Here is a 57671-nt window from a genome sequence, read left to right as displayed (position 1 = left end):
ATAAAGCGAGCTGGCGAATTTATCATCGAAGCTGTACAGGCGGAAATGAAGAGGGCTCGTCGATGATCCATAAATTAGTTGGCTTAATGATTTTTGCTGCTTTGGTGATTTTTGGGCTTAGCGCGTATTTATCGCCGAATGATTTGGGAAAATGCCAAAGTGTAGGCGAAGGCGATTGTCGTAAGGCGGATGCAATAGTTGTTGTCAGCGGTGGCGATACGAATGCGCGAACTGACGAGGCTATTAAACTGTATAAAGAAGGTTGGGCACCGTTGATCGTTGTGTCGGGCGCGGCGGCCGATAAAACTGGACCGTCCAACGCTAAGGCTATGTATCAACGAGCGATTAACAGCGGCGTTCCAGAGAAAGCCATTGTTATGGACGAGTCTTCCGAAACGACCAGACAAAACGCCACTGAGGTGAAGAAGATTGTCGATTCACGAAAAATTGAAGATGTGATTTTGGTGACGAGTGGATATCATATGCGTCGGGCGCAACTCGAATTTTCAGCGCAATTTGACGATGTGAAAGTTCGAAGCCATCCAGTATCTTCCGATAAAAACTGGAGTTCGTTGTGGTGGTTGACGCCGTGGGGTTGGTGGCTAGCTATGGGCGAATTAATGAGAATTGGGCTATTTGCTATGGGGTTGTCTAGATGAGTAAGAAAGTTTTTGTCGGTATGTCTGGTGGCGTAGATTCATCTGTAGCTGCGGCGCTATTGGTCGAGCAAGGCTATGACGTGACAGGAGTTTATATGAAGAACTGGTCGGAAGATCTTCCTGGAATGCATTGTCCGTGGGCGGAAGATGTTGCTGACGCTAAGCGTGTGGCGGTTGGTTTGGGCATTGATTTTCGAGTTTTTGATTTCCAGAAAGAATATAAGCAAAACGTTGTCGATTACATGATTCGCGAATATCAAGCGGGTCGCACGCCAAACCCAGATATTATGTGTAATCAAGAAGTGAAGTTTAAGATATTTTTGGAGGCTTCGTTGGCGGCTGGAGCGGATTATATCGCCACGGGGCATTATGCGCGCGTTGCGCATGAATCGTCTTCGTCGGCTAAATTGTTACGCGCCCGTGATGATAATAAAGACCAAACCTACTTCTTATATCGAGTGACTTCGGAAGCTTTGTCAAAAACCATATTTCCGTTGGGTGATTTTACTAAGGCGGAAGTTCGCGAAATGGCGAAAGAGCGTGGTTTGTGGACGGCTAGTAAAAAGGAATCGATGGGAATTTGTTTTGTTGGGCAAGTTGGAATTCGCGAGTTTTTGTCGGAATATGTTAAAACTGCGCCAGGAAATATTATTGATCAACAGACGGGATCTGTCGTCGGTAAGCATGACGGCGCAATTTTCTATACACTCGGTCAGCGTCATGGGCTGAATGTTGGTGGCGGACTACCTTATTATGTTGTGGGCAAGGATATGGAGAAAAATGAGGTTTACGTGTCGCGCTCGATTGATAATGAAAGTTTGTGGCGAAAAGAACTTAGGCTGGCGGATGTTCATTGGATTAATCAAGCGCCGCATAAAGATAGGAATGTGCAAGTTCGGCTGCGTCATCGAGGCGCTTTATTCGACGCGAAAATTGACGGAGATATTGTGCACCTTTCTGCTTCGGAGCGTGCCGTAGCCGCGGGTCAATCTGCGGTAATATATGACGGTGATGAATGTTTGGGTGGCGGAATCGTGAAAACAGATTGACCTTATGGGAGAAATAGTGTAAACTGTTCTAAAGTAAGGAATAATAAAACGTAGAGTTAAAGGAAGAATTAATTTTATGCTAGCAATTCGTTTGCAACGTTTGGGTCGCAAAGGTTATCCAGTATATCGTTTGGCGGTACAAGAAGCACATCGTCATCCATCAAGCGGTCGTGTAGTCGCTTATGTCGGTAGCTACAACCCACACACTAAAGAATCAAATATCCAAGTTGAATTGGTTCAGAAATATTTGGACAATGGCGCACAGCCAACACCACGCGTAGTTAAGTTATTGAAAGAAGCTGGCGTTAAATTGCCAAAGTGGGTTAAGGAAGTTTCTGCTGATAAGCACAAAGCTATCCGTAATCCAGAAAAACTTCGCAAGAATCAACCAAAAGAAGAGCCAGCTGAATAATCTGTTGAGATTGGCGATTTGACCTATAAACCCCATCTGTAAGGTGGGGCTATTTTATGGTATAATAACACTCATGAATGCCCAAAAAATACGTAGTAAATATCTTGAATTTTATAAAAAACAGGGTCACGCCGTTGTTGAGCGTGCGCCGTTGATTTTAACTAATGACCCGACGACTTTATTTACGGGCGCCGGAATGCAGCCGATGATTCCGTACTTGCTTGGTGAGACGCATCCCGAAGGTAAGAGAATTGCCGATTCTCAAACGTGTTTGCGAGCGCAGGACATCGACGACATTGGCGATAATCGTCATACGACATTTTTTGAGATGCTTGGAAACTGGAGTTTGGGCGACTATTTTAAGGAAGAACAAATTGGTTGGATGTGGACGTTTTTGACTGAGGAAATTGGTCTTGATCCGCAGAGATTGTATGTAACGTGTTTTATTGGTGCGCCGGAATATAATATCGATAAAGATGTTGAAGCGGCTAAATTGTGGCAGAAAAAGTTTGCAGAAAAGGGCATTGATGCAAAGATGGCGGATATCGGCAGCGAAGAGCAGGGAGCGGCGCGTGGTGTAAATCCAGGTGAAAGAATTTTCTTTTATGACGGCAGCAAAAACTGGTGGAGTCGCAATGGCGGTCCAGAAACTACTCCGGTTGGTGATCCGTGTGGTCCGGATAGTGAGATGTTTTATGAGTTTGATTTCATTGAGCATGATCCAAAATTTGGTGAAAATTGTCATCCGAATTGCGATTGTGGTCGATTTATGGAGATTGGTAATAACGTATTTATGGCGTACAAAAAAGTTGCTGAGGGGCAATTTGAACCACTCGATAAGCCAAATATTGATCATGGATCTGGACTTGAGCGAATCGCGGCTGCAGCAAATAATGATCCTGACGTCTTTAAGATTAGTTTGCTCTGGCCGATTATTGAAAAACTGCAAGATCTGAGTGGCAAGGATTATGCTTCACATACCGAAAGTATGCGAGTGATTGCTGATCATTTGAGGGCTGCGACGTTTATGGCGGTTGATGGGTGTGTGCCAAGTAATAAAGAGCAAGGCTATGTGATGCGTCGTCTGCTCCGTCGGGCAATTCGCTATAGTTTTGATTTGGGAATCGAGCAGAATTTCCTGCAAGAAGTTGTGCCGACGATTGCTGATTTGTATGAAGCCGATTTTCCAGAGGTGAAGAATAATCGCGACAATATAATTGCTGTCCTTGTTAAGGAGGAGAAGGCTTTTCGTCAGACTTTGAGAAAAGGTTTGCGACAAATGCAACGCTACGTTGACGATGGCTTGACTGGTGAAGAATTGTTCACTTTGTACGACACTTTCGGTTTCCCGGTGGAACTCAGTACGGAAGAGGCGTATAAACAAGGAATTAAGCTTTCGGACAATTGGCGCGAGGAATTTACCGCGAAAATGAATGAGCAACGACAGCGCTCTAAGACGGCTCGCAAGGGGCAATTTAGCGGTGGCCTGGAAGGTCATGATTCTATTCATCTGAAATATCACACGGCGACGCATTTGTTGGGCGCGGCGTTACGTAAGGTTTTGAATGCGCCAGATTTACAGCAGCACGGAAGTAATATTACTGCCGATCGATTACGCTTTGATTTTAATCACGACAAATTGACGCCAGAAGAAAAACAGGCCGTCGAAGATCAAGTTAATGCTTGGATTGATGAAGATTTGCCAGTTAGCTTTGCTGTTTATCCTACAGGCGAGGCGCTAAATATGGGTGCAATTGGTGCATTCGGTGAGCGTTACGGTGATAAAGTTAAGGTGTATTCTATTGGCAAGGATGATAATATCGTCAGCTTTGAAGTCTGCGGCGGTCCACACGTCGAACACACTGGAGTTCTATCTGAAGATGGCAAGCGATTCAAAATCACCAAAGAAGAATCTAGCTCGGCTGGAATTCGTCGAATCAAGGCTGTTTTAAGATAGATAATTAACTGTTGCTCTAAAATCACAAGCGTTATATAATATTTCTTATATGGCATTGAAAGACATGTTAAAGAAGTCTGATAAAGATAGTCGAGAACTATTGGTTAGCTTAGATATTGGTACGGAAGTGGTTAAGGCGTTGATCGCCGAAGTTAAAGACGACGAGCTGAAGATTATCGGCGTTGGTCGAAAACAGCAGGAAATGGGCGATATGCACAGTGGTGCAATTGCTGATATTGCTGGTGTTGTGGCGAACTGCGAAGAGGCTCTGTCTGAAGCTGAAGATCAAGCCGGTGTTCAGGGTAAGCGAGTTGTTATTGGTATTGCGGGTGAACTAGTTAAGGGTGTTACGAATACTATTCGCTATCGTAGGCCGCAGCCAAATAAGCCATTAGATATTGATGAGATGGAATTTATCATTGAGAAGGTTCAGGAGCGAGCTCAGGGAAAAGCTCAGGCTCAAATTGCGCTAGAAACTGGCAATGAAGATGTAGAGGTGAAATTAGTCAATTCTGCTCTGGTGAGTATTCATATTGACGGCTATAAAGTCTCAAATCCGATCGGTTTTCAGGGACGAGATGTGGCTGTACAGATCTACACAGCATTTGCTCCGATGGTTCACATTGGCGCGTTAGAAAAGGTTGCTGATGAGCTGGCGTTAGATTTGGTGGCTGTGGCTGCTGAGCCATTTGCGGTGAGTAGGAGTGTTTTGGGATCGGATACGGATAGCAATTTCACGGCGATTCTAGCGGACATTGGTGGTGGCACGACGGATATTGCAGTTGTTAATGACGGCGGAGTCGAAGGCACAAAGATGTTTGGTATTGGTGGACGAAGTTTCACTAGAACTATCGCGGCCGACCTGGATTTAAGCTTCAAAGATGCAGAAAAGTTGAAGCTGAATATTGATAATGAGAATTTGAGGCCTAGCGTAAAGAAGAAAGTTGACATAGCGATCGATAAGACTTTGGAGGTTTGGCTATCGGGCGTTGAATTAGCGCTGAGTGATTTTGATAATGTTGACTATTTGCCTAATAGGATTTTACTGTGCGGCGGCGGATCGAGCTTGCAGAAAGTTACCGAAGCTCTGAAAATTCGACGCTGGCCAGAGGATTTGCCTTTTACTAAGAAACCTGTGGTTCAGTATATTAATCCGAGTGATATTACAGGGATAATCGATGAAACTGGAGATATTAGTGATCACACATTTGTAACAGCAATGGGCTTGTTGCGAGTTGGATATGATACAATTATCGGTAGTCAGGACGGTAATAGTTTAGTTGAAAAAGTAAATAGGTTGTTAAAGATTTAAAATGAATAAAGACGTTATTTATATTGATGTAGAAGACGACATTACGACGATAATTAGTAAGATTAAGGCGTCAAAAGAGAGGATTATTGCGCTGGTGCCACCTCGAAGAATTGGCGTTTTACAGAGTGCGGTTAATATTCGATTACTAGCTCGGGCGGCAACTTCAGCAGATAAGAGAATTGTATTAATCACGAATGATTCTGTTTTGATTGGATTAGCAGCGTCTGCGAAAATTCCTATTGCAAAAACACTTCAGAGCAAGCCAGAAATTGCGGAGATTCCAGCTCTGAAAGTTGATGACGATAATGATGTGATTGATGGCGGCAAACTAGCAGTTGGAGATATGGCGGATTCCGCGAAAAGATCAAAGAAATCTGATGAAGATTCTGTCGTAGATAATGCTATAGCTGACGCAAACAAGAAGGAGTCTAAGGGACTGGATTCTCTGAAAAAGATGGTTAAAAAGCCGAAAGTTCCTGATTTTAATACATTTCGTAAAAAGTTGTTATTGATAGGCGGCAGTGCCTTGCTTTTGGTCGTATTTTTGGTTTGGGCAATTTGGTTTGCGCCACATGCCACGGTTATTATTTCAGCAAAGACGACCAGTATGACGGTCAGTGATACCGTTGGCTTGAATGAAACAGCCGCTACAAACGTAAAATCTAATATTATTAAGTCTATAAAGAAAGAATTGACAAAGGAAGTTAGTGTTGAATTTTCTGCTACAGGCAAAAAGAATGTTGGAGAAAAGGCTACTGGAGTAGTTGTCTTTAGTAACTCGTCGTCAAGTAGTGTGACTATTTCAGCTGGTACAATTTTGAAAAATAGTGGACTGTCTTATACTTTGAATTCTTCTGTGACTGTTCCAGGGGCTACATTGGGTTGGAGCTGTCCAGGATATAAATGTTCGGGATCTGCTTCTGGGGCTATTACCGCTAGTGAGGGCGGAGCTCAGTATAATGCAGCGACTGGAAGAATGAGTATCTCAGTTGATGATATTTCTGCGTCGTTGCGGTCTGCTACCAGTGGCGGTACCGATAAAACTGCGACAGTTGTGACGGCTGGTGATATAGAATCGGCAAAAAGCAAGCTGAGCGAAAAGAAGATCGATGGATTAAAAGAGCAATTGTTGTCGTCATTTGGCGATTCGGCAACGGTTATAACTGAAAGCTATGTTGAAAATCGATCAGATCCTAGCTCGAGCGTGGCGGTAGATGGCGAAGCGATTGGGGCTGTAACTCTAAAATCTACAATTACCGCCAGCGCATTGGCTATTGATAAGAATGAGCTAAAAAACTTTGTGGAAGCAAAACTTAAAGAGGAGATTTCTGGTAAGAAGTCACAGAGAATTTATGACAATGGAGTAAATAAGGTTGCGTTTTCACAATTTTCTAGGGCGCATAATGTTCAGACTGTGCGCTTAACTACGAATGGCAAGGTTGGCCCAGATATTAAAGAAGCGAACGTAAAGGATCAAGCCAAAGGCAAGAGCTACGGAGAAGTTCAGTCTGCTATTGAATCTATCGAAGGCGTTGAGGATGTCGATGTTAAATTCTCGCCATTCTGGGTTAAATCTGTTCCAAAAGATATCAATAAGATTAATGTCGAATTTAAGATAAAAGATGTCAAGTAAAAACTTTTTAGCGCTAGATATTGGATCGCGGCGAATTGGTTTGGCTATGGCGGATTCGCAAGTGAAAATTGCCGTGCCGTTTGGCTGGTTGGAGAATAGTGAAAATATTGTCCAGGAAATAACAGAGCTAGTATTGAGACACGATATTGATACGATCGTAGTGGGTTATCCACGAAATCAATCTGGCGAACCAACGAAGCAGACGGAATTTGTAGAAGAATTTGTTAAGCAATTTGAAGACATTGAGCTTGATACAGAGATTGTTTTTCAGGACGAATCTTTAACGAGTGTGCAGGCCGAGCAGAGATTGGGGAATAAAATTAAAGATAAGGGCGAGATTGATGCAGAGGCTGCTAGCATAATTTTGCAGGATTTTTTGGAGGAGAATTATGAAAATTCGTAAACAACGTATTTGGTTGTTGGTGTTGTCGATAATTGTGGCTATCGCTGGAATCGGCGCCCTTGGGGCAACAGTGTGGTACAAGCAGATGCTTTCTCCTGTCGACGTAAATAGTCGGCAAGCTTTCAGGATTAATATTAAAGAAGGTATGGGGTCTAGTGATATTGCCAAAACTTTAGAAGATAATAAGGTTATTAAAAACTCTTTGGCGTTTTCTATTTACACGAGGATCCATAATTCGGCGAGCAAGTTTAAGGCTGGCGTTTATTCTGTAAAAGCTTCACAATCTGTCGATGAGATAATTAATCATTTGACCAGCGGTAAAACTGATGAGATTGCTATAACATTTTATCCTGGATCGACTTTGAATAAAAAAATAAAGAATTCTGATGGTAGAGAGGTTGAATCTGTGCTACTTAAGGCGGGGTTCTCGGATGATCAGATAAAAAAGGCATTTGCCGCTAAGTATGACAGTCCAGTTTTTGCAGGTAGACCGGAAAATGCTGGGCTTGAAGGGTACATTTACGGTGAAACATTCTATATTTCCCCAGATGAAACTGCAGAACAGGTTTTGCAGCGCTCAATTAATCATCTGGAGAAAATTGTTAAGAAATATAATTTAGAGGGTAAATTTAAGGCTCGAGGACTAACTTTGTATCAAGGGATAACTCTAGCATCGATTATCCAGCGCGAGTCGATCGGCTGTGGGTCTGGTGTGGAAACTTGCGAGGATCAGCGTAAGATTGCTAGCGTATTTTACAATCGCCTGAAAGCCAATATGCCGCTTGGCTCTGATGTAACATATCAATATATTGCTGACAAAACAGGGGTAGAGCGCTCGCCAAACCTTAAATCGCCATATAATACACGCATTCAAAAAGGCTTAACTCCTGGACCAATTGCTTCGCCTAGTTTGAGCGCGTTGAATGCCGCTGCTGATCCAATAAACTCTGATTATCTATATTTCCTGAGTGGCGATGATGATATTACATATTTTGCGAAAACCAACGAAGAGCACGAAGCTAATGTCAAAGCTCACTGTCAAAAGAAGTGCCAGATTTCTTGACAAAAACGCATTTTATAAAATTTATTGACTTTATTGTCAATGTTGTGTAAAATAGATGTTAGATCATTTGTCTAATTTATCAATATAGAGGTAGATTGTGATAAATGACCTGCCAGAATTGTCGATACGGATATGACAAAACTAATGTAGAATAATAAATAATCAATTAGGTCGACAAAATATCCTGTTCTGTTGCAAGAAGAAAGACAATTCGGTAGAGGCGCTGGTGGTAACACCTACGCAAGGAGAACGATTATTCGTAACCATTTTATATCTCTTCGGAGTAAAAAGCGTAAACTGCAATCATTTGCAATTTACGGTGGAATGTTTTTATTGACTGTATCTTTTTTGGTCTACGGCAATAGTGGTAGTAATGTATCTGCTGAAAGATCAAAAACATTAGCATCGACTGAGATTGCTAGTACTTCTACGCCAACTGGGGCTACTAAGGCCAAGATCGCCTCGGTTGATAAGTTAGTTGCGGCTAGCGCTGTAACTAGTTTAGCTGAAACTGCAGAATTACCTTCAGCTGGTGATTTGCGCGAATCTGAAACCTCGTTGACGATTAAGAAGAACCTTTCTCAAAACGATGCGGAGGTTATAGCAAAGCCTGACATAGTTAAGCCAGATACTTCAGCGGCTCGTGGCATCTCTTCTTACGTAACCAAAGAGGGCGATACGATGGATGCTATTTCGAAGAAATTCAAGATTTCATCACAGACACTTCGCTGGGCAAACAATACGACCTCCGATGCCATAGAGCCAAATAAAACACTGGTTGTACCTCTTGTTGACGGCGTTGTCTATACCGTTAAGAACGGTGATACTGCTCAATCTTTGGCGGAAAAATATAAAACGAGCGCTGAACGTATCGTTTTGTATAATGATATTGACGACGGCTCTAGGTTATCTGTCGGTTCTCGAATCGTACTGCCTGGCGGTGAGCTTCCAGAGAACGAGAGGCCTGGTTATGTTGCGCCAAGAAGTAGGTCTTATAGCAATAGATATTCTTCTCTAGAGTCGTCCACTACTACGGGCGCAAGTCGAAATTGGCTGACCGCTTCTGTTGGTAATCGTTATGCGGCTGGTAACTGTACTTGGTATGCATATGAGCGTCGTTTGCAACTTGGTCGTCCAATTGGTAGTTTCTGGGGTCACGCTAAGGCTTGGAGTGCTAGTGCTCGTGCTGCTGGGCTCGTGGTTAACAATGTTCCAGCGCCGGGTGCTATTATACAGAATACTTGGGGTGGATTTGGTTACGGACACGTCGGTATCGTGGAGCGAGTAGATGGTCAGAATATCTATGTTTCGGACATGAATTATAAGGGTTATAATATTATATCTTCTCGTATCGTACCGCTTGCTGAGGTTGGCCGCTATAACTTTATTCACTAAAACTTTAAAATGACACCAGCGTAACACCCCGTCGACTGGCGGGGTGCTTTTTGATATACTAAAGATATGTTTGTGGATATTGCAAAAGTTTTAGTGCGTGCTGGTAGGGGCGGTAATGGAGTAGTTAGTTTTCGCCATGAGAAATACGTCGATAAGGGTGGTCCTGACGGTGGTGATGGCGGTCGTGGTGGTGATATTGTTTTTTTGGCGACGAAGGATCTTAATACGCTTTTGAATTTTAGATATAAGCCGGAACTTAAAGCTGAAAAGGGTGGTGATGGCGGAAAGCGTAATAAACGAGGAAAAAGTGGTGCGCCACTAATTGTTAAGGTGCCAATGGGGACTCTGGTGAAGCGCGACGGTATGGTAATTGCGGACTTGACCGAAGATCAGCAACAGGCGGTGGTGGCTCGCGGTGGAGACGGTGGATTCGGAAATGCTCACTTTACTTCCAGTACGCGCCAAACACCTAAAATTGCTGAACTTGGTGAGGCTGGCGAGGAATTTGAGGCAGAGTTGGAATTGAAGTTATTGGCCGACGTTGGTTTGGTTGGCTTTCCGAACGCTGGTAAGTCGACGTTCCTGAGCGTGGTTTCTAATGCGCGTCCGGAGATTGCTAACTATGAGTTTACGACACTGACACCAAATTTGGGAGTGGCTGATATTGACGATGGGTCGATTTTGATTGCTGATATTCCGGGGTTGATTGAGGGTGCATCAGAGGGTAAAGGTCTGGGTGATCAATTTTTGCGCCATGTCGAGCGAACGGCCGTGCTGCTTCATATGATTGATGTGTATAGTGATGATCCGGCGGAGAAATACCAAACAATCCGTCGCGAGCTGGAAAAATATTCTGAATCATTGGCGGAGCGTCCAGAGATAATAGCACTGACTAAATGTGAAGGCTTGGATGATGAGATTATTGCTATGCAGTCGACTGCCCTTCAAAAAGTAGCTAATGGCGCGCCGGTCGTGGCGATTTCTTCCCAGACACACGACGGAGTGACTGAGCTTCTACGAATGTTGCGCGATGAAGTTGCTGGGTATCGAGAACGTGAAGCTGAGATTGTTGATGAAAAAGAGGAAGGTTTGCCGACAATTTCGTTGGACGATCAGGTCATTTCTGATGCTTGGTCTGTAAGGCGTGTTTCTGATACTGAATCTAATGGGACTGACGATGAAGATGAGAAGATTGAGTTTATTGTTACGGGCGCTAAGATTGAAAAATTTGCTCGTCGGACTAACTTTGATCAGTTTGAATCTGTTAATCGCTTGCGAGATATTATGCGAAAAATGGGAATTACTCACGAATTATTGCGTCAGGGGGCGATTGGTGAAAGCTTGATTCAGATTGGCGAATCTATGCCGTTTACATTGGTTGAGCAATAGATTCTGCTGGTGTAAATTAGCGTGAGCTTGATGGTATAATATAAATATGGCGCAAACATTTTTCTTCTACGACCTTGAAACTAGTGGTCTTAATCCCAGGCAAGATCGAATTATGCAATTTGCCGGTCAGCGAACCGATATGGATTTGCAGCCGATTGGCGAACCATATAATATTCTCGTGACACTAAATGACGATACGCTGCCGAGTCCTGATGCGTTGATGGTGACGGGCATAACGCCGCAAAAAACTGTCGAAGAAGGTTATACTGAGGCCCAATTTGCGCGTATGTTAAGTGAGGAAATATTTACGACTGATACGATTGCTGTTGGATTCAATAACATCCGTTTTGACGATGAGTTTATTCGTCATTTGTTTTGGCGGAATTTTTACGATCCATACGAGTGGACTTGGAAAGATGGTCGGTCTAGGTGGGATTTGTTGGATGTGGTACGCTTAACCAGGGCACTTCGACCCGAAGGAATTGAATGGCCGATTGACGATAAAGGTGAGCCGAGCAACCGCTTGGAGCTCATCACTAAAGCCAATGGAATAGAGCATGAAAATGCCCATGACGCGCTAGCGGACGTGACCGCGTTGATTGCTGTAACTAAATTAATTAAACAGAACCAGCCGCAAATGTACGACTATTTGCTGAAAATGCGCGACAAGAAATTGGTCCAAAAACTGGTGAATGTTGATGATAAAAAACCTTTTGTTTATGCGAGTGGTCGTTACGACAAGGAATTCGCCAAAACGACCGTGGCTTTTCCGCTAACCACGAGTCGAAATGGTGGCGTGATTATTTATGATTTGCGTTATGATCCGACGCCGTTTGTTGATCTGAGCGTTGAGGAATTGTCGGCGAAGATATTTGCAACATGGGAAGAAAGGCAAGCCGAAGATTTCGTTAAATTACCAGTTAAGGAATTGCAATATAATCGCTGCCCGGCAGTTTCGCCGCTTGGTGTGTTGACTCAAGGTGATGGCTGGAAGAAGATTTCTCTGGATGCAGAAACTGTACAGAAGCACCAAGATATTTTACTTTCTCATCCAGATTTTGCCGAAAGGCTGCGTAGTATATTTGAAAATAAGCCAGAGTTTAAGAAAATGACCGACCCGGAAGCGCAATTATACGATGGGTTTTTGGATAATAGCGATCGAGTTCGCGTTGAAGCTGTGCGTAATGCTGACGAGCGCGAATTGGCTGACTTTCATCCGGATTTTCAGGATGAGCGATTGTCGCCACTATTATTGCATTATAAGGCGCGAAGTTTCCCTAATTTGCTTAGTGAAGATGAGTTACGACAATGGGAAGAATGGCGAACCGGGCATTTACAGGCGCAAATGCCGCAATTTATGAAATCTTTGCAGCGATTGGCACCTAGCGCAACTGATGAGCAACAGTTTATTCTGCAAGAATTGCAATTGTGGCTAGAATCGGTCTTACCTTCTGTTGACGCTTGAAATGTGGTTATGCTAAAATTGGAATAATTAGATAAAAAGTGGAATATTAATTAGGTAATTTAAGGAGGGTGGCTCTGATGTCGTTTAAGAGTAGGGGTCGTAAATTATATGTAAGTGTGATAGTGTTTATTTCAATGTTTGCACTTTCTTTACCGGCAATATTAGCACCGTTAGCCAAGGCGGAAAGTACGCCGTTGTATACTTGGAGGAATATAACTATACCTGGGCGGGGGGATATTTCGGAGTCGCGTGTTAGTCCAGACGGATCAAAGCTTTTTGTCTTGCAGAAAGATTTAGCTAGCGGTAGGGTTAATCTTCTGATTTCTGCGAATGATGGCGTAAGCTGGAGTACTTTCGCTGCACCAGAGGATGCAAATAGGCTGTTGGTTAACTCTGATGGCTCTAAGCTGGTCGTAAGGGGAAAACATGGTGAAAATGCTATCTATATCTCTACTGATGGTGGTCGAACTTGGACTAAGCGTAATCAGTTTGTTGCTGATACTGCACGCGTACTGATGAGTCCAGACGGCTCCACATTGGCTATGTATTGGGAGCATAGTCTCTATGCAGATCCTATGAGCATATCTACTGATGACGGCAATACTTGGGTTCCAAAGGGGAGTGAATATCCTGACTATGTCTTTAATAGCGGAAAGATGGCTCGTCGTAGTAATGACGGTACATTACGACAATCTACCGACTATGGTATGACTTGGTCTACAGTTGGAAGCTCTATTGATCGCGCTAATTTCAGCCATGATGGCAAAAGTGTGTTTGACGGCTTTCGTACGTCTATAGATAGTGGCGCTAACTGGAATCAGCTTCCTAAGTATCCTATAGATACTATACGCACTACCGAGCTGGGCGGTATTAGTAATGACGGTAAAAAATTGTTTGTTACATTTAAAAACGACTCTATAGACGATCCGTCTTTGCCAGTTTTCGTGTCTTCAAATGGAGGTAAAACCTGGCAGAAATGGGGTGATGAGGGTGTTTCTTTCTCGGCCGTCTCTATGTCTGCCGATGGGTCTAGAATATTCGCAACATCACAATTTACAGATCCAGACTATAAGTCTGTGTATCGCCTAGCAACCCTACCGAGACCTCAGCCTGCAACTCCTGGTGACACTGGTACGGGTACAGGCGGAGCTACTGCTCCATCAACTACTACCACTCCATCCACAGGTTCTTCGTCTTCGGGCACTTCAGCTGCCGCAACACCATCATCCACTTCCAGTAAAAAACCAGAAAAATCATCATCAAATCTTGCTGAAACAGGAGTCTCTATTTGGGTGGTCAGCGGATTAGCTGTTGTGGCTATCGCGGTTGGCGGATTAGCATTGAGAAAACGATTGTAGATACTATCATCATCCCCATAAATATCCATACTTCGTTGACTTTTGGTATATGGTTATGCTAAAGTTGTGGTGATAGCTTTGTGTAGTGAAAAAAGCAAATTGGAGGGGTGATGTTAACTAAGAGTAAAAAATACATAATACATAGAGGAATGTTATCCTTAATATTCGCATTTGCGCTATCAGTGTCGGCGATATCGTCGCCTTTGGTTAGGGCGGAGGAGTCTCCTAGGTATACGTGGAAGGATATAGTCGGAATACCTGGAGGTGATATACATAGTCCGCGAATTAGCCCTGATGGACTAAGGCTTTTTGTGAATCAACATACTGCTGGCGGCGAAAAATTGCTAACTTCTGTGGATAATGGCGCTACTTGGAGCGTGTATTCACCTCCCGTAAGTACGTCCGCAATGGCTATGGATAGAAGCGGTACTAAGCTTGTGGCTTCGTGGTTTAATCAGGATTTTCTATATTTATCAACTAATAGTGGATCCTCTTGGACTAAGACGCCGTCTTTTGCGGGTATTGTAAATACACTTCCTAGGATAAGTCCAGATGGCTCAATTTTGACTGCATGCAATCGGTATCTACAAGTTAAAGTGTTGTACGTCTCAATGGACAATGGAGCTACTTGGCTTCAAAAGGGTAGTGAATGTCCAGATTATGTATTGAACGATGGGAAGATGATACGTATAAATAGCGATAATTCAATAAGGAGGTCTAACGACTATGGTTTAACCTGGTCGACTATTAATACCGACCGAAGTAGACGGGCTGCTTTTAGTTATGATGGACAAAGCGCTTTTGACGGTGAAAATGTCTCTTTAGATGGAGGCGTTAATTGGAATCCTACGCCTGAAGTACCACCTCGATCCTCTAATAATAACATTTACGCAAAGGGTATTAGCAATGACGGAAAAAGAATGTTTGTTACGTTTATTCCTGCTAGCCCTAGCGATTCGGAGTCTCCAATGATGGTATCTTCGGATGGAGGTAAAACTTGGCAGAAATGGGGAGATGAGGGTTTTAGAGGTATTGCCGACATGTCGGCTGATGGTTCCAGGATATTTGCACTATCGGGTGATCCTCCTGGTGTTACTACTCGCCTAGCAACTCTACCAACGCCCCCATCTGTAACTCCTGGCGGTGCCGGCTCAGGTACGAGCGGAGCTGCCACTCCATCCACAGGCTCTTCATCCTCAGGCACTTCAACTACTGCGGCATCGTCATCCACTTCCAATAAGAAACCAGAAAAACCCTCAAACCTTGCTGAAACAGGAAACTCTATTTGGCTAGTTAGTGGGTTAGCTGTTGTCGCCGTTGTAGCTGGCGGATTAGCGCTAAGAAAACGACCGTAAAATTAACTCATAGACGGAGCGAGCTTTTGTGATTCAACTTCATGATCGGGCTCGCTCTTTTTCATACTGGAAAGTAGATAAATTGACAATAAAATAAGCTCGCTTTTTTGGTTTGGCGTAAAATAGCGGATTTTCCTGTTAATTCGTCGTTGCGCGATTTCGCTGGCAATGTCAATGGACTTCCAAAATATGGCAGAAAATGATTTTCTGATGATAATTGCCAGCGGTATGATAATTACCCAGAAAATAATCATTAAAATTGCTGGAAGGTTGATGTTTGTGAAGGGGATTTTCCCTAGAAAAAAGAAGAAAAAAAGCTGGTCAATAACAAAAGGTGCGATTAGTATCGCTCCGAGTGTTATAACTAAGTAAATGCCCAGCTTTCTCATAGATCTAACTGTAACAAATAAGATATTGACTTGCAATCATAAGCGTAATGTGTTTTAACTCCGATTTATGCCGACGGTTGGGCTGGAAAAAATTGTCAAAAACCTGTATAATATAGCGGTTATGACAGAGGTAATTCGTGTTAAAGGTGCTCGTGAGCACAATCTGAAAAATGTAGATATTGAGATTCCGCGAGATCAGCTGGTGGTGATCACAGGTCTTAGTGGATCTGGGAAATCCAGTTTGGCATTTGATACGATTTATGCCGAGGGTCAGCGTCGTTATATGGAGAGCCTTAATTCGTATGCGCGTCAATTTTTGGGCACAATGGATAAGCCTGATGTTGATTCGATTGAAGGGCTTAGTCCAGCAATTTCAATTGATCAGAAGTCGACCAGCCGCAACCCGCGATCTACCGTGGCTACAGTTACCGAAATATATGATTATCTGAGGCTTTTGTTTGCGCGAATTGGCGTGCCGCATTGTCCGATTTGTGGCAATGAAGTGACGCGTCGCACGACCGAGGTGATTATTGATGAGATTCTGCGACAATTTGTCGATAAGCGAATTTTGCTATTGGCGCCAATTGTTAAGAATAAAAAAGGTGAGTTTGCGCATATTCCGGAGCAATATCAGCGACTTGGTTATGCCAGAGTTCGCGTGGACAGCGTGGTGTACGCGCTGGATGAATTTCCGGAGTTACAAAAAAGCTACAAGCACAACATCGAGCTGGTTGTTGATAGGCTGGCGTTGACGGCGGAAATGCGATCTCGATTGAGTCAGAGTGTTGAGCAGGCGTTGGATCTAGGCCAGGGAGTCATCGAAGTTCTGGATGCGGATAGTGATGAAGTGAAGACGTTTTCACAAAGGTATGCTTGTGTTGATCATCCTGATGTTGATATCCCAGAGCTAGAGCCGCGACTGTTTAGCTTTAACGCGCCGCAAGGGGCTTGCCCTGTATGTACGGGTTTGGGATCGAGGTTAGAGGTTGATCCAGAATTGGTCTTTAATAACAATTTGACAATTTCCGAAGGCGCAATTCGACCGTATAATCGAATGAATTCTGACGCTTGGAATATGAAGCGATTGGCGTCTGTTGCTGAAGCTCACGGATTTAGTTTGAAAGTTCCCGTAGGCAAGCTTTCTGATGATGTTAAATATAAAATATTATATGGAACTGGTGACCAGAAATATCGCGTTGATTTGGGTGGCGGTCGACATTACGATACGACTTATGAGGGTGTTATTCCTAATCTGGAGCGGCGCTGGAAGGAAACTGATAGCGATTTTATGCGGCGAGATATTGAGCGATTTATGCGCGAGAGGGATTGCTATGCTTGTAAAGGTGCGCGCCTGAAACCTGTGGTTTTGGCGGTGACGGTTCATGAATTGAATATCGTTGACGTGTGCGATTTGAGTGTTGATGACGCGTTGGATTTGTTTGACGATAAGCTTCAATTGACTGAGCAAGAAATGACGATTGCTCGCTTGATTATGAAGGAAATTAAATCTCGTTTGGCATTTATGAGTAATGTTGGGCTGAACTATTTGGAACTAAGTCGAGCGGCTAACACGCTTAGCGGTGGCGAGGCGCAACGAATTCGCTTGGCGACGCAAATTGGCGCTGGACTTCAGGGTGTGCTTTATGTGTTGGACGAGCCGTCAATTGGACTTCATCAACGTGACAACGACAAGTTGATTGATATGCTGAAGCGCCTTCGTGATTTAGGAAATTCTGTGCTGGTGGTTGAGCATGACGAAGACACGATTCGTCAGAGTGATTTTCTGGTTGATATGGGACCGGGAGCTGGTGTGAATGGTGGTCAAGTAGTGGCAATAGGAACGCCTGAAATTGTTGCGAAAAATGAGAATAGTATAACGGGTCGCTATTTATCTGGGGCGGAAAAAATTGCCGTTCCGAAAAAGCGTCGCAAAGTTGTGAAAGATAAAAAGTTGATTGTTTATGGCGCTCGCGAAAATAATCTTAAGAACATTGATGTGGAGTTTCCTTTGGGGTTGATGACTGTAGTGTCTGGTGTTTCTGGTAGCGGAAAGTCGACGCTTGTGAATGACATTGTGGCGCGGGAACTAGCGGCGGAACTTAATCGCGCAACGACAGCGCCAGGGTTGCACGACTCTATAGAAGGTGTGAATTTGCTTGATAAGACGATTGTCATAGATCAGTCGCCAATTGGTCGAACACCGCGCTCTAATCCAGCAACATATACTGGGATTTTTACGCCGATTCGCGAACTTTTTGCTAGCACACCCGAGGCTAACGTCCGAGGCTATAAGTCTGGGCGCTTTAGCTTTAATGTTAAGGGTGGCCGCTGTGAAAATTGTCAGGGTGATGGTGTGATAAAAATTGAAATGCACTTTTTGCCGGACGTTTATGTTCAGTGTGACGAATGTCACGGCAAGCGCTATAATCGCGAGGCGCTGGAAATTAAGTATAAAGACAAGACGATTGCTGATGTTCTGGATATGACGATTGATCAGGCGGCGGAATTTTTTGACAGTGTGCCGAATATTGCACGTAAACTTCAGACGTTGGTTGAGGTTGGGCTTGGCTATATTAAACTTGGTCAGCCAGCAACTACTTTTTCAGGCGGTGAGGCGCAGCGAATTAAATTGGCAACGGAACTTTCTAAGCGTTCCACTGGAAAAACTATGTACATTCTGGACGAGCCGACCACTGGGCTTCATTCTGCTGACGTAAAGCGACTATTGGGGATTTTACAGCAATTGGTTGAGGGCGGTAATAGTATGATTATCATTGAGCACAATTTGGACGTCATAAAGTCGGCTGATTGGATAATTGATATGGGTCCAGAAGGCGGAATTGGTGGTGGTACCGTTGTGGCTTGCGGTACACCTGAAGATATCGCCAAAGTGCCAAATTCGTTCACTGGCAAATATCTGAAAAAGATGCTTTAAGATTATTTTTTACGCTTGGTTTTCGAGAGGAGAACCGACAATTGTCTTCTTAATAAAGCGCGAGTATTTGGTTGTTTCAAAGCATGAATAACCATTGGCGAGACAGACAAGAAGATGATGAGAATCGCTGCAACTTCAATATTTACGCCCGCTTTGGTCAAAAACTCGCCAGCGTAGAAACCTAGATAAACAAAGGCTGATGACCAAATAAATCCACCGATAAGATTGAAAGTTAAGAATGTTTTATAGTGCATTTTACTGGCGCCGGCAACGATTGGGGCGAAGGTTCTTACAATTGGTACAAACCGAGCCAGGACGATTGTCGCTGAGCCGTGCTTGTCGTAAAACTTTTCTGTTTGCTCCAAATATTTTTTCTTGAAGAATCGGGAATTTTCTTTTTCAAACAATTTACGCCCCACTTTGTGTCCAAAGCTATAGCCAACACTGTCGCCCAGCACTGCCGCTGCAAAAACCAAAAGTGCAAAAATGTGAATATCAATGTGTAGGATATTCTGCTGAACCATATATCCAGCAGTGAAAAGCAGACTGTCGCCAGGTAGGACGAAGCCGATTAATAAGCCAGATTCTGCGAAAACTACTAATAAAATTGCGAATACACCGAAGCTGGTTATCAAGTGAATAAAGGATTCCATATCCTAATTATATCACAATTAGCATGTGCGATTTTAATTATTCTTCGATGAATCCGCCAGATTGCCTTGCCCATAATTTTGCGTAAACACCGCGCTTTTTATTAATGAGTTTATCATGCGATCCGTCCTCGACGATTTTTCCATTTTTCAGGACAATTATACGATCCAACTTAGCAATTGTAGATAAGCGATGGGCAATGACAATTGAGGTTCGATTCTCCATTAACGTCTCCAGAGATTTTTGGATCAACGCTTCTGACTCAGAATCTAGTGCTGAAGTCGCCTCGTCGAGGACTAGAATCGGTGCATCTTTTAGGATTGCTCGAGCAATTGCAACTCGTTGTCGCTGTCCGCCAGATAATTTAATTCCGCGCTCGCCAACCATTGTGTCAAAACCGTCTTTAAGTCCAACGATAAAATCGTAAGCGCCAGCTTTTTTGGCAGCTTCTTCAATTTCTGTGTCCGTTGCATCAGGTCGACCGTAAGCGATGTTTTCGCGTACGGAGCGGTGGAATAGTAATGGCTCTTGCGGTACGTAAGCGATTTTTGCACGCAGGCTTGCTTGGGTGACTTCGGAAATATCTTGTCCGTCGATGGTAATTTTTCCCGAGTCAATATCAGCGAAGCGTAATAGCAATTTAGTGAGTGTCGTTTTTCCGGAACCGCTTGCTCCGACTAAACCTATTTTTTCGCCTGGTTTAATATCCAGAGAGAAATCGTGAAATAGAGTATCTCCTTGACCCTCGTCGTGCGTGAAAGTTATTTTGTCCATAGAGATTTTGCCACTTGCGACTTCCAGCTTTGAGCTGCTTTTATCGATCAATGTCGTTGGCGTTTGTAAGATTTCTACCATATCATTTGCGTTGCCGATAATTCGGTTGTAATTGCGCATAATTCCGTTCATGTTCCACAATTCATGTGCGACACTCCCAGTGTAGGTGATAATAAGATAAACAGACGCCACGGACACCAAATCATTCTGGGCTGTGTACACTGCGAAGGCGATTGCTCCAATTTTAATAACCATGTTGATTGACGAATATATAGTGCTGACTTTTAAGAATCCGCGCATTACGTCGAGGCTTGAGTTCCGCCAAGAATTGACGGTTTTTGTGAAAAATTTCTGTTCCGTAGCTTCGGCGCCAGATGACTTGACCGCTAGAACGTTTGAGATTACGTCGGCTAATTGTCCGTTTAATTTATTGCTGGCTTTGGCTTCTTTTTTTGTCAATTTCGCCATTGGCTTGGACCCGTAATAAACGACGAGGCTGAAGACAATTGAGAAAATAAGCAAGAATAACGCGTATTGCCAGAGGAGAGTTGATAGGACAATTATTGAACCGACCAGCGAAACAACTAGCGGTAAAACTGACCAAATTATCGTGTCCCAAAAACTTTCTACCGCGCCGACTAATTTATTTGTTTGGCTAACGAGCGACCCGCCGAATTTATTTGAGTGGAAGAATAATGTTTGGTTGGTCAATTTACTGAAGCACTGAGCGTATAAATCTCGTTGCATGGCGGTTTCAAATGTCCAGACGAGATATAAAACTAATCGCCAGCCGATGACGCTCGACCATAATTCACTGACGCCGTATAGGGCAATTAGTGTCCATAGGTTTTTTGCGTCGTGCAGTTGATTGTGTTGGATAATACTAAGAAGTTGAGCAATTATGAGCGGCCCGACAAAAATGGTAACCACGAGAGTCAACATCGCAAAAAATATTGCCAAGTTTCGGCGGTGTTTGTACTGCGCTGACGTTTTCCAGAATAGGCGAAATATTTCTTTGCTGTTCGGTTTGTTTTTCAAATCAATTCCTTTCAATGATAAATTAATATTTATAAACTGCGCAGAAAACTGAGCGTTCTTAATTATTCAAAAATGTATATTAGAGGAACTCGCCATCGGGAGTTCATAGACTTTGACTATTATATGGAATATATAGATATAAGTCAATTTGTGGAGCAAAGGCCTTGTTTATTTATTGTAAATACTTTACAATAGTAACATGACGCAAATTGTTAGGCGATCAACAAAATACACGAATGACGTGATGGCGATTTTAAAGAGTAAGCATCATGCGACGAATGCGGAAATTGCTCAGGAATTGCGGAACATTCATCCTGAAGTCAGCGATACGACTGTGCATCGAATAACTCAGCGCTTGTGTGGCGACGGGATGATTGGTTTGGCGCCATCGACCAAAAAGGGTTGCTTGCGATATGATATTCGTAAGGACGATCATGATCATTTTGTGTGTAGCGATTGTGATGGTCTGATGGATATTAAAATTGCCGATGAGATGAGAAAGCAGATTGCGCATGAAATTAGCGATTGTTATATTGACGGCCCGTTGGTTGTGACGGGAGTTTGTAAAAAATGCCAGAAAAGGAGGAAATAATGGCTTTATATGAAATTACAACGAAGCAAGAATTCGAAGATAAGGTACTAAAAAGCGACGGTCCTGTACTAGTTGATTTTTGGGCGCCGTGGTGTCCGCCATGTCGTGCAATGGCGCCGCTTTTGCATCAAATTGCTGAAGAAACAGAGTTTGATATTGTTAAGGTTGACACTGAAGCAAGTCAGGAAAATGCGCAATTGGCTATGGAATACCGCGTGCAGGGAATTCCAAACATGAAGATTTTTGTTGGCGGCGAGAAAGTTGCTGAAATGATTGGCATGAAGCCGAAGCAGACGTTGATTGACGCTTTGGAAAAAGCTGCGAAATAAAAATAGAAGGGGGATTTATGAAGGGTTTTAGTGGAAATATCGAAAAACTTACGTTAGAAAATGATAATTTTCGTCAAGTTCTATATACTGCGAAGCATTGTCAATTGGTGTTGATGAGCCTGCCCGTTGGCGAGGAAATTGGTTCGGAGATTCACGAGGAGAATGATCAATTTTTCCGATTTGAGTCTGGCAAAGGTAAGGTTTTGATTGATAGTAATGAATATGACGTTTCTGACGGTAGTGCGATTATTGTGCCGGCGGGAGCTGAGCATAATGTGATAAATATCGGCGAGGAGCCACTTAAGCTTTATACTATTTATAGTCCAGCGCATCATAAAGATGGAATTGTTCGGGCAACGCGTGAAGAAGCAGAGGCTAACGAAGAAGATTTTGATGGTGTAACTACAGAATAGGCTACTATCAAAAGAGAAAACTTACTAAATTAGCGATTTTTATGGCATGCAGATCAATAGTCGGCGAGATGTTTAGTTCATTCGTGCGGGCAATTTTTCGTGGAACTGCATGCGTCATATCGCTAGTTTTTATGATTGTACCGCAGAAGGACCGCGTACGAGTGATTGTTTATCGTGATGATGGTAAGATTTTGTTAGTTAGAGGTCGTTTTAGCCGCCAAAAGTGGGCTCTACCGGGAGGCGGGGTGAAGCATAATGAGAGTTATGAACAGGCTGCCGTTAGAGAAACCTTGGAAGAAATTGGATTAAATATACATAATCTGCGATATCTCGGAAAAGCTAATTCTCATGAATCATATGCCAAATTTTCAGTTCGAGTTTTTGTGGCGCATGCGTCTGACTATGACATAAGATGTAACTTTGAAATGATGGAAGCCCGGTGGCTTAATATGAATTATCTTCCTGAAGAATATTACGCTTTGTATGTTAATAAGCGTTAGTAGGCGACTCTGCTTTATTAATCATTTCTTTGAGAAACTGCTAAAGTTGAAAAGGTTTGATGTTGACTGAGCTGGGGCGAATAGAAGCAGAAGGTTGTCATCAAATTATGGTTGATTTTCTTAGCGCCTATTTTCACGAAAAGAATGCGTCTGACTGGAGTGAGCTTTTGGAGGAATATTTACGTAGCGTCGATTAAATATTGAAGAATGGTTAGCTTTCGCTTTTTATTGATCTGATCAATGATTTGTAGTTATATGAAATTATGACAAAGTATAAAATTGAACGGATTTATGAGTCGACTGCATCAGACGATAGTTATCGTGTGTTGGTCGATCGATTGTGGCCACGCGGAATTAGCAAAGAACGAGCTGCATTGGACGAGTGGAATAAAGAAATTGCCCCGACCGATGAATTACGTAAATGGTTTAACCATGATACAGAAAAATTCCTGGAATTTTCTCGCCGTTATATGAAGGAGCTAGATAATAATCCTGCGGCTGCCGAAGCAAAGAATAATTGGAACGAACAATCTGCAGTTACGCTGTTATATGGCGCCAAAGATACGGAACATAATCAGGCGATAGTTCTCAAAAAGTGGTTGGAAGATTAGGTCAATCGTTAAAAGAATACTTGCATAATTGCCGTGTTTAGATTGTAATATATTTAATGAATCAAGCATTGCAAGCCAAGCTAAAAACTTTGCCGCGAACGCCCGGTGTTTATTTTCATAAGTCGGCGAGCGGCGAGGTAATTTATGTTGGTAAGGCAGCGGTTCTTAAGAATCGTGTACGTCAGTATTTTCAAGATTCGCGCGGGCGAGATAATAAAACTATGGCGCTGGTGGCGGAGATTTTTGATACTGATTGGATTGAAACTGAGAGTGAGGTTGATGCGCTATTTTTGGAAAGTGAGATGATCAAGCGTTATATGCCGCGATACAACGTTCTGTTGCGCGACGATAAGTCTCAGATGTATGTTCGGATTGATATGAAAAGTGATTGGCCGACGGTCAGTTTTACGCGGAATCCTGCCGATGATGGCGCAGATTATTTTGGTCCATTTTACAATGGTTTTGCGTTGAAAAAGGCATTGCGCTATTTGAGGCGAATTTTTCCGTATCTCACTCGCCAAAGACGACCTGGTCAATCAAAGTTGGATGAGGATTTGGGTTTAAGTCCGAAGATAAGTGATGGTTCGGACGCGTATAAAGCTGGTTTGCGTAAATTGATAAGTTATATTAAGGGAAATCGCAAGGCTATTGCTGTGGAGTTGGAACGTGATATGAAAACGGCTGCGGGGCTCCATGATTTTGAGCGGGCGGCAAGCCTGAGAAATAAGTTGCATGCCATGCAGGAGCTTCAGCGACGCGTTATGTTTGGCGATAAGGAATTTTTGGATATTTCAAAAGACAAGGCTCTGGCTGATTTAGCAAAACTACTTGGCTTGAGAAATATTCCAGTGCGAATTGAGGGTTATGATATTTCGCATATGAACGGACGTCAAGTCGTGGCGAGTATGGTAGTTTTTACGAATGGTGCAAGCGATCGTGCGGAATATCGCAAATTTAAGGTGGGTGAAAAAAACGACGATACTGGAAATATGTATGAGGTGATTTTTAGACGACTTGGCGAGCGAAATATCAAAAGCTGGGGTCGTCCGGATCTGTTGTTGATTGACGGCGGAAAGGGTCAACTTTCGGCGGCGATTAAGGCGAGGGATGAGCGCGGAATAAAATTGCCGATTATTAGCATCGCTAAGCGCGAGGAAGAAATTATTATTCATAAAACTGGCTCACAAATTGACGTAGCGCGCATTGAAGAGTTGCAAAAATCTATTCATCAGGATGTCTCTATTCACGAAGACAATGATGTGTATGTGGTAAATTTGCATCCTACTCAGCGCAACGCCGGATCTCATTCAAAGAATCTACGAGGCTCTGCTATTGATGACGGCTCCAGTCGGGACAATTTTACAAAAAGTTCTATTGCGACGACAGATATTGTTAAACTTTTCCAGCGGATTCGTGACGAGTCGCACCGATTTGCTGTGAGCTATCATACGGCGCTGAAGCGTCAAAATCAGACGAAAAACCAACTGGAAAAAATTCCGGGGATTGGCCCAAAGACACGCGCGAAATTGTTGAGGAAATTTGGCAGTGTGAAAAAAATTATTGAGGCAGATTATGTGGAATTACAGGCGGAAGTTGGTGCGAAAAAGGCAGATTTGATTAAACGATTATCTTAAGTTTAGGCGACAAATCGACAATAAAGCATAAATTATATATAATAAGACTAATGAAAAGACAATTTGCAACGTTTTTGATTCGGCTGATTCTTAACTCGGTAGGTATTTGGGTTGCGGTGCGGCTACTTGGAAATGAAACTCCGGGTGCAACTTCTGCGTGGACGTTTATGGTGGCGGGGTTGATATTTTCGGTAGTGAATAGTGTATTGAAGCCAATCGTTACAATTCTAGCTCTACCAGCAATTCTATTGACATTGGGGCTGTTTACTCTAATTGTAAATGGTTTTATGGTTTATATTTCATTAGCCTTGGCACCAGGAATTTCTATGACTTTTTCGCATTCAATTATTGCCGGGATTATATTGAGTTTGGTAAACTATATTATAAGTAGTGCGCTGGTTTTGCAGCGAGAAGAAAAGGAGTAGTATGTCAATTGATACAATTTTACCGTACGTGACACTGGGGTCTGCTGTACTAATGATTATCGCAATTTTGTTACAGCAGCGAGGTGCAAGCTTGGGGGCAGGGTTTGGCTCATCTGGGGAATTATTCACTACTCGCCGCGGATTTGATAAAAACTTGTTTGACGTAACTATTGTTTTTGCGGTGATTTTTGTGCTATCGATTTTGGCAAGTATGATTTTGCCGGGATTGCAAAAATAGGAGAATAGATTTGAGATCGGATAATTCGTCATGGAATCGTTTTGCGCGGCTAAAAGTTTCCAGCAAAGATGTCAATAAGCGTCTGCGCAAGATTGAAAAGGGAAGCTTGCGCCATGCGCATAAATTCGTGACATCCAGGTTAGATCGTTTGTCTAATGTGCGACGTCGAGTTTCTGTATGGATTATTCTAGTGTTAGTGATGATTGGCGCTAGTGCTGTGCAGTGGCATATTTCTCGCAATTCTTTCACGACAATGGCGTACACTTCTGGCGGATCATATTCTGAGGGTGTGCTGGGTCCTTTGGAAAACTTAAATCCGATTTTCGCAAAAACCAATGCTGAAAAATCCGCCGCGAAATTGCTATTCTCAAGTTTGTATCGATATGACTCAACGGGCAATATAAAGGCTGACATGGCGGATAGCGTCAGTGTGAACGATAAAGAAACTGAATATACAGTTAAGTTGAAGAAGGGCTTGAAGTGGTCGGACGGACAAGATTTAACGGCGGATGATGTAATTTTTACATTGAAACTATTAGCGAATCCAGAAGTTGGAGCTGAGATATCTGGCTGGAAATCTATAAAATTCGAGAAGGCGTCTGACGATTCAGTGAAGTTCATCTTGCCGTCATCATATTCGCCGTTTGTCCATGCTTTGACATTCCCGATTATCCCTAAGCATATATTAAAAGACGTTAGACCGTCGAATTTACGTGAACATGATTTTAATAAATCGCCTATATCTAGCGGTCCATTCGCCTTTAGATTGCTACAGAATGTAACTAGTGATGGTAGTAAAAAGATACTATATCTACAATCAAATAGTGATTATCATGGAGGCGCTCCCAAGCTAGACAGATTCCAACTGTATGCCTATTCGACGCAGGATGATATTGCGAAAAGTTTGCGTACGCGAGAAATTACAGGAACTCCAGAATTGATTTACAACGATCAATCCGCCGAGATAAAATCTATGTATTCAGCAGAATCACATTCTTTGAATAACGGAGTTTACGCATTATTTAATAACAATAGTCAGTTCTTACGATCGAAAGTGGTTCGTCAAGCTTTGTCGCTCAGTGTTGATACGTCCAAATTACGCCAATCTTTGTCATTGTCTACGGAAGAATTATCTGGCCCAACGCTTAACAAATTCCTAGGAAAAAGTCCAAATTCTTCTAGCTATGATATTAAAAAAGCGAAATCTCTACTCGAGGCTGAGGGCTGGAAGAGTGTAAATAATGTTCGTCAGAAGGGGAATGATAAGTTAAGACTCAACGTGGTCGTTTTGAAGAATAGTAATTACGAAAAGGTTGCCAGGTATTTGGCTCAAGTTTGGCATGATGAACTGAATATAGAATCGGATATTAAGGTTGTCGATCCAAGTGATGCCACTCAAAATATTCTTCAGACGGTTTTACAGCCCCGTAACTTTGATGTTTTGGTTTACGAACTTTCGTTAGGTGGTGACCCTGATGTTTACGCCTATTGGCACTCTTCGCAGGCAACTAATAATGGCTTGAATTTCTCCAATTATAATAATGCTATAGCTGATGATGCCTTGGCGAGCGGTCGATCTAAAATCTCGGCAAAGCAACGCGCTGATCGTTATGCGAAGTTCACTGCCATTTGGCAAGCGGACGCCCCAGCGATTGCCTTGTATCAGCCGAAATTTGACTATATTCATACTCGAAACGTTAAAGCCCTAGGTGTAAATACTGAAGTTGTTAATCCTGTCGATCGTTATGTAGATGTTCAATATTGGGCGACAGAGAAAAAGTCCGTTTACAAAACCCCGTAATCAGGTATAATGATAAGTGGCTATGCGGGCGTGGCGGAATTGGTAGACGCGCTAGCTTGAGGGGCTAGTGAGCATTGCGCTCGTGGAAGTTCAAGTCTTCTCGCTCGCACCAAACATATTGCAGCTATTAGACGATCTGTTTGTGATATGTTTTGCAAAATCTGATATAATAAAGGCGGTGGCGCGTTGGCGGAGCGGTTACGCAGAGGTCTGCAAAACCTTTTAGACGAGTTCGACTCTCGTACGTGCCTCCAATTTTTGATAAATAGTCCTGAGCATTGGGCTATTTTTTATTTTGCGAAATTGTACAATTTACTTGGCGAATATAGTATAATATAAACAGTCTGGCGCGTAGGTGTCTGGATTGTATATAAATAAGCGCGAGTGGCGGAATTGGTAGACGCGAGGGACTTAAAATCCCTTGACCAAAAGTCGTGCGGGTTCGATTCCCGCCTTGCGCACCAAAGTTGTAAATAAAATAATATTGAATAGGAAAGGGACAAGGTAAGAAATGAGTCCATTGGTAATTGTACTTATTGTTACAGTGGTAGTTTTATTAGTACTCGTAGGAGTTGTAATCGGTGCGTACAATGGTTTAGTTGTGTTGCGCAACCGCGTAGAAGAGGCATGGAGCGACATTACTGTTCAGCTAAAGCGCCGAACTGATTTGATTCCAAATTTGGTCAATTCAGTAAAAGGCTACGCTACACATGAAAAAGAAGTGTTTGAGAAGGTTGCAGAAGCTCGTTCAGCAATTATGAATGCCGGCAGCGTGGCTGAAACCGCTAAGGCTGAAAATGCCTTAGAGGGTGCATTGAAGAGCTTGTTTGCTGTGTCTGAGGCTTATCCAGAATTGAAGGCTAATGAAAATTTCTTGCAATTGCAACAAGAATTGGTTGACACTGAGGATAAAATCCAAGCAGCTCGCCGATTCTACAACGGTGGCGTTCGCGACCTGAATACGAAGATCCAGACTTTCCCAACAAATATAATCGCAGGAATGTTTGGCTTCCAGGCTAAGGAATTCTTCGATGTTGAGGATCGTGCAAGTGTCGAAAATCCAGTTGAAGTAAAGTTCTAATTGAATCCTGAAATGAAAATCGCTCGCCTATTTTTAGCGGGCGATTTTTGGTATAATTAACATATGTACAATGCAGTTTCTCAAAACAAACGCAACACAATAGTAATTATGTCTGTGTTTGTAATAATTATTGGAATTATTGGTTTATTTATTGGTGCGGCAACTGATAGCTATTCATTGGCGCTCATTATTTTTATATGTGCAATGTTATATGCTTGGCTGCAGTATTTCATAGCTGGCAAGTTGGCTATGATGATGACTGGCGCTCAGGAAATTAGTAAAAATGACGCTCCTGAACTTTGGCGAGTGGTGGAAAATTTGTCTATCGCTTCTGGCATGCCGATGCCGAAAGTCTATATTATCGATGATCCAGCTCCAAACGCTTTTGCGACTGGTCGCGACCCGAATCATGCCATCGTTGGCGCAACTACTGGGCTTTTAGACATTATGGACAAGCGTGAGCTGGAGGCAGTTATGGCGCATGAAATGAGCCATGTGCGAAATTACGACATCCGCGTGAGTATGATTGCTTTTGGTCTGGTTAGTGCGATTGGTCTATTTGCAGATTTGGCACTTAGAATAATGTTTTATAGTGACGACCGTGATAGGGACGTCAATCCTATTGTTTATGCTCTCGGGTTGATCGTGGTTATATTGGCGCCGCTTTTGGCGACAATAACCCAGTTGGCAGTCAGTAGGCAGCGTGAATATCTGGCGGATGCTTCAGGGGTGCTATTGACGCGAGACACTGAAGGGTTAGCAAGCGCGCTGGAGAAATTGCGCCAATACGGTAGACCAATGCAAAAACAAAGTTCTTCTACTGCCAATTTGTTTATGAATAATCCTTTGAGGCCCGGATTTTTCTCGAAACTATTTAGCACTCATCCACCACTGGAAGATAGAATTGCAAGGTTGAGAAATAACGCAACAAAGATGTAATCATGGCAACGAAAACCTCCAAAAAACGAGTAATCAAGAACTCTAAGAAGTCAAAGGCTGATCATAAAAAAGGTGTATGGCCCGGTATTAAGCGTGACTTTAGTAAATTAAATCAGCGGCGGCGTAATTTTCTGCAGCGCCGACCTCATCGTAGTTTTCGGCTAACTAAGCGACGAGATTACCAACGAGATCTTAAAATTCCAGGATATTGGTCGCTGACTAGCGAAACTTGCCGTCTAGTGTGGCGCAATAAGAAAACTTTTTTGGCGTTAATTATCGTTATGTCGATATTGACGTTTGCCTTAGCCAGCGTCATGTCGCAAGATACATACCAACAACTTAAAGGCGTGATGAATCAGGCTGAGTCGAATGGATTCGGCGGAATTTATACAACAATTAGCCTATTCTCTGGCGTTGCGGTTAGTTATATTTCCGGTAGTGGAACGGCTGGTGGAAATGTGCAGCAAGCGGCGGGAATTTTTCTGGGGCTGCTCACTTGGTTGTCGTCTGTTTGGCTGACGCGAGCTATTTTAATTGGTAAAAAACCAAAAATGCGCGACGGTTTGTATAGCTCTGGATCGCCCATAATTGCGCTAATAATTGTCATCGGAGTTTTCCTAATTCAAATGGTGCCGGCGGCAGTGGCAGTGATTATTTATAGTGCGCTTAATGCTTCGGGAGTGTTAAATCAAACACCGATTCTGATGGCGGCTGGCGGTGCGGCGATTCTGATAGTGGCGATGTCCGTCTATTGGGCGACTTCTACGGTTTTTGCGATGATCATCGTAACATTGCCGGGGATGTATCCGTTTCACGCGTTGCGTTTGTCGGGCGATATTGTGACGGGTCGAAGACTAAGGATTTTACTGAGATTTGCGTGGGCTGTTGTTCTGTCCGTGCTTTTGTGGGCTGTTGTTCTGATTCCGGTAATTCTGCTTGATGGCGCGCTGAAGGGTTGGATTAGTGGTATTGATTGGCTACCAATTGTCCCAACAACTGGCTTGATTTTACTTTACGTAACGATAATTATGATTTCTGTATATGTCTATTTGTTCTACAGAAAGGTGGTTGAAAGTGACACCAAAAAAACCAAGAATTGACGAAATCAAAGACCTGTTAAATCGTTATAGCTACGAATACTACACCTTGGACAAACCGAGCGTGAGCGATGCGGTTTACGACAGCCTGATGGATGAGCTGAAGAAAATTGAATCGGATCACCCAGAGCTGATTACTGTCGATAGTCCTACGCAGCGAGTTGGAAATAAGCTGCTCGACGGTTTTCAAAAAGTAAAGCACGTGCGCCGAATGGTTAGTTTGAATGACGTTTTCGATAAAAGTGAAGTTGAGGCGTGGATTGAGCGAACTGATAAGTTGATACTGGGTCAGCGACATGAATTTTTTACGGATATAAAAATGGACGGATTGGCGTGTGCGTTGATTTATATCGACGGCGTATTGTCACAAGCTGTGACGCGTGGCGATAGTTTTGTTGGCGAAGATGTAACGAATAATGTTCGGACTATTAAGAATGTGCCGCTTCGACTGCATGAGTCGGCTGGTTTTGAGAATTTTTTGCATGGTCGGACAGAGATTCGTGGCGAAATTGTCATGCTGAAACGGGACTTTGAAGAATTGAACAAAAAGCAGGAGTTTTTGGGGTTGCCTACATTTGCTAATCCGCGCAATTTGGCTGCGGGAACAATTCGTCAATTAGATCCTGCGCTTGTGGCGGCGCGACCATTGCATTTTCGTGGCTATGACGTGATTCGCGATGATAGTTCGGAAGTTCCGACGAATAGTTTTGCCTATGAAGCTTTGACGGCGCTGGGGATTTCTTGTAATCAGCAGGCTAGCGTTTTTGACAATTTGTCCGACGTGATGAAATTTGTTAACGAGTGGAGCGATAAGCGTCATGACTTGCCGTTTAATACGGACGGGCTGGTTATTAAGATTAACGATCGAGAGATTTATGATAATCTTGGAATGGTTGGCAAAAATCCGCGTGGAGCGGTGGCCTATAAATACGCAGCCGAAGAAGCTACGACGATTGTTCGAGATATAGTTATTTCCATTGGGCGAACTGGCGCGGCGACTCCGGTGGCTGTGTTCGATCCAGTAGTAGTGGCGGGAACTACGGTGCAGCACGCCAGTTTGCATAACGCTGATGAAATTGAGCGTTTGGATATTCGACGAGGCGACACTGTGGTGATTTTTAAAGCTGGCGATATTATTCCGCAAGTTGAGAATGTTTTGAAGGAATTGCGACCTGCAAATTCTGAGCCAATTGATTATGAAGCAGAATTAAAACGGCAATATCCGGAGTTGGAATTTGTGCGACCGGAAGGCGAGGCTGTTTATCGAGTTAAGGGCTCTAGTGGTTCACTAATTTTGAAACGAGCTTTGGCGCATTTTGCGTCTAAGGGTGCGCTTGATATTGATACGCTTGGCGAAAAGAATGTGGGAATTCTAATTGACAACGGTTTGGTCGGTGATTTGGCGGATATTTTCACACTCACTAAGGACGATTTGTTGAAGCTGGATCGGTTTGCTGATGTTTCTGCGCAAAAGTTAATCTCGGCAATTGCTGATAAAAAAAGTCCAGAATTAGAGCGATTTTTATATGGTTTAGGAATCCGTCATATTGGCGCGCAAACGGCGATTGATTTGGCGAATCATTTTGAGAGTATGGAAAATTTGGCGAAAGCGACGATTGATGATTTGCGACAAGTTGATGGCGTGGGTGAAATTGTCGCCGAATCTGTGGTGGCGTGGTTTGCTGATGAGGATAATGTAAAATTGCTCAATAAATTCACAGAATTGGGAGTTATTCCTCAGTTTAATAAAAAGGCTGGCGGTTTGAGTGGAAAAAGTTTTGTCATCACGGGCACTCTGAAGTCTATGGGACGCGACGCTGCTGCGGATAAAATTCGTAATCTCGGTGGAGTTTTTCAAACCGCAGTTTCTAAAGACACGACATATTTGGTGGCTGGCGGTAAGGTTGGTGCTAGTAAATTGAAAAAGGCTGAGCAATATGGCACAAAAATCATTGACGAAGAAGAGCTGTTGAGGATGATAGAAAACACGGGATGAATTAATGTATAATTTGCGCATGGATAAGATTAAAAAACCGAGACTCTATTGTTTTTCTCCAGCGGTAATGTTGGCGACGTTGACAATTGAAATTATTCTGGCGATATATACTTTTTGGAAATATAAATTGAATGCTGTGACGAAGATTGTGATCATGCTGTTGATTTGTTTAGCGCTGTTTCAATGGGCTGAATATAACGTTTGTGAAGGTGCGATTCTTCTGGATAATCTCGGCTGGGCTAAACTTGGCTATATTGCAATTACCATGCTTCCGCCTCTGGGTATTCATTTGATATATAAAATTTCTGGCGATAAGAGACGGTGGATTCCTGTACTTGGCTACACTTTTGCCGCAATGTTTATTAGCTATTTTCTATTGGAAGCTAACGGAATTAAGTCTGGGGCTTGCCTGGGCAATTATGTGATTTTTGAAAACCAGCCGGGCGTCGGAATGTGGTATGGTTTGTATTATTACGGCCTATTATTTGCAGCAATTGCTTATGCATATGTTAGTAGCAAAACCTCCAGTAAACACATTCGGCGCTCTCTAGGTTCGTTGATTGTGGGATATGTTCTATTTATGGCGCCTACGACGTTTGTCAATATCATTGATCCGTCGACTATTATCGGAATTCCGTCAATTATGTGCGGATTTGCAGTTTTGATGGCGGTAGTTTTAGTTGGGAAAGTTTTGCCAGAATATGTAAATGAGAAATGATGCTTGTGTTTTTTTGGGCGATAATGCATAATTAAACATGAGCTGGTACGCATAGGGGCATTCTCCTATGCTTGCCAATTGAAAGACAAACACATATTCAAATATGCCCCGGGTGGGCGCGTAGCAGCTCTTCTATAATGCTTATGGTATGATATAGTTATGGTTACTGTTTCAAAAAAGAGGGAAGAAAAACTAGCAAAATTAGTGCGAGAATTTTTTGCTGTTCATCCAGATGTGAAGCTTGTGGCGATAACTGGTAGCGCTGGAAAGGCTAGTGCAAAAATAGCTATCGGTACGGTTTTGGCGCAACAATTTGATATTCAACTTCGCAATGAAGAGCCGAAGACGAAAGCTGACGTTTTCCTTCAGATGATGGGCGTGAAAATGCCTGAAAAAGGCTTGTTCAAATGGTGGAAAGTGATGCGCGCCGTAAAGAAGAGAATCAAGGCTGAAAAACCGGAAGTTCAGGTGATTGTTCAGGAGTTTAATCCAAAGGAACTTGGCTATAATGATTGGTTTAAGGCTTATGTTGTGCCGGATATTACGGTTGTAACTTCCGTGACGAATGGTCGAATGCAGGTTGAATATTCCTTGGAGGAAGTGGCAAATGAGATGATTTCGCTGGCGAATTTTTCGCGTATGGCGATGATAAATCGCGACGATATCGACGGGCGTTTTGCTAGTTTTTTGACAAATCCTAATATCACTACTTACGGAAGTGATCCCGTGGCGGAGTATAATTTTGACGATCGTAATTTTTCCCTGAAAGACGGACATCACGGCTTTATTATGTCGCCAGAAAATCCTAATGGATTAGAAGTCAATGTTAAGTTAATCGGCGAGCATAATATTCGTCCAGCGATTGTGGCTGCAGCTATTGGGTATGCATTTGGTGAAACTGAGGAGAATATAAAAAAAGGTATAGAGAATTTGCGTCCACTGCCCGGCAGGATGAATTTGTTGAAGGGCGCGGACAATACTTGGTTGATTGATGATAGCTATAGTTCGACGCCGTTGACTGCTTTGGCGGCCTTACAGTCTTTATATCGAATTGAAACTCCGCAGCGCATTGCTGTACTTGGTAATATGAATGGCTTAAAGGGGATTTTCGAGCAAGCTCACGCCGAGCTTGGTTCACACTGTAGCCCAGATTTGTTGGACTGGGTTGTGACGGTTGGCGAGAAAGCTAATCAATATTTGGCGCCGGCCGCTCGTCAAAAAGGTTGCCAGGTGAAGGAATGTAAGAACGCCATCGAGGCTGGGTCTTTCGTGCGCGACAAATTGAAATCTGAAGGCGTTGCTCTGTTTAAGGGCTCAAGTGGCGGCGTATGGCTAGAGGAATCTATAAAAATCAACCTTCATAGCACTGAGGACGATAAATACTTAGTTAGGCAAACGCCGGAGTGGATTGCTAGGAAAAACCAATTTTTCTCACAATTTAAAGATTAATGTGATATATTAAATTCAAGTTGTACAAAACAAGGGGGAATAATGGATCAAGGTAATCAACCTGCACCGCAGCTGCAATATAACAGCATGCCGATGCGGCCAAAAAAGAAGAAAACGGGATTGATAATTGGTGTAGTGTTGGGGGTTATAGTTCTCATTTCTATTGTTTCTGCTGCGCTAGTCTATTTCTTGTGGTGGCAGAATCCAGAAAAAATGGTTACGGACGCTATGTCTAGTGCCATTATGTCAAAGAAGATGACTGCCAACGGCAAGGTAGTTGTTGATATGCGCGACCAAGGAAAAATAGAGCTAAACGTAAAGACTGCTACTGATTCGGGAAAGTCAAAGGCGAATATTGATGCTAAGCTTGATATTAAGGGAGTTGAGAAAAACATCCCCCTTAAGGGTGATGCTGTTCTTGATAGTGACGGAACGATATATGTGAAGATAAATAACTTTAAGGATTTGTATGGCACTTTGCTTGAGATGGTTATGGAGTCTTCGTCTGGTGGAAACCTATCAAGATCTCAAATAGAAACTTACCGCGATCAGACTTTGAGGAAGATGAGCTCTGAGATAGATAAAATGGGTAATACATGGATGAAGATTTCTCCAGATGAAATCGGTAGCGAATACAGGTGTGGAATTAACGCTCTGAAGAAAATTCAAAGTGACGAAAGTGTACGTAAGGAATTGGTTCAGATTTATCAAAAGAATAGTTACTTCACTATAAAAGATTCAAAGATTAGTGATCGTAATGGCGGACGCGGCTTTGAATTGCAAGGTAATAATAAATCTAATTCGTCAAAATTTGAGGAAGAGTTTAAGAATTCATCAGTCGGTAAGGCGCTCAGTAAGTGTGGAAAATCTAATAGCTACAAGAGCAGTGAATCATCATCTATCGACACGGCTTCATTGAAAGTGTGGGTTGATAGGTCATCTCATGAACTGAAAGCTTTAGAGTTGAAAGGTGATAGCAAGAAGGTGTCTGTAGAGATTTCATTTGACATCGATGTGAATAAATCTGAAGAAATCAAGATTCCTTCGAGCGCTGAGAGTTTGAAAGAGTTTGTAGAAGGTTTTATGGAAGGGTATTCGAGCGGATTATCATCAACCTCGACTAGGTAAATAGCTTAATCGCCTAATAATAATCCCGTTCGTAATGAGCGGGATTATTTGCTATAATTACAGATATGAGACGCTATAATCCGACAGAAATTGAACAAAAATGGCAAAACAAATGGGAGGCTGACGGTACTTACGCGGTTGATTTTAACGACACTACTCGGCCGAAATATTACAGTTTGAGCATGCTTCCGGGGATTACGGGGGCTGGAATTCACATTGGACATGGTCGTACTTTTCAATTTGCCGACATCAAGGCACGATTCAAGCGTCAGCAGGGCTATAATGTCTATCATCCAATCGGCTGGGATAGCTTTGGTTTGCCAGTTGAAAATTACGCTATTAAAGTCGGAAAAACGCCGCGTGTAGCGCATGATGAGGCGAAGGTTCATTTTAAGGAGCAATTGAAGCGACTTGGTTTTAGCTATGATTGGACAAAAGAAATTTCTACAGCCGATCCAGAATACTACAAATGGACTCAGTGGATTTTTACGCAATTATATAAGCACGATTTGGCATATCAAAAAGAGCAGCCGCAGTGGTGGTGTGAGACTGATAATACGGTGCTTGCTAACGAACAGGTTGAAGGCGGAAAATGTTGGCGCTGCGGTAATCCTGTAACCAAGCGAAATCTCAAGCAGTGGTTTTTCCGAATTACGGCGTATGCAGATGAAATTTTAGAGGCAACCGATGCGCTTGATTGGACGGAAATGGTTAAAACCATGCAGAAGAATTGGATTGGTCGATCAGTTGGTGCGGAAGTTGAGTTTGCGGTTAGCGGTCAAGATTCCAAGATTACAGTTTTCACAACTCGTCCTGACACGTTATTTGGTGCGACGTATATAGCTTTGGCGCCGGAGCATCCTCTGGTTCCTCAGTTGGTCAATTCTGATACGCGCGAAAAGGTTGAAGCGTATGTCCAAGCTTCGCAACAAAAATCTGATGTTGAACGCCAAGAGAATAAAGAAAAAACGGGCGTATTTACGGGAAGTTATGTCATAAACCCAGTCAATGGTCAAAAATTGCCAATCTGGGTGGCGGATTATGTTTTGGGTAGCTATGGAACCGGCGCAGTCATGGCGGTGCCAGCGCACGACGAGCGCGATTTTGCGTTTGCTGAGAAGTTTGACTTGCCGATTGTCCAGGTTATTGATAAGCCTGAGCATTCAGCCGATGCTGGCTGTTATTCTGGCGAAGGTGAGTTGATAAATTCTGGTCAATTCAACGGGACTAGAAGTGAGGATGCTCGCGAGCAAATTGTTGCGTGGCTGGAGCAACAGAATTTTGGGCGAAGCAAAACCACGTATAAAATGCGCGATTGGTTGATTTCTCGTCAGCGCTATTGGGGTGCTCCGATTCCAATTGTTCATGTTGATGGTCGTGCACCAATTGCTGTGGCTGATGAATGTTTGCCGGTGATTTTGCCAGAGGTGGAGAACTTTAAGCCGACCGGCGGGAATACTTCCGTTTTGGCTCAGGTTGATGATTGGGTGCGAGTCTGGGTGGATGTTGAAACTGGAAAAACTGTGCCGATTACGGAAAACAAGCCTGACGGTGACAATTGGGTAGAAGGTCGCCGCGAAACTGATACTTTGGACGGCTATGCTTGTTCTAGTTGGTATTTCTTACGATATCTCGACCCGCACAATGATAATGAAGCATGGAATCCTGAGAGAATTAACCATTGGATGCCGGTTGATTATTACAATGGCGCCGACCATGCCGTGGCTCACTTGCTATACAGTCGTTTTTGGATGCGATTTTTCTATAAGCTCGGTCTCGTTCCGACTCCAGAACCTTTTAAACGAATGATGTACAATGCATATATTATGGCACCAGATGGTCAGAAAATGTCCAAGTCTAAGGGCAATGTTATTGATCCGATGGAAATTATGGATAGTGGATACGGCGCCGATGCGCTGCGAGTTTATGAAATGTTTATCGCTCCTTATGACATGGACGCGCCATGGGATCCTCGTGGTGTTCCGGGAACTTACAGGTTCTTAAATCGAGCATGGAATTTGGTTCAGGAGTTCGTTGATAAGAATCCAAACGACTCTCTTGACGTGAATGAAAAAACAGCTCAAGAATTATTGCGATTAACTCATTTGACGATTAAAAAAGTTACTCGTGACATCGAAGATGAGAAGTTTAATACGGCCGTGGCTTCGATGATGGAAATGGTCAATGGTCTGTATAAGATAAAAGAATCGCAAGGAATTGACATGTCAGATGAATGGCGATTTGCATTAGAAAGCTTGATTCAGATTTTGGCGCCTTTTGCTCCGCATATCACAGAGGAATTGTGGCATGAAATGGGTCATGATGATACAGTTCATGTTGGTCACTGGCCAAAGTGGGATGAAAAATATCTAAAGAGTAGCGTGATGACTATTATAGTTCAAGTGAATGGCAAGCTTCGTGCGAAACTTGAACTACCGAGTGATATGGACAAGCAGGGTGTTGAAGCGGCAGCCCTAGCCGACGAAAATGTCCAGAAATTCACAAACAATAAACCACCTAAAAAGATGGTTTATGTTCCAGGTAAGCTGGTGAATATCGTGGTTTAGTTATTCGGCTTTTCGACTTTCTTTGCTGCAGCCGCTTCACCAAAAGCGTCTGTGGTAACATCAATCCTGACTTTGTCTCCTGGCTCCAATCCTTCTTTGGCGGCCATGTCGGTTGTTCCGTCGCATCCTCGAAAACTATCGTAGCTGGTAGATTTAGGCAATCCTAGACTCTCTTCTAGTGTAGCCTGTGTGTCGCATATCTGCTCTCGTGCGTTTTTTGGGTCGTAAATAGTTATCTCTGCAGAAGCAGTTTTTTCTGTGAGTTTATCCAACCCAACGATACCGCCTATGGCCATAGCTGCAGCTAGTGCTCCCGCGGCCATTTTGGTTAATGGCTTCTTGTTGTTTTCCTCTGTATTTTTCTCTGGACTGACGGTCGTTTTCTTGTCTGCTTGGTCTTCTAGTGTTGTATTTGTGTCGTTATGATTGTTTGCCGTAGGGAAGACGGCGTCCATCAAGGCTGTTGTTTCCTCAGTTTTGGGGTAAACCGCGTCTACTAATGCAGTTAAATCATCTTTACTGTTACTTTGTGGTGTAAATTGTTCTTTACTCATGTCTTATATATTAACATAAACGACATAAAAAGTCAATATTATTATCTAATTTGCAGACAAGCTCTTGAGATTGTCTAATAAAAAAGGTATAATGGTACGTAAGTTTTATGACAACCTAAAAGAGGAGAATAAAATATGGCACAACCTAAAAAACAGAGTAGCCCACGTAAAACTGGTCTTCGTCGCAGCCACTTGGTATTAAAATTGGCACGTCGTGTTAACGCAACTTCACCAGTTAAGGTGAAAACAACCAAGCGTGAAACTGGTAAAACAACAAAATAATAATTACGAACAGGACGCTTAATAATGGCATCAAACCGTCATTTGGGACGAATTGTCGCACTGCAAACACTTTATGAACATGAATTTCGCAAAGAGGTTGGTGATAGCGATGTTGATTATAAGGCTATTTTGAAGCGTAATTTGGCTGAATATAAATCATCGGTTGACGACATTGAATTTATCGATAATTTGATCAGCGGTGTACTTTCGACGCAGAGTCAATTGGATGAGAAATTGCAGCCATTGGCGCCAGAATGGCCTATTAGTCAGTTGCCGCGGATTGATCGGGCGGTACTTAGAATTGGTTTATATGAATTGCTATATTGTGCAGATACCGTTCCGCCGAAAGTGGTGATTAACGAGGCGGTAGAATTAGCGAAAGCGTTCGGTTCGGATAACTCGGGTAAGTTTGTGAATGGCGTGCTTGGCACGGCACTCCGTACTCTCGTGGAGGAGTCCGACAGTGAGAACAAGCAACTTTGATAAGATAAAAAAATATTTTGGTGGCAGCAAGAAGCCATTGATTCAGGAAATTGTACGTGAGCCAACTGCTGGTGGTGTGATTTTTCGCCGTAATAAAAAGGGCGAGGCGGAATTTTTGCTATATCAAGACGCTCGCGACCGCTGGACAATTCCGAAAGGTCATATTGAGCCGGGCGAAACGGCTCAGGTGACGGCTCGTAGGGAAATTGGTGAGGAAACTGGGCTGAAGAAAATTGAACTGCACGGCTGGCTGGGCAAGGTGAATTTTCGTTATCGTCGAATCGATAAATTGGTATTGATGACAACGCAAGTTTATCTAGTTAAGGCGTTGGATCCTAATGAGAGACTCCAAAAGGAAGAGTGGATGAATGGTCTTAAATGGTTTAGTTTTCATGAGGCGCTGGATGAAGTTGAATATGAAGATATTGGCAAGCTGATTCTTTTGGCGATGAAGCGAATTAGACAGGAGAACTTGTAGATGAGTGGAATGAACACGGCTCCGTATCAAGAGTTTGCGCGCGAAAAATTAGGTTTTGAATTTACGAATTTGGATTTGCTGATTACAGCTTTGACTCACCGTAGCTATGTGAATGAGCATCGAAAATCCGTTCATCATCACAATGAGCGCTTGGAATTCTTAGGTGATGCGGTTCTGGAATTGGCGGTAACAGAATATTTGTTTACGCATTTTTCTGAGCCAGAGGGAATTTTGACTGCTTGGCGGGCAGCTTTGGTACGAACGGAAAGTATTGGCGATGCTGGCGATAAGTTGGGTTATGGTCCGCTGATTCGTATGTCAAAGGGTGAGAAGAATGGCTCAGAGCGAGCGCATTTACAGATTTTAGCTAATGCGTTTGAGGCGGTAATCGGCGCGATTTATTTGGAGCGCGGCTTTGACGATGCTCGCGATTTTATTCACAAGCATATAATTGTTAAGCTGGACGGAATTTTAGAGTCTGGCAGTTGGCGCGATCCGAAGTCATATTTACAGGAAATTTCTCAACGAGTTGATAATCAAACGCCAATATATAAAGTTCTGAGCGAAGAGGGTCCAGACCACGACAAAGTCTTTACTCTTGGGGTTTTTGTTGGCGATAATATGATGGGGCGAGGCATTGGTCCATCTAAGCAAGTTGCTCAACAGCAAGCTGCTCGTGCTGCAATTGCTAAATATAAAGAATCTGGCGAGAAATAGTTAAAGTTTGCACGGCGTAAACTGCTCGTGTATAATGAAAATACAGTTTAATTCCAGGAGGAGGGGCAGAATGTCAACAATAGATCAGCAGTTTGTAGAATATACTGTAAAGGCGTTGGTTGGACATCCAGAAGACGTCGTAGTAGACCGAACGATTGATGAAAAGGGCGTTTTACTAACATTGACAGTTAATCCAGCAGATTTGGGTCGAGTTATTGGTAAGCGCGGCAGTACGGCACAGAGTTTGCGTACACTTCTGCGAGCTTTGGGCGCAAAGAATGACGCTCGATATAACTTGAAAATTGTTAACAATGATGGTTTTTCTGGTGAGCGTGAGAGTAATAGCTATAACGATCATGCTTCTGTGGATAACTCAACAGATGAAACTGTGGAAAATGGATCATCTTACGCAGAAAACACCAGAAAAGAGCTTGCAGAACTCGACGACCTTGATATATAATTAGAACCAGTTCAAGCACAGACATTATGCGAGAACAGCTCTATGCGAGACAATGGGAAACCATTGAGAGCCTTATTTGTGCTAAAAAACCGTCCTTACTGGGACGGTTTTTTGGTGGGGAATAATTTCTGTAAAAAGACATGAAAATAGCCCGCCAAGAGGCTCAAGCCGAGACTTTGGTGTCTCAAGGCGAGCTATTCTCATTGGCGGGCGTTAGCCCTTGCGCGGGGTGAGCTCCCATTCGGAGCTCGGATTGCACCACGGCTCATGGTAGCTGTTCTCCACGTGCTGCGGGAGAAACTTCCGACACTCACCATACTTCTCGAGTTCGCAGATACGCCTGAGGCATACTGCGGTGGTATCTGACAGGAGGAACTTCCTCGCCAAGTCACTACCGACAATCTCTCTAAGGAGACTGAATATAGAGACTTTAGTTTTAACTCCCCAATCAATCTGAGGGAACCTCTCCTTCAACATGAGCACGTCATCTGGTGTAGGGCTAAAGAATCGGATGGCGCATCTATCACGTTCTGAGATGAATGTTGCGTCTATCGGGTGTGTACCTCCTTCCTGAGGGTTAAGAATAATCCGATTCACTTCAGTCCCCGGGAAAATATCCTTAGCGAGGTTATTCGATAACCGGTCAGAATCAATTTCTGTCCGGGTATCGGTCCATACGGTGATGACGGTATAATCCTCGTAAGTCTCTATTGTAGAGGGGCTAGGCAATCCAATCTCTGTCAGAAACCTCTTCCACCTGTCTACGCTCCGACGCATGACAATTCCTTCCTATGTAAGGGCTACTTCTGCTCGGTTGAACAAAAGCTGATATATATATATCATACCTGGACAAAAAAGTCAACACTTGGTACACTGTAACAGATGAGAAAATTTCAAGTTATTACGCTTTTTCCGGAAATGATGACGGGGGTTTTTAATAATTCCATGATGTGGAAGGCCCAGAAAGACGGTATCGTGGAGCTCACTACGGTGAATTTGCGGGAGTTTGGTTTGGGGCCGCGGCGTCAGGTGGATGATACGCCGTATGGTGGTGGTGACGGGATGCTTCTTATGGTTGAGCCGTTATGGAAAGCGGTGGAATTTGCGAAATCTCAAGATGAAACAGCGAAGGTGGTATTAATGAGTCCGCGCGGGCAGCGCTGGAAGCAGGCTAAAGCCCAGCAAGAAGCCGATGATGACAGGGGTGTGATATTTATTTGTGGGCGATACGAGGGTGTTGATGAGCGAATTTTAGAACTAGTTGATGAGCAATGGAGTATTGGCGATTTTGTGCTGACAGGCGGAGAGTTGGCGGCGATGATGATGATTGATTCTATTGTTAGGTTGATTCCTGGAGTTTTGGGCGGTGAAAAATCTGCGGAAATTGAAAGTTTTTCAGATGGAGAAACGTTGGAATTTCCACAATATACACGACCCGAGGAGTTTAAAGGCTTACGTGTGCCGGATGTTTTATTGAGCGGACACCACGGAAAAATTGCCGAGTGGCGCGCTGAACAATCGCGGATATTGACCAATAAAAATACCCCATAGAGACGGGGTATTTTAAGTTGTGGTGGATTTGTCGTAGAGCGAAAGATACGATTTTGTGGTGTTTATTTTTGTAACGTTCGCTGATTTAACTTTATGACGTTTTTGTAAAAAGTGCAAGTGCTTTCGTAAAAAATACAACAAGCTTGAGCTTTTTTGACGCGCAAGCTATACTGAAATTATGTCTAGAAAAGTGAATAAAATTGTTAAATTGATTACAGGACTATTAATAATGGTGCCATTATTATGTCAATTATTTACGTTTGAGAAGTTTTCTGCGGTCATTACTTCTGCGGGGATTCCGCCATATTTAAGTCTTCCGATTGCGATAATATTGGTGGTTGTTGAGCTAACGTCATTGCCGTTTTTAATTGATATGAATATGTCAAAAAGAATCACTCTGACGAGCAGAATGGCTGGTTTTTTGAGTTTGGGGATTATGACAGTAATTAGTTTTTTGGCGTTTGTGAATGGGTATGCGGCGGTGATATTTGGTGCAACGATAAAGAATGTAAATAGTGCGGCTGCGATTTTTCTGGTATTCATGATGTGGATTTTGTTGATTTGCGCAAATTTATCGACGAAAAAAACAGCCAAATAATTGGCTGCTAAATTTCAAACTTGGCTGGGATGGAGGGATTCGAACCCCCGAATGGCGGGACCAGAACCCGCTGCCTTACCACTTGGCGACATCCCAACGGCAAACATAATTGTACTATAGAAAAATGATTTCCGCAAGCGTTTACTGGCCAGCGTTGACGCGATATACTGGTAGTATGAACTTGCAATGGATTGTAAAGCTAATTGCTGACGGATTGGTGGTACCGGTCGTGCTAATTGGTGCGTACGCGCTGATAAAATTAGTTCCAAATAAAGAGAAATATCAAGTTTATAGCCAGGTGCTAATGGCTGGTTTGACTGCTTACGTGGCGGCAAAAATTATCGGGTCAATTTATCAACCAGATCAGATGCGCCCGTTCGAGATTTTAGGCGTATCTGCCGGCGCGTCATTCCTTAATAATCCGGGTTTTCCGTCCGATCACGCGCTATTTACAATGGCAATTACTTTGGCGGTATTTTTCGGAGCGAAGAGCTGGCGGCTAGCTGTTATTTGTCTGGTTATGACGATCTTAATATGTGTCGGTCGGGTTATTGCTCTGGTACATACACCACTTGACGTTGTTGGCGGATTATTGATTGCCTGCGTAGGGATTGTTTGGTATAAACCGATGAATCTCTTGAAAAAACATAATATTTAAGCATATACATTTGCAATATTGACAAGTTTACGTTACAATTTACGTATGAAATTATTGTCAGCTATTTTCCGTGAAGAAATATCAGATTACACATATCCATTTTCAAGGCGAGTTTTCTTGAGGATTTTGGCGATTTTAGTTGCTAGCGGCGTGGCTATCTGGTTGCTGGCGCTTGCGTTTGATAAATTTATGATCACTCCTGTATTTTGCGCGAACGCTGAGCATATTTCTATTTGCGCAAACAGCACAAGCATCGCATCTTACGTCGCGTTGGTTTTGGCGGGAATTATGCTGGTGCCGGTGTTGGCGGTATTTGGTATCAAGCGACCTTTGCTAGTAGTAATCGCGGCAACTGTGTCGTTGTGGGGTGCTACATTATGGGCTGGCGGATCTTGGATTTTGTCATTGCTATGGGTGGTTTTGGCGACAGTTTTGGTATATTTGTCGTTAATCTGGTTGAATAGAATTCGCGGCAACGGCGCAGCAATTTTATTTATGACTTTATTTGCGATCTTAGCACGAGTTGTCTTGGCGCTATAATCACTGTACACTAAGTGTATGGAAATCATAATCATTATTCTCTTAATTGTTATTACTATTGGTTTGGGTGCGACTTTATTTGTCTTGCAATCAAAAATCAGCGAGCTAAAAAATCAATCATCCGTCGAGCTAATTAAAACCGATGTCGTGGAATTGGGGCGAACTATTGCGAAACTGAATGAATCCGTTAGCGATAAGTTGGAGCGAAGCAATGCGCAAGTCCAAACTTCCGTACAGAAACAATTGTCGGAAAGCGCAAAGTTGGTAGCTGACGTGACGCAGCGGTTGGCGAAATTGGATGAGACCAATAAGCGTGTGGTTGATGTGGCGACTGATCTGAAAACCTTGCAAAACGTGTTGCAAAATCCAAAGCAACGCGGGGTTTTTGGTGAGTTTTATCTGGAGAGTGTACTGGACAATGTTTTGCCCGCCAAGCAATATCAAATGCAATATCGTTTCAAGGACGGTGAAATTGTTGACGCGGTTATTTTTCTGGACAAGGGTCAAATATTGCCGGTGGACAGCAAGTTTTCTTTGGAAAATTACAATCGCATGATTAACGCCGAGACAAAATCTGAGCGTGAAATGTGGCTAAATAAGGTGAAGGCTGACCTTAAGGGGCGAATCGACGAAACTAGTAAATATATTCGTCCGCGCGAAAACACCATGGACTTTGCTTTTATGTTTATCCCTAGCGAATCTTTGTATTACGATCTTCTGATTAATAATGTTGGTCAGGGCGGTTCGAGTCGCGATTTGATTGAATATGCGTTCCGAGATAAGCGAGTGATTATTGTTAGTCCGACTAGCTTTCTCGCGTACCTACAGACCGTTCTTCAGGGGCTTCGTAGTTTGCAGATTGAAGAGCAGGCCAAAGATATTCAGGTTCGAGTTGGTCAATTGGGCGTTCATATTAAAAAGTTTGATGAGTTGATGACGAAAATGGGCAAGAGCCTTAGTACGACCGTTGGTCATTATAACAATACGTACAAGGAGCTAGGGAAGATCGATAAGGATGTCGTGCTAATTTCTGGTGGCGATAACCAAGCGCAACCGGAGCTGATTGATCGGCCGACTCAGGAAGATTGATATAAAAAATACCCCGCCGATTAAGCGGGATATTTTATTATGAAGTTATAATCTATTCTTCGTCTTTGTTTCGGTAGTTGACGAGTAGAAATAGGTTACCGCCTAACGCTGCACCGATTAGAGTAGCGGCAATTACTTCCAGGCTAAAGCGTGAATAGCTTTTTTCGCCTTCAGCTGGCAATACTCCATTGCTGCGTAGTTGAGAGTCGGTTTTCTCTGTAACAGCCAAAGAAACTGCTGGGTTCAAAGTTGCGCCTGAGATGTAGATTTCGCGTGGGTAAGTGCGGCCGTTCTTCTCAGTTTGAGCAGTACTTTGCTCTTTTTGGATTTTTGCAATAGCAGTACTTTTAATGTACGAAGAGATTGAGCCAGATACGACAAGACCAATCATCAATGCCAAGCCAATTCCAAAAGCTTGACCAGCTGCTTTGATTTCTTTGCGCTGTAATACTGCGGCGACGCCAAATACAAATACAGCGGTGCCGACTAATTCCATCGCGAAGATACTCCAAGAGAATGCAGTAAATTGGTCGAAGCTTAGTGCGAATCCGCCGTTTGTCAGTGAACCGACAAGTACGATAGCGGCCATTGCACCGAGGAATTGAGCACCCCAGTAAAACGGTACAAGCACAGTTTTTAGTTTGCGCATTGTCCAAAGGCCGAACGTAACGGCTGGATTGACATGTGCGCCAGAAATTCCACCGATAGCTGTAATGATAAGCATTAGTGTGAAGCCAACGTACATTGATGATAAGATGTCTGACGCAAATAGTGCAGCAAGCGTCAAGATGAATGTACCGATAACTTCCGCAATAACGATGTTAATTAAGTTATTTGGTAATTTAGAATCTAGTTTGACACGCTTGCTTTTAGCGGTAGATTCAGTAACGACGCGCTTGACGGTCGTTTTGGTTTCAGTCTTAGCGGCAGCGGTTTTCTTTTCTGCGGCTTTAACTGGGGCTTTCTTTGAAGTTTTCTTCGTAGCCATATTCCCTCCTTAAAGTAATATCACGACTATTATAACATAATTTGCTATACTGTAGTTATGGGATTATTTGTAAATCAACAAGATCAGCGTAGTGAATTGCAAGAGCGAATTGCGGCGGAATTAAGAGAGAAGGCAAAAGCTTCGAGTTTGCAAGAAAAGGCAACTATGGACGGCGTTGACGATATAAGATATTTGGAAGGCACGAAACAGACGACGACTTTGGCGTGGGCGTGGATTTTAATTGCTATTATGGCTGGTGTGGTGATTGTAATGTTTTTAATGCAAGGACGATAAAATGGTTGACTTAGATGAATTGAGAAGAGAAATAGTTTTGGCGGTTTCGCAATCCAAGTCTCCGCGTGAGTTTTTACGTGATCGACGACTTAGGGAATTGTATGATCAAATCAAGTCATTGCCGTCAGTTGAGCGTGGTCCGTTCGGCAAGCAGATTAACGAACTGAAGCAAGCAATTGAACAGGCTATTGCTGTGCGGCTGGAAGAGTTGGAAAAAGTTGACTTGAAACCGATTGACGTTACGGCGCCGATGGATATGAATTCACCCAAGCCTGAACTTTTGCTGAGCGAACAAGGTACGATTCATCCGCTGAGTGCTGAAATTGAGCGCATTTCTGAGATCTTTAATCGCATGGGATTTGTCACGGAAGAGTCCAGAGAGATTGATGATCAATTCCATATGTTTGAGAGTCTGAATTTTCCAAAAGGTCATCCAGCGCGCGACGATTACGATACGTTTATGACCGAGGAAACTGATTCTAATGGCGATCGTTTGATTGCTCCGGCGCATACGTCGACTATGCAAAATCGCGTGCTAATGAAATATCGCGACAATTTGGAAAAAGGCGAGGCTATTGCCGCTATCGTTCCTGATCGCGTTTTCCGCAACGAAGATTTGGATGCGCGCCACGAGCATACGTTTTATCAAGTCGAAGGCGTGTACGTTTCGCGTCGGGTTAATGTTGGCAATTTGATTGCCACGCTGCAAGAATTTTTGCAGGAATATTATGGCAAGAAACTTGACGTTCGCGTTAATCCATTTTACTTTCCGTTCACTGAGCCTAGCTTCGAGTTTGCGTTAAGTTGTCCGTTTTGTGAAGGAAAAAATCCTGATTGTAAAGTTTGTTCTGGTGAGGGTTGGATTGAGCTATTGGGCTGCGGAATGATTCATCCGAATGTCCTTCGGGCGGCACAAATTGACCCGAATGAATATACAGGATTTGCTTTTGGTTGCGGAATCGACCGCTTGGTTATGATGAAGTATGGAATCGAAGATGTCCGTCATTTTGAAAGCGGCAAATTGGACTTTTTGGAACAATTTTAAGCAATATGAAACTTCGACAGATTAAGGATTTTTTGTGCAAGAATCGCCTTCAGGCACTCTGTATTCTTAATGGTGTCGTTTTGGCTGTGGGCTTGGTTGTGGCGATGCTGCTTTCTGATGATAATCGGTGGACGAACTGGAGCTTGAGTAGATTGGGCGAAACCACCTCGAATCGTTTGTCTGCATTTTCGTTCAATTCGGGAGTGTTTTTATCTGGTTTGATTATGGTGACGATTGGGTTTTTTATGAATCGTGGTTATCTTAAACTTGGTCAAATTCGCTCTGCCCGAATATCTGGCTGGACACTTTCATTGTTTGCGATTTGTATGATAGGAGTGGCGCTTTGCCCGAACGACACAATGCACGCGGCTCATTTTGTTTTCTCGCGCGGCATCGTGATATTGATGGTGCTTTTGATGTTTCTTTTACCGTCAAGTTTGAGCTATTTAACTCATCGCGAGCGAATCTCATCTTTCAGTTTTCCGATTTTTGCGACAATTATAGCGGCGCAAGGTTACGCTATGGGCAAGTTTTGGTTTGTGATAGTAGAAGTTTTATTGGGGATTTTTGCGACGATATGGCTAGTTCTGATTTGCCGTAGGATGGAACTTAAATTGTCCGACCTGAAAACTTCGTAAAATGCTATAATTACTTCAAAAGGAGTAATTATGAATCACACAATTTTTGACAACATCGTATAGCGGTAAGTTGGACTTTTTGGAACAGTTTTAAGGAGCTATTACACACGATAATAGTAGTAGCTCAAAAACTTGTAATAAAAGAGGCAGTTCTGTGTGCCGATAGAGAATTTGTTGCAGCGAGAGAGATCGCTAAAAAAGATAGGAGGAGGTAAAATGGATACACAACAATTTGACGCACTCATCATTGGTTTTGGCAAAGCTGGCAAAACATTGGCGGTAGCGCTGGCAAATGCGGAAAAAAAGGTAGCGCTAGTGGAGCGGTCGCCAAAGATGTATGGTGGCACCTGTATTAATATTGCTTGTATTCCTACTAAGGTGCTAGTCAATGCAGCCGAACATCATCAAAGTTTTGATGAGGCGATGGCACATAAGACAACAGTGGTAGCGCGGTTGAATGAGAAGAACTATCACATGCTTGCAGATCGTGAAACAGTGAGCGTCATTGAGGGTGAAGCATCGTTCGTAGATGATCGTACTGTGAAGATTGTGGCGGGTAACGACGAGCTAGTAGTTAGTGCACCACAGATTTTTATTAACACCGGTGCGGAACCAATCATCCCAGATATTCCAGGTGTTGATAAGCCGTTTGTGTATACCAGTACTGAATTGCTGGATAGAATGACGCAGCCAAAACAGCTAGCTATCATTGGTGGCGGTTATATTGGGTTAGAGTTTGCCTCAACTTATGCCAAACTTGGTACAAAAGTAACAGTATTTGAGAGGGGCGATGCTCTGCTTGCACGTGAAGATCCAGCAATTGCTCGGGCTGCTACTGAAGCATTGCAGGCACAGGGTATTGAGATTGTGTTTAGTGTGGATGTGACAGCGATTGAGGGTGAGTCTACTGCAACGATTCGCACAGTAAATCATGATGATTACGCTGGTTATGATGCGGTTTTGATGGCTACGGGCCGTCGCCCGGCAACGATGAGCTTGAATTTACCAGCTGCTGGTGTAGCGACGGATGAGCGCGGGGCAATTGTGGTTGATGAAACACTTCGCACTAGTCGGTCGCATATTTGGGCAATGGGCGATGTAACGGGTGGGCCACAATTTACCTATGCATCGCTGGATGATTTTCGGATTGTGAGAAGCCAGTTGCTGGGCGATGGTCTGTACACTCGCGCCAAACAAAAAACTTTGCCGTACGCGGTCTTTATGCAAACACCGCTAGGTCGGGTGGGTATGACAGAGGCTGAGGCGCGTGCGACGGGGTGCGAAATTATCGTAAAAGAGCTGCCTGCTATGGCGATTCCACGCCTGCATGTTGATAATGCTACAACAGGATTGCTGCGTGCGGTGATTGATGCAAACACTGAACAAATTTTGGGTGCTAGTTTATTGTGTCGTAACTCACCAGAAGTCATTAATATTATCAAAACTGTAATGGATAATGGCCTGCCATATACTGTGCTGCGTGATCAAATATTCACTCATCCAACGGTGAGTGAGGCATTAAACGATTTATTTGCATAAAGGAGTAATTATGAATCACACAATTTTTGACGATATCGTATCTGGAAAAATGAAATCTTGGAAGGTTTGGGAGGATGAGAAGTTTTTGGCATTTTTAACGCCGTTTCCGAACACGCCAGGTTTTACTGTGGTGATTCCGAAGCAGAATCCGGGTGATTACGTATTTTCTTTGGACGATAATTTATATTCCGAAATGATGCTGGCAGTGAAAAAGATTGCTGGTATTTTGGAAAAAGCATTTGACACCCCGCGAGTGGCGCTGATTTTTGAAGGCACGGGCGTAGCACACGTGCACGCCAAATTGATGCCGCTTCATGGCGATTTAGCAAAGGGAATTGGTTCACCAGTATCGCACAAGCAAGCGTTTTATGAGGAATATTCTGGCTGGTTAACCACGGCTGACGGTCCAAGGATGGACGACGCTCAATTGGATGAAATTCAAGCGCGAATTTTAGCCGTGCAGGGTAAATAGAATAGCTAGTTCGCCTCTAATTTTACGTTTTTTCCTTCGTACATATCCAAATAGAACGGATATAATTTGTCGGCGTGCTTTTTAACCTCGTCTTGGTTTAAGGCTACAATGTCGTGACCGATACCAAATGAGGTCGGAATTGAATAATATTGGAATTTGGCGTCAGAAGCTGCAGCCATTTGCTTAGGTATGTTGACTGCGAGATTTTTATCAATTGCGGTGTCGTTTTCGCTTGTTACAACCCCGACGTATTTTAGCCCTGGAGCTTTTAGATCGGATTTATAGTTCTTGGCGATTATCATATATTTTCCAAGAGCGCGATATGATAAATTGCTACCCGTGAACGAATCTGGAAGAATATTACGTCCGTAAAGATTTCGTAAAAGCGGAATTTTCCAGGAAGGAGTTTCCGACTTTGAAGGCTGATAAAAAGGTGATAGAAGCAGTGCTCGTGATATGGTTTGGCTGTTGTACTGAGTAATCCAGGTCGCCATATTTGCGCCGCCAGAAAGTCCGACAACTCCCGTTTCATCACCCAAACCACTAATTATGCTGGTGCTGGAATTCATAAATTGTGCCATTGCTGGAATGGTGATTTCTCCGTGTCGTTTGTTGTCCGTCAGGCCGTGACTGGGGACGCGGGGAATATAGACGTTGTAGCCAGCGTTGAAAAAGGTGTCGCCCAGGTCTGCGAATTGCTGCGGACATGCGCTTACGCCATGAATCATCATAACGGCTTTGGTGGTTTTTTTGCCGTGGGTTTTAATAATTGATCGACATTCTGGCCTGACGTCTGCGTTTGACGAATCCCCGTTGATGGTACGTATTGCGGCGGCAACAGACTGGTTGTAATTTAATTTTTCAGAGTTCGATGATTGTAGTTCTTTGAATGTTGCTGGCCAAAAGAAAGCTGCGGCGACTAATAGGGATGCAATGAGGATAATTACACCAACTATCCATACGATAATTTTTATAATGTGATATTTCTGAGGAGTTTTCATATTGATATTATATTGGTTATGTGTGGAGATGTGAAGTTTTGTAACGATCTTCTTAATAGTCTATACAAATATCCCGATAAGGCCGCGTTGCAATTTCCATTGAATCTAGAATTATCATCGCCGTTACTTGTTTTAGGATTGCGTTCATGTTTGCGACGTTTATGGTTTTCGCTAGGTCATTTCTGGCTAATAGCGTGGTGGTTTATTGATAAAAATATATGGGCACTGAAATATAAAATGGGTCAGACGTGAAAGTTTCGGCAAGGTTTCTTAGGTCGGTTGCGTGCGAAGTCTGCGCATAATATGGGAAAAATATGTCGGACAGATCAAGTCTCGGATAAATGCTTTAAATAATCAATAACATCTATATAATAAGGATCTGCGCTTTCTGGAATATTAGTATCTAATAGTTCCGATAACGTCATCCAACGGTATTTTTTTATGTTCCCAGCTTAACTTAACAGAAATGTCAGCCTCAGTCTTATCTATGACTGTCTCAAAGAGTACATGTTTTGTGTTTTTGTGCCGCTTAACAAATAGCTTTTTTAAGCCATTTGGATATATACATATGCCAGTTTCTTCCTGTACTTCTCGCGTGGTCGCCATCCTGGAGGTTTCTTCAGATTCTACTTCTCCCCCAGGAAGATCAAGATGCCCAGGGAAATTAGGGTGTGTATCTCCCCTGTAGAGCAGTAGATATTTGCCATTTTTATTCTTAATAAGTGCTTTTGACACTATCTTAACCATATTTCAATTGTAATGGAGGGGCAATATTTGATCAATGCGATGTACTGTGAACAATGAAAAATGATGAATTAAAATCTATATTTGAAGAATTTGTGCAAGATACTCGGGGTGTGATATAGGTATGAATTTGGCGAATGAGATTATGATTTTTCACTTTTATTGCTCGTGGTAATTTGTAGTTTTCTAAGGTCGATTACTTGCCGGTAAGATGGTATAATTATGTTAGTATGAAAGTTAGCTTAAATCTTATAAAACAATTGATTAATTTTGAGTTGCCGCCAGTTGATGAGTTGGTGTCGCGGGTAAATCAGCAACTTGGTGGTGTCGAGGAAGTGATTGACCTGAAGGCCAAATATGATGGCGCGCGCATTGTGCGGGTTATTGAGTGCGAAAAGCATCCAAATGCGGATCGTTTGAGCGTGACTAAAATTGACGATGGTGGCGTAGCAGACGTTCCAAGGGATGATAATGGTTACGTGCAAGTGGTTTGTGGTGCGCCGAATGTTCATGCTGATATGTGGGCAATTTGGCTGCCGCCAAAAAGCACCGTCCCAGCAAGTTTTGATGACGCTGAGCCGTTCGTACTGGATGCGCGACCGCTACGTGGAATCTTAAGTCAGGGTATGTTGGCGGCGGCTGATGAGTTAGCGATTGGTACGGATCACGAGGGAATTATTGAGATTAATGAGCGTGATATTCCGGCGGGCGTTACACTTCAAGCTGGCGCAAGTTTTGCGGAAGTGTTTGGGCTGGACAATTACGTGCTGGAAATTGAAAATAAGATGTTTACGCACAGACCGGATTGTTTTGGGCAACTTGGTGTGGCGCGCGAAATTGCTGGTATTTTTCACCAACGATTTACTAGCCCTGATTGGTATGAACAAGATCAACAGTTTGCTGACGCTAATGATTTGGAGCTGACAGTAGAAAATGACGCACCAGAACTAGCACGGCGTTTTATGGCAGTGGCAATTCGTGGTGTTTCTGTGCGCCCAAGCCCGTTGTGGTTGCAGTGTCGATTAGTCGCAATGGGTGGTAAGCCTATCAATAATATCGTTGACGCGACAAACTACGTGATGTTTATGACGGCGCAGCCGACTCACGCTTATGATTACGACAAGTTGCGCGGGCATAAACTTGGCGTGCGAATGGCACACGATGGCGAAAAAGTCGGTTTGCTTAATGGCAAGGAATATGAATTGACGGCTGACGATATTGTTATCGCTGATGGTGAAGGTGTGATTGGGTTAGCTGGAATTATGGGCAGCGTTGATACGGAAGTCTCAGCTGAAACAAATAATATTGTCCTTGAATGTGCCAATTTTGATATGTACGCGCTACGTCGCACGGCTATGCGCCATGGAATTTTCACCGACGCCCTGACTAGGTTTAATAAGGGGCAATCGCCTCTGCAAAATGCTGCCATATTAAAGCAATTGATGAATATGGTTGGTGGAGTGCAGGCGAGCGAAGTTTTTGATTTGAAACAATTCGACGGACATATGGACGATTATTTCGATGGAAAATATACGCCAGCGAATATTGATATCGATGGTAAGTTTATAAATGAGAGACTAGGCTCGGATTTGTCTGATGACGACATTTGCGAGCTGCTTAATAGCGTTGAGATTCGCAGTCACAGTATGGAAAAAGAATCTGGCTATATCTGTATTCAAGTGCCATTTTGGCGGACTGACCTTGAATTGCCGGAAGATATTGTAGAGGAGGTCGGGCGATTATACGGTTTTGATAGATTGCCGCGTCATTTGCCAGAGCGAAGCATTAAGCCTGCGCCGAAGAATGAGCGTCGTGAATTGAAACAGAGAATTCGCCAAAGTTTGTCACGAGCTGGAGCAAACGAAGTTTTGACATATAGCTTTGTTCATGAGCGAGTTTTGAAAAATTCCGACCAAGACCCGAACCGTGCGTATCGCTTGAGCAACGCGCTTAGTCCAGACTTGCAATATTACCGAATTGGCATTTTGCCGAGTTTGTTGGATAAAGTTCATGCCAATATAAAATCTGGGCATGACGAATTTATGTTGTTTGAAATTGGCAAAATTCACGATAAGAAATTAGGGTTTAACGATGAGAATTTGCCGATTGAAAAGACTTTCATTGACGGAGTTTATGCGAATAAAAAACCTCAAGTTGGCGCGCCGTTTTACAAGGTGAGGAAAATTGCTGAAAGGCTAATGAAAGATTTGAGTGTTGAGGTTGATTTTGTGAAGATTGCGGAATCTGACAGCGATGTTCCAGCGCCATTTGATGCGAAACGCAGTGCTTGGATTATGGCGAAGAATGGCGACAATTTGGGGATTGTTGGCGAGCTGGTTCAGTCTGCTCGACGCAATTTCAAATTGCCAGATTACACGGCAGCGTTTTCTATCGATATTGAAAAATTGCAGGAAAATCTGATTAAAAATCAGGGCTATAATTACCAGCCGTTAAGTCGATTCCCGTCGACTGCCAGAGATATTTCATTGAGGATGGATTCGGATGTTGATTATGCGAAAGTTTATGCTTGCGCTGAAGAAGTTGCTAAAAAACACGGTGAGCTACAAATCGTCATAACGCCAATTGCGATATACCAGCCAAAAAATGATGATTCGACAAAAACTGTAACTTTGAATGTAAAGTTTACGAGCGCTGAGCGGACACTGGAAGATAAAGACATTGCGCCGATTATTGAGGAAATTGCCGCGATGGCTGCGGAAGAATTCGACGCCGCTCAGGTTTAATGTGATTTGTTGTGCTTGATAAAAATTGCTATAATTGAAAAGTAAATAAAGGAGGAATATGGCAACTACAAAAGGCCAGAGAATAGGTATTTGGGTTATTGCCGGCATGATGTTTTTGGGGACCGTTGGCGGATTTGTCGCTATGATGGTAGCGCCTGGAAATGAAGCCAAAGACCAGGCAGCGTTTGAGAAAGCTAAGAATGAATACGCCAAGGCTACTGACGAGCGAAAAAAGAAAGTAGAGGCTCAGGCTAATGAATTGAGTCAAAAATATTACGGCAAGTTTTCTGAGTTTAGCTCACGAGTTGGCGCGTTTGAAGCTGGTGACGTGAAAGAGCTTGTTAAGGAAGATTTGGTCGAGGGTGAAGGCGCTGAGGTTAAGGACGACACCAAGTTGGCTGTTTACTACATTGGCTGGAATGCAAAAGGTGAGATTTTCGATCAATCAATCGCTGACGGCAAATTGAAAGCTCCGCTCAATATGGATGGCCCGGCAAATACCGCGGTTATTCAGGGCTGGAAAGAGGGCTTGATTGGTATGAAAATTGGCGGTGTGCGTGAATTAACAATTCCAGCCAACAAGGCTTACGGCGACAAAGCTCAGGGTGATAAAATTCCTGCAAATTCTCCGCTTAAGTTTGTGGTGATGGCTATTGAAAAGCCAGCTGATATTCCAGAGCCAGAAATGCCAGAAGTGATGAAGCAATATTATCGATCGCGAGGTTTCAATGTCTAAAGATGTTATTATTGTTGGCGCTGGCCCAAGCGCGTTAACGGCGGCAATTTACTTGTCGCGCGAAGATGTCGACACGACATTATATGAGCGTGGCGTGGTCGGTGGAATGGCAGCGATTACTGATCAAATTGACAATTATCCTGGATTTGCTGAGGGCGTTACGGGAATGAAGCTGGCGTCTGAATTGCAACAACAGGCGGAGCGATTTGGTGCGAAGATTGAGTATGGTGACGTGACGGAATTGAAGCAAGTTGATGGCGGGTTGGAGCTGACAATTGACGGTCAATCTATTCGCGCGAAGTCAGTTTTGCTAGCGACTGGCTCAAATCACCGCAAATTAGGCGTTCCTGGCGAAGACGAATTATATGGTCGAGGCGTGCATTACTGTGCGACTTGTGATGGCGCGTTTTATCGGGATAAAAATTTAATCGTTGTTGGCGGTGGAAATTCTGCCGTGCAGGAAGCGATATTTTTGACGCGGTACGCTAGTCATATTGATCTGTTGGTTCGCAGTAAATTGCGCGCCAGTGATATTTTGCAAAAAGATTTGCAAAAGTATGTCGATGATGGAAAAATTACCGTTCACATCGGTGCGACGACTGATGAAGTTATTGTCAAGGACGATAAGTTTTACGGCGTTAAATCGACCCAAAACGGCGAGCAGAAAGAATTTACTGCTGATGGATTATTCGTATTTATTGGGCTAATTCCAAACACACAATTCCTGACAGACTCGGACGTTGAGCTGGATTTGGGCGGACACATCATTACTGACGAACATTTGCACACTAATATTCCTGGCGTTTTTGCTTCTGGTGATGTACGCTCGGGGGCAACTATGCAAATCGCTTCGGCAGTTGGTGAAGGTGCGGTGGCAGCGCTGCAGATTCGTGAATATTTACAAGAAAAGGCCAGAGAGGAGTAAAAAGATGGCAGATTTTAATCAAATTTTAACACCTGGTGATGTCGAAAACGGCATCGTAAATGTAGTTGTTGAGATTCCACAGGGATCAAGTCATAAGATCGAGTGGAACCGTGAGCTTGCAGTGATGCAGTTGGATCGTGTTGAGCCAGCTATTTTTGCAAAGCCAACAAACTACGGTTTCATTCCACAAACTTTGGATGAAGATGGCGACGAATTGGACGCGCTAATTATCACCGACGAACCGTTGACGACTGGTATTTTTATGGAAGCAAAGGTTATCGGCGTGTTGGAATTTGTTGACGATAATGAAGTTGACGACAAGGTTATCGTTGTGCCAGCCGACGACCGAAACACTGGCAACACAATCAACTCACTAGAAG

60 protein-coding genes and 4 tRNA genes (2 of these 64 running past the window's edge) are annotated in these 57671 nt (G+C 43.3%); 56 read left to right on the top strand and 8 right to left on the bottom strand.

The features are described 5' to 3' along the window. The 16 genes from LR957_RS02455 to uvrA all read left to right on the top strand — a co-directional run. Positions 1 to 66 carry the 3' end of a cysteine desulfurase family protein gene (locus tag LR957_RS02455; protein ID WP_232272772.1) on the top strand. It extends 1092 nt beyond the left edge of the window, so 66 of the gene's 1158 nt are visible here — the last part of the coding sequence; its start codon lies beyond the left edge, outside the window; its stop codon occupies positions 64 to 66. Beyond that, the gene (locus LR957_RS02450; RefSeq protein ID WP_232272771.1) at positions 63 to 659 is read left to right on the top strand and encodes a YdcF family protein; all 597 of its coding nucleotides are present in this window, start codon (positions 63 to 65) and stop codon (positions 657 to 659) included. Before LR957_RS02455 ends, LR957_RS02450 begins: the two co-directional genes overlap by 4 nt. After that, positions 656 to 1708 carry a tRNA 2-thiouridine(34) synthase MnmA gene (gene mnmA, locus LR957_RS02445; RefSeq protein ID WP_232272770.1) on the top strand — a complete coding sequence of 351 codons (1053 nt, stop codon included), beginning with the start codon at positions 656 to 658 and terminating at the stop codon, positions 1706 to 1708. Before LR957_RS02450 ends, mnmA begins: the two co-directional genes overlap by 4 nt. Positions 1709 to 1784: 76 nt before the next feature. Next, positions 1785 to 2120, top strand: a complete 336-nt coding sequence (gene rpsP / locus LR957_RS02440; protein WP_232272769.1) for a 30S ribosomal protein S16 — start codon at positions 1785 to 1787, stop codon at positions 2118 to 2120. A 73-nt stretch (positions 2121 to 2193) separates the two neighbouring features. Next, positions 2194 to 4077, top strand: coding sequence for an alanine--tRNA ligase (locus LR957_RS02435; protein WP_232272768.1), 1884 nt, complete (start codon positions 2194 to 2196; stop codon positions 4075 to 4077). A 49-nt stretch (positions 4078 to 4126) separates the two neighbouring features. After that, positions 4127 to 5389 carry a cell division FtsA domain-containing protein gene (locus LR957_RS02430; RefSeq protein WP_232272767.1) on the top strand — a complete coding sequence of 421 codons (1263 nt, stop codon included), beginning with the start codon at positions 4127 to 4129 and terminating at the stop codon, positions 5387 to 5389. Position 5390: 1 nt separating this feature from the next. After that, positions 5391 to 7022: a hypothetical protein gene (locus tag LR957_RS02425; RefSeq protein ID WP_232272766.1), complete on the top strand. Its 1632-nt coding sequence runs from the start codon at positions 5391 to 5393 to the stop codon at positions 7020 to 7022. Continuing rightward, positions 7012 to 7425: a Holliday junction resolvase RuvX gene (gene ruvX / locus LR957_RS02420; protein ID WP_232272765.1), complete on the top strand. Its 414-nt coding sequence runs from the start codon at positions 7012 to 7014 to the stop codon at positions 7423 to 7425. Before LR957_RS02425 ends, ruvX begins: the two co-directional genes overlap by 11 nt. Then, positions 7412 to 8488, top strand: coding sequence for an endolytic transglycosylase MltG (gene mltG, locus LR957_RS02415; RefSeq protein WP_232272764.1), 1077 nt, complete (start codon positions 7412 to 7414; stop codon positions 8486 to 8488). The genes ruvX and mltG overlap by 14 nt, the downstream gene beginning before the upstream one ends. Before the next feature lie 192 nt (positions 8489 to 8680). After that, entirely contained in the window at positions 8681 to 9883 is a 1203-nt protein-coding gene (locus LR957_RS02410; protein ID WP_232272763.1) for a LysM peptidoglycan-binding domain-containing protein, read from the top strand. A gap of 66 nt (positions 9884 to 9949) precedes the next feature. Then, positions 9950 to 11272 (top strand): GTPase ObgE, encoded by a 1323-nt coding sequence (gene obgE, locus LR957_RS02405; RefSeq protein ID WP_232272762.1) that lies wholly within the window; start codon positions 9950 to 9952, stop codon positions 11270 to 11272. A 46-nt stretch (positions 11273 to 11318) separates the two neighbouring features. Then, positions 11319 to 12737, top strand: a complete 1419-nt coding sequence (gene sbcB / locus LR957_RS02400) for an exodeoxyribonuclease I (protein WP_232272761.1) — start codon at positions 11319 to 11321, stop codon at positions 12735 to 12737. A gap of 77 nt (positions 12738 to 12814) precedes the next feature. After that, positions 12815 to 14095 carry a WD40/YVTN/BNR-like repeat-containing protein gene (locus LR957_RS02395; protein WP_232272760.1) on the top strand — a complete coding sequence of 427 codons (1281 nt, stop codon included), beginning with the start codon at positions 12815 to 12817 and terminating at the stop codon, positions 14093 to 14095. A 149-nt stretch (positions 14096 to 14244) separates the two neighbouring features. Then, positions 14245 to 15450 carry a WD40/YVTN/BNR-like repeat-containing protein gene (locus tag LR957_RS02390; RefSeq protein ID WP_232272759.1) on the top strand — a complete coding sequence of 402 codons (1206 nt, stop codon included), beginning with the start codon at positions 14245 to 14247 and terminating at the stop codon, positions 15448 to 15450. 189 nt (positions 15451 to 15639) lie between these two features. Then, positions 15640 to 15822, top strand: a complete 183-nt coding sequence (locus tag LR957_RS02385) for a hypothetical protein (RefSeq protein ID WP_232272758.1) — start codon at positions 15640 to 15642, stop codon at positions 15820 to 15822. 138 nt (positions 15823 to 15960) lie between these two features. Further along, complete coding sequence (uvrA, locus tag LR957_RS02380) at positions 15961 to 18774, top strand: excinuclease ABC subunit UvrA (RefSeq protein ID WP_232272757.1); 2814 nt, start codon at positions 15961 to 15963, stop codon at positions 18772 to 18774. 2 nt (positions 18775 to 18776) lie between these two features. Here uvrA and LR957_RS02375 read toward each other — a convergent pair whose 3' ends face one another. Together LR957_RS02375 and LR957_RS02370 are read right to left on the bottom strand one after the other, a co-directional pair. Then, on the bottom strand, positions 18777 to 19427 hold the full coding sequence (locus LR957_RS02375) for a DedA family protein (RefSeq protein ID WP_232272756.1): 651 nt from the start codon (positions 19425 to 19427) through the stop codon (positions 18777 to 18779). A gap of 37 nt (positions 19428 to 19464) precedes the next feature. Continuing rightward, positions 19465 to 21237 (bottom strand): ABC transporter ATP-binding protein, encoded by a 1773-nt coding sequence (locus LR957_RS02370; protein ID WP_232272755.1) that lies wholly within the window; start codon positions 21235 to 21237, stop codon positions 19465 to 19467. 199 nt (positions 21238 to 21436) lie between these two features. Between LR957_RS02370 and LR957_RS02365 the strand changes: the two genes are divergently transcribed. From LR957_RS02365 to leuS, 21 genes are all read left to right on the top strand, one after another. Then, positions 21437 to 21829, top strand: a complete 393-nt coding sequence (locus LR957_RS02365; protein ID WP_178142954.1) for a Fur family transcriptional regulator — start codon at positions 21437 to 21439, stop codon at positions 21827 to 21829. Further along, positions 21829 to 22158, top strand: coding sequence for a thioredoxin family protein (locus tag LR957_RS02360; protein ID WP_232272754.1), 330 nt, complete (start codon positions 21829 to 21831; stop codon positions 22156 to 22158). The genes LR957_RS02365 and LR957_RS02360 overlap by 1 nt, the downstream gene beginning before the upstream one ends. Positions 22159 to 22175: 17 nt before the next feature. Beyond that, positions 22176 to 22571, top strand: a complete 396-nt coding sequence (locus tag LR957_RS02355; RefSeq protein ID WP_232272753.1) for a cupin domain-containing protein — start codon at positions 22176 to 22178, stop codon at positions 22569 to 22571. 41 nt (positions 22572 to 22612) lie between these two features. Further along, positions 22613 to 23071: an NUDIX hydrolase gene (locus LR957_RS02350; protein ID WP_232272752.1), complete on the top strand. Its 459-nt coding sequence runs from the start codon at positions 22613 to 22615 to the stop codon at positions 23069 to 23071. A 59-nt stretch (positions 23072 to 23130) separates the two neighbouring features. Continuing rightward, the gene (locus tag LR957_RS02345) at positions 23131 to 23268 is read left to right on the top strand and encodes a hypothetical protein (protein WP_232272751.1); all 138 of its coding nucleotides are present in this window, start codon (positions 23131 to 23133) and stop codon (positions 23266 to 23268) included. A 66-nt stretch (positions 23269 to 23334) separates the two neighbouring features. Next, entirely contained in the window at positions 23335 to 23682 is a 348-nt protein-coding gene (locus tag LR957_RS02340; protein ID WP_232272750.1) for a DUF488 domain-containing protein, read from the top strand. Between the two features lie 56 nt (positions 23683 to 23738). Beyond that, a complete protein-coding gene (locus tag LR957_RS02335) occupies positions 23739 to 25316 on the top strand; it encodes a helix-hairpin-helix domain-containing protein (RefSeq protein ID WP_232272749.1) in 1578 nt (525 codons plus the stop codon). Between the two features lie 50 nt (positions 25317 to 25366). Continuing rightward, a complete protein-coding gene (locus LR957_RS02330) occupies positions 25367 to 25741 on the top strand; it encodes a phage holin family protein (RefSeq protein ID WP_232272748.1) in 375 nt (124 codons plus the stop codon). Position 25742: 1 nt separating this feature from the next. After that, complete coding sequence (gene secG / locus LR957_RS02325) at positions 25743 to 25979, top strand: preprotein translocase subunit SecG (RefSeq protein WP_129631344.1); 237 nt, start codon at positions 25743 to 25745, stop codon at positions 25977 to 25979. A gap of 10 nt (positions 25980 to 25989) precedes the next feature. Continuing rightward, positions 25990 to 27780, top strand: a complete 1791-nt coding sequence (locus tag LR957_RS02320) for a peptide ABC transporter substrate-binding protein (protein WP_232272747.1) — start codon at positions 25990 to 25992, stop codon at positions 27778 to 27780. A 24-nt stretch (positions 27781 to 27804) separates the two neighbouring features. Then, positions 27805 to 27892: transfer RNA gene (locus LR957_RS02315), tRNA-Leu, on the top strand. A 68-nt stretch (positions 27893 to 27960) separates the two neighbouring features. Next, positions 27961 to 28034 (top strand) — tRNA-Cys (locus LR957_RS02310). 124 nt (positions 28035 to 28158) lie between these two features. After that, positions 28159 to 28244 (top strand) — tRNA-Leu (locus LR957_RS02305). Between the two features lie 47 nt (positions 28245 to 28291). Next, on the top strand, positions 28292 to 28861 hold the full coding sequence (locus LR957_RS02300) for a LemA family protein (protein WP_232272746.1): 570 nt from the start codon (positions 28292 to 28294) through the stop codon (positions 28859 to 28861). A gap of 63 nt (positions 28862 to 28924) precedes the next feature. Continuing rightward, on the top strand, positions 28925 to 29800 hold the full coding sequence (locus LR957_RS02295) for a M48 family metallopeptidase (protein WP_232272745.1): 876 nt from the start codon (positions 28925 to 28927) through the stop codon (positions 29798 to 29800). Positions 29801 to 29802: 2 nt separating this feature from the next. After that, positions 29803 to 30900 carry a hypothetical protein gene (locus tag LR957_RS02290; protein WP_232272744.1) on the top strand — a complete coding sequence of 366 codons (1098 nt, stop codon included), beginning with the start codon at positions 29803 to 29805 and terminating at the stop codon, positions 30898 to 30900. Continuing rightward, the gene (gene ligA, locus LR957_RS02285) at positions 30875 to 32893 is read left to right on the top strand and encodes an NAD-dependent DNA ligase LigA (protein WP_232272743.1); all 2019 of its coding nucleotides are present in this window, start codon (positions 30875 to 30877) and stop codon (positions 32891 to 32893) included. Before LR957_RS02290 ends, ligA begins: the two co-directional genes overlap by 26 nt. A gap of 19 nt (positions 32894 to 32912) precedes the next feature. Then, a complete protein-coding gene (locus LR957_RS02280; protein WP_232272742.1) occupies positions 32913 to 33611 on the top strand; it encodes a histidine kinase N-terminal 7TM domain-containing protein in 699 nt (232 codons plus the stop codon). A 159-nt stretch (positions 33612 to 33770) separates the two neighbouring features. Continuing rightward, positions 33771 to 35060 (top strand): glutamate ligase domain-containing protein, encoded by a 1290-nt coding sequence (locus LR957_RS02275; RefSeq protein WP_232272741.1) that lies wholly within the window; start codon positions 33771 to 33773, stop codon positions 35058 to 35060. A gap of 42 nt (positions 35061 to 35102) precedes the next feature. Next, positions 35103 to 36188 (top strand): hypothetical protein, encoded by a 1086-nt coding sequence (locus tag LR957_RS02270; protein WP_232272740.1) that lies wholly within the window; start codon positions 35103 to 35105, stop codon positions 36186 to 36188. A gap of 65 nt (positions 36189 to 36253) precedes the next feature. Next, positions 36254 to 38755, top strand: a complete 2502-nt coding sequence (leuS, locus tag LR957_RS02265) for a leucine--tRNA ligase (protein ID WP_232272739.1) — start codon at positions 36254 to 36256, stop codon at positions 38753 to 38755. Here the strand turns inward: leuS and LR957_RS02260 are convergent. Next, positions 38752 to 39309, bottom strand: a complete 558-nt coding sequence (locus LR957_RS02260) for a hypothetical protein (protein WP_232272738.1) — start codon at positions 39307 to 39309, stop codon at positions 38752 to 38754. The genes leuS and LR957_RS02260 overlap by 4 nt on opposite strands. Before the next feature lie 135 nt (positions 39310 to 39444). Between LR957_RS02260 and LR957_RS02255 the strand changes: the two genes are divergently transcribed. The 5 genes from LR957_RS02255 (at position 39445) to LR957_RS02235 (ending at position 41729) form a co-directional block, all read left to right on the top strand. Beyond that, a complete protein-coding gene (locus tag LR957_RS02255) occupies positions 39445 to 39591 on the top strand; it encodes a hypothetical protein (protein WP_164999843.1) in 147 nt (48 codons plus the stop codon). Between the two features lie 24 nt (positions 39592 to 39615). Further along, entirely contained in the window at positions 39616 to 40074 is a 459-nt protein-coding gene (gene nusB / locus LR957_RS02250; RefSeq protein ID WP_232272737.1) for a transcription antitermination factor NusB, read from the top strand. Next, entirely contained in the window at positions 40055 to 40552 is a 498-nt protein-coding gene (locus tag LR957_RS02245) for an NUDIX hydrolase (protein ID WP_052198839.1), read from the top strand. The genes nusB and LR957_RS02245 overlap by 20 nt, the downstream gene beginning before the upstream one ends. After that, complete coding sequence (rnc, locus tag LR957_RS02240; RefSeq protein ID WP_232272736.1) at positions 40553 to 41269, top strand: ribonuclease III; 717 nt, start codon at positions 40553 to 40555, stop codon at positions 41267 to 41269. It begins immediately after the preceding gene. A gap of 70 nt (positions 41270 to 41339) precedes the next feature. Beyond that, positions 41340 to 41729: a KH domain-containing protein gene (locus tag LR957_RS02235; RefSeq protein ID WP_039327626.1), complete on the top strand. Its 390-nt coding sequence runs from the start codon at positions 41340 to 41342 to the stop codon at positions 41727 to 41729. A gap of 213 nt (positions 41730 to 41942) precedes the next feature. Here LR957_RS02235 and LR957_RS02230 read toward each other — a convergent pair whose 3' ends face one another. Further along, positions 41943 to 42506, bottom strand: coding sequence for a hypothetical protein (locus LR957_RS02230; protein WP_232272735.1), 564 nt, complete (start codon positions 42504 to 42506; stop codon positions 41943 to 41945). A gap of 105 nt (positions 42507 to 42611) precedes the next feature. On the opposite strand from LR957_RS02230, the gene trmD reads away from it, so the two are divergent. Together trmD and LR957_RS02220 are read left to right on the top strand one after the other, a co-directional pair. Continuing rightward, positions 42612 to 43280 carry a tRNA (guanosine(37)-N1)-methyltransferase TrmD gene (gene trmD, locus LR957_RS02225; RefSeq protein ID WP_232272734.1) on the top strand — a complete coding sequence of 223 codons (669 nt, stop codon included), beginning with the start codon at positions 42612 to 42614 and terminating at the stop codon, positions 43278 to 43280. A 178-nt stretch (positions 43281 to 43458) separates the two neighbouring features. Then, a complete protein-coding gene (locus LR957_RS02220; protein WP_232272733.1) occupies positions 43459 to 43878 on the top strand; it encodes a hypothetical protein in 420 nt (139 codons plus the stop codon). A gap of 21 nt (positions 43879 to 43899) precedes the next feature. Here the strand turns inward: LR957_RS02220 and LR957_RS02215 are convergent. Then, positions 43900 to 43974, bottom strand: a tRNA-Gln gene (locus LR957_RS02215). A 28-nt stretch (positions 43975 to 44002) separates the two neighbouring features. Here LR957_RS02215 and LR957_RS02210 point away from each other — a divergent pair. From LR957_RS02210 to LR957_RS02200, 3 genes are read left to right on the top strand one after another with little or no spacing between them, the layout of a single operon-like run. Then, a complete protein-coding gene (locus tag LR957_RS02210) occupies positions 44003 to 44536 on the top strand; it encodes a phosphatase PAP2 family protein (protein WP_232272732.1) in 534 nt (177 codons plus the stop codon). 45 nt (positions 44537 to 44581) lie between these two features. Next, positions 44582 to 45076: a hypothetical protein gene (locus tag LR957_RS02205; protein WP_129637143.1), complete on the top strand. Its 495-nt coding sequence runs from the start codon at positions 44582 to 44584 to the stop codon at positions 45074 to 45076. 18 nt (positions 45077 to 45094) lie between these two features. After that, positions 45095 to 46165 (top strand): DNA recombination protein RmuC, encoded by a 1071-nt coding sequence (locus tag LR957_RS02200; RefSeq protein ID WP_232272731.1) that lies wholly within the window; start codon positions 45095 to 45097, stop codon positions 46163 to 46165. A 52-nt stretch (positions 46166 to 46217) separates the two neighbouring features. Here the strand turns inward: LR957_RS02200 and LR957_RS02195 are convergent, their stop codons facing one another. Further along, positions 46218 to 47153 carry an MIP/aquaporin family protein gene (locus LR957_RS02195; protein WP_232272730.1) on the bottom strand — a complete coding sequence of 312 codons (936 nt, stop codon included), beginning with the start codon at positions 47151 to 47153 and terminating at the stop codon, positions 46218 to 46220. Between the two features lie 57 nt (positions 47154 to 47210). Between LR957_RS02195 and LR957_RS02190 the strand changes: the two genes are divergently transcribed. The 5 genes from LR957_RS02190 to LR957_RS02170 all read left to right on the top strand — a co-directional run bounded on the left by LR957_RS02190 (position 47211) and on the right by LR957_RS02170 (position 51141). Beyond that, positions 47211 to 47447: a hypothetical protein gene (locus tag LR957_RS02190; RefSeq protein ID WP_232272729.1), complete on the top strand. Its 237-nt coding sequence runs from the start codon at positions 47211 to 47213 to the stop codon at positions 47445 to 47447. A 1-nt stretch (position 47448) separates the two neighbouring features. Continuing rightward, a complete protein-coding gene (pheS, locus tag LR957_RS02185; RefSeq protein WP_232272728.1) occupies positions 47449 to 48492 on the top strand; it encodes a phenylalanine--tRNA ligase subunit alpha in 1044 nt (347 codons plus the stop codon). A gap of 5 nt (positions 48493 to 48497) precedes the next feature. Beyond that, positions 48498 to 49130 carry a hypothetical protein gene (locus tag LR957_RS02180; RefSeq protein ID WP_232272727.1) on the top strand — a complete coding sequence of 211 codons (633 nt, stop codon included), beginning with the start codon at positions 48498 to 48500 and terminating at the stop codon, positions 49128 to 49130. A 216-nt stretch (positions 49131 to 49346) separates the two neighbouring features. After that, positions 49347 to 50669 carry an FAD-dependent oxidoreductase gene (locus LR957_RS02175; protein ID WP_232272726.1) on the top strand — a complete coding sequence of 441 codons (1323 nt, stop codon included), beginning with the start codon at positions 49347 to 49349 and terminating at the stop codon, positions 50667 to 50669. Positions 50670 to 50679: 10 nt separating this feature from the next. Then, a complete protein-coding gene (locus LR957_RS02170; protein ID WP_232272725.1) occupies positions 50680 to 51141 on the top strand; it encodes an HIT family protein in 462 nt (153 codons plus the stop codon). Between the two features lie 5 nt (positions 51142 to 51146). Here the strand turns inward: LR957_RS02170 and LR957_RS02165 are convergent, their stop codons facing one another. Continuing rightward, positions 51147 to 52142 (bottom strand): serine aminopeptidase domain-containing protein, encoded by a 996-nt coding sequence (locus LR957_RS02165; RefSeq protein ID WP_232272724.1) that lies wholly within the window; start codon positions 52140 to 52142, stop codon positions 51147 to 51149. 396 nt (positions 52143 to 52538) lie between these two features. After that, complete coding sequence (locus tag LR957_RS02160) at positions 52539 to 52889, bottom strand: NUDIX hydrolase (protein WP_232272723.1); 351 nt, start codon at positions 52887 to 52889, stop codon at positions 52539 to 52541. Positions 52890 to 53116: 227 nt separating this feature from the next. Here LR957_RS02160 and pheT point away from each other — a divergent pair, with 227 nt between their 5' ends. The 4 genes in view from pheT to LR957_RS02140 are tightly spaced (at most 58 nt apart) and all read left to right on the top strand, a layout consistent with a single transcriptional unit that may run on beyond the window. Then, a complete protein-coding gene (pheT, locus tag LR957_RS02155; RefSeq protein ID WP_232272722.1) occupies positions 53117 to 55630 on the top strand; it encodes a phenylalanine--tRNA ligase subunit beta in 2514 nt (837 codons plus the stop codon). Between the two features lie 58 nt (positions 55631 to 55688). Then, complete coding sequence (locus LR957_RS02150; protein ID WP_232272721.1) at positions 55689 to 56366, top strand: FKBP-type peptidyl-prolyl cis-trans isomerase; 678 nt, start codon at positions 55689 to 55691, stop codon at positions 56364 to 56366. Next, positions 56359 to 57291 (top strand): NAD(P)/FAD-dependent oxidoreductase, encoded by a 933-nt coding sequence (locus LR957_RS02145; protein ID WP_232272720.1) that lies wholly within the window; start codon positions 56359 to 56361, stop codon positions 57289 to 57291. The genes LR957_RS02150 and LR957_RS02145 overlap by 8 nt, the downstream gene beginning before the upstream one ends. A 4-nt stretch (positions 57292 to 57295) precedes the next feature. After that, positions 57296 to 57671 carry the 5' portion of an inorganic diphosphatase gene (locus tag LR957_RS02140; RefSeq protein WP_232272719.1) on the top strand. 155 nt of this gene lie beyond the right edge of the window, so 376 of the gene's 531 nt are visible here — the first part of the coding sequence; its start codon is at positions 57296 to 57298; its stop codon lies beyond the right edge, outside the window.

Origin of the sequence: Candidatus Nanosynbacter sp. HMT-352, assembly GCF_021222645.1 — a bacterium.
In the GTDB taxonomy this organism is placed as follows: Bacteria; Patescibacteriota; Saccharimonadia; order Saccharimonadales; family Saccharimonadaceae; genus Nanosynbacter.
The sequence above is the reverse complement of the archived record's forward strand: the minus strand, read 5'-3'. Positions and strand labels throughout refer to the sequence as shown.

Bases quoted from the DNA above. Each gene is read 5' to 3' on its own strand.
- LR957_RS02450 (WP_232272771.1), top strand. From the start codon at position 63: ATGATCCATAAATTAGTTGGCTTAATGATTTTTGCTGCTTTGGTGATT.
- mnmA (WP_232272770.1), top strand. From the start codon at position 656: ATGAGTAAGAAAGTTTTTGTCGGTATGTCTGGTGGCGTAGATTCATCT.
- rpsP (WP_232272769.1), top strand. From the start codon at position 1,785: ATGCTAGCAATTCGTTTGCAACGTTTGGGTCGCAAAGGTTATCCAGTA.
- LR957_RS02435 (WP_232272768.1), top strand. From the start codon at position 2,194: ATGAATGCCCAAAAAATACGTAGTAAATATCTTGAATTTTATAAAAAA.
- LR957_RS02430 (WP_232272767.1), top strand. From the start codon at position 4,127: ATGGCATTGAAAGACATGTTAAAGAAGTCTGATAAAGATAGTCGAGAA.
- LR957_RS02425 (WP_232272766.1), top strand. From the start codon at position 5,391: ATGAATAAAGACGTTATTTATATTGATGTAGAAGACGACATTACGACG.
- ruvX (WP_232272765.1), top strand. From the start codon at position 7,012: ATGTCAAGTAAAAACTTTTTAGCGCTAGATATTGGATCGCGGCGAATT.
- mltG (WP_232272764.1), top strand. From the start codon at position 7,412: ATGAAAATTCGTAAACAACGTATTTGGTTGTTGGTGTTGTCGATAATT.
- obgE (WP_232272762.1), top strand. From the start codon at position 9,950: ATGTTTGTGGATATTGCAAAAGTTTTAGTGCGTGCTGGTAGGGGCGGT.
- sbcB (WP_232272761.1), top strand. From the start codon at position 11,319: ATGGCGCAAACATTTTTCTTCTACGACCTTGAAACTAGTGGTCTTAAT.
- LR957_RS02395 (WP_232272760.1), top strand. From the start codon at position 12,815: ATGTCGTTTAAGAGTAGGGGTCGTAAATTATATGTAAGTGTGATAGTG.
- LR957_RS02390 (WP_232272759.1), top strand. From the start codon at position 14,245: ATGTTATCCTTAATATTCGCATTTGCGCTATCAGTGTCGGCGATATCG.
- LR957_RS02385 (WP_232272758.1), top strand. From the start codon at position 15,640: ATGGCAGAAAATGATTTTCTGATGATAATTGCCAGCGGTATGATAATT.
- uvrA (WP_232272757.1), top strand. From the start codon at position 15,961: ATGACAGAGGTAATTCGTGTTAAAGGTGCTCGTGAGCACAATCTGAAA.
- LR957_RS02375 (WP_232272756.1), bottom strand. From the start codon at position 19,427: ATGGAATCCTTTATTCACTTGATAACCAGCTTCGGTGTATTCGCAATT.
- LR957_RS02365 (WP_178142954.1), top strand. From the start codon at position 21,437: ATGACGCAAATTGTTAGGCGATCAACAAAATACACGAATGACGTGATG.
- LR957_RS02360 (WP_232272754.1), top strand. From the start codon at position 21,829: ATGGCTTTATATGAAATTACAACGAAGCAAGAATTCGAAGATAAGGTA.
- LR957_RS02355 (WP_232272753.1), top strand. From the start codon at position 22,176: ATGAAGGGTTTTAGTGGAAATATCGAAAAACTTACGTTAGAAAATGAT.
- LR957_RS02350 (WP_232272752.1), top strand. From the start codon at position 22,613: ATGGCATGCAGATCAATAGTCGGCGAGATGTTTAGTTCATTCGTGCGG.
- LR957_RS02345 (WP_232272751.1), top strand. From the start codon at position 23,131: ATGTTGACTGAGCTGGGGCGAATAGAAGCAGAAGGTTGTCATCAAATT.
- LR957_RS02340 (WP_232272750.1), top strand. From the start codon at position 23,335: ATGACAAAGTATAAAATTGAACGGATTTATGAGTCGACTGCATCAGAC.
- LR957_RS02335 (WP_232272749.1), top strand. From the start codon at position 23,739: ATGAATCAAGCATTGCAAGCCAAGCTAAAAACTTTGCCGCGAACGCCC.
- LR957_RS02330 (WP_232272748.1), top strand. From the start codon at position 25,367: ATGAAAAGACAATTTGCAACGTTTTTGATTCGGCTGATTCTTAACTCG.
- secG (WP_129631344.1), top strand. From the start codon at position 25,743: ATGTCAATTGATACAATTTTACCGTACGTGACACTGGGGTCTGCTGTA.
- LR957_RS02300 (WP_232272746.1), top strand. From the start codon at position 28,292: ATGAGTCCATTGGTAATTGTACTTATTGTTACAGTGGTAGTTTTATTA.
- LR957_RS02295 (WP_232272745.1), top strand. From the start codon at position 28,925: ATGTACAATGCAGTTTCTCAAAACAAACGCAACACAATAGTAATTATG.
- LR957_RS02290 (WP_232272744.1), top strand. From the start codon at position 29,803: ATGGCAACGAAAACCTCCAAAAAACGAGTAATCAAGAACTCTAAGAAG.
- LR957_RS02280 (WP_232272742.1), top strand. From the start codon at position 32,913: ATGGATAAGATTAAAAAACCGAGACTCTATTGTTTTTCTCCAGCGGTA.
- LR957_RS02275 (WP_232272741.1), top strand. From the start codon at position 33,771: ATGGTTACTGTTTCAAAAAAGAGGGAAGAAAAACTAGCAAAATTAGTG.
- LR957_RS02270 (WP_232272740.1), top strand. From the start codon at position 35,103: ATGGATCAAGGTAATCAACCTGCACCGCAGCTGCAATATAACAGCATG.
- leuS (WP_232272739.1), top strand. From the start codon at position 36,254: ATGAGACGCTATAATCCGACAGAAATTGAACAAAAATGGCAAAACAAA.
- LR957_RS02260 (WP_232272738.1), bottom strand. From the start codon at position 39,309: ATGAGTAAAGAACAATTTACACCACAAAGTAACAGTAAAGATGATTTA.
- LR957_RS02255 (WP_164999843.1), top strand. From the start codon at position 39,445: ATGGCACAACCTAAAAAACAGAGTAGCCCACGTAAAACTGGTCTTCGT.
- nusB (WP_232272737.1), top strand. From the start codon at position 39,616: ATGGCATCAAACCGTCATTTGGGACGAATTGTCGCACTGCAAACACTT.
- rnc (WP_232272736.1), top strand. From the start codon at position 40,553: ATGAGTGGAATGAACACGGCTCCGTATCAAGAGTTTGCGCGCGAAAAA.
- LR957_RS02235 (WP_039327626.1), top strand. From the start codon at position 41,340: ATGTCAACAATAGATCAGCAGTTTGTAGAATATACTGTAAAGGCGTTG.
- LR957_RS02230 (WP_232272735.1), bottom strand. From the start codon at position 42,506: ATGCGTCGGAGCGTAGACAGGTGGAAGAGGTTTCTGACAGAGATTGGA.
- trmD (WP_232272734.1), top strand. From the start codon at position 42,612: ATGAGAAAATTTCAAGTTATTACGCTTTTTCCGGAAATGATGACGGGG.
- LR957_RS02220 (WP_232272733.1), top strand. From the start codon at position 43,459: ATGTCTAGAAAAGTGAATAAAATTGTTAAATTGATTACAGGACTATTA.
- LR957_RS02210 (WP_232272732.1), top strand. From the start codon at position 44,003: ATGATTTCCGCAAGCGTTTACTGGCCAGCGTTGACGCGATATACTGGT.
- LR957_RS02205 (WP_129637143.1), top strand. From the start codon at position 44,582: ATGAAATTATTGTCAGCTATTTTCCGTGAAGAAATATCAGATTACACA.
- LR957_RS02200 (WP_232272731.1), top strand. From the start codon at position 45,095: ATGGAAATCATAATCATTATTCTCTTAATTGTTATTACTATTGGTTTG.
- LR957_RS02195 (WP_232272730.1), bottom strand. From the start codon at position 47,153: ATGGCTACGAAGAAAACTTCAAAGAAAGCCCCAGTTAAAGCCGCAGAA.
- LR957_RS02190 (WP_232272729.1), top strand. From the start codon at position 47,211: ATGGGATTATTTGTAAATCAACAAGATCAGCGTAGTGAATTGCAAGAG.
- pheS (WP_232272728.1), top strand. From the start codon at position 47,449: ATGGTTGACTTAGATGAATTGAGAAGAGAAATAGTTTTGGCGGTTTCG.
- LR957_RS02180 (WP_232272727.1), top strand. From the start codon at position 48,498: ATGAAACTTCGACAGATTAAGGATTTTTTGTGCAAGAATCGCCTTCAG.
- LR957_RS02175 (WP_232272726.1), top strand. From the start codon at position 49,347: ATGGATACACAACAATTTGACGCACTCATCATTGGTTTTGGCAAAGCT.
- LR957_RS02170 (WP_232272725.1), top strand. From the start codon at position 50,680: ATGAATCACACAATTTTTGACGATATCGTATCTGGAAAAATGAAATCT.
- LR957_RS02165 (WP_232272724.1), bottom strand. From the start codon at position 52,142: ATGAAAACTCCTCAGAAATATCACATTATAAAAATTATCGTATGGATA.
- LR957_RS02160 (WP_232272723.1), bottom strand. From the start codon at position 52,889: ATGGTTAAGATAGTGTCAAAAGCACTTATTAAGAATAAAAATGGCAAA.
- pheT (WP_232272722.1), top strand. From the start codon at position 53,117: ATGAAAGTTAGCTTAAATCTTATAAAACAATTGATTAATTTTGAGTTG.
- LR957_RS02150 (WP_232272721.1), top strand. From the start codon at position 55,689: ATGGCAACTACAAAAGGCCAGAGAATAGGTATTTGGGTTATTGCCGGC.
- LR957_RS02145 (WP_232272720.1), top strand. From the start codon at position 56,359: ATGTCTAAAGATGTTATTATTGTTGGCGCTGGCCCAAGCGCGTTAACG.